Raw genomic sequence first — 57,671 nt, forward strand, 5'->3', positions numbered from 1 at the left:
ACCTTGCCCGATGCCCTATACTGCACAAGCCTAGCGTAGTTTAACTCATTCCAAAGCCTAGCGGTGGCATCGGCGATTCTCCGCAATTTACGCTCCTGGGTACCGTTCGGCAACAACCTAAGCCTAACAGTGCGCATTTCCTCACTCCTTGATTTCCTACCCTTCGATTTAGGGGTGGAGGAGGATTGTGTGCCTAGGGTAGTGAAAACAGTGGGTGATCGACCCACCGACTCATCCAAGGAAGAAAAAGGCACCACCCTAGGCACTGAGAAAACACAAAACAAAAGGGGGAATTAAAAAGTAACCAGAAGCAAAAATACTGGACAATAGGCCAAAACTTTAAACAAACAAAGAAACAATAAACACTACCATAAAAGGCAAGACTTGACCATTATTGTCAATAACTAAGTCCTTCACAGCCCTAGCCATACTTAAACTGGCGGAGGAGGGAAGGTTAAGTCTTCAGGACCAGGTGGAGAAGTACGTCCCATTGAGACTAAGGGCCCTTAACGAACCGGTACTGGTGCATCACCTACTCACCCACAGTAGTGGCATACCTGCCCTAGGCTATGCCGAGGCTTTCATAAATGGTGTTCTTAACCTAGACTCAAGCTGGCTTCCCTTATCAGCACCAAACGACGTGCTTACATTTATGAGCCACGCCAGTGAGTGGGCTGTGGCTAAGCCCGGTGAGAGGTTCTTTTACCTCAATGAAGGTTACGTCATACTTGGTGAGATTATACGTAAGGTCAGTGGCATGCCTTATGACGAGTATGTAACTAGGCATATCCTTAAGCCGCTGGGCATGGGTAGGACATACTTTAAGGCTGATGATGTTAATAAGGACCCCGACGTCGCAGCGCCTTACATAGTTGATGAGGAGGGTAGGCACTTGGTCAGTAGGTTCCCATTTGGCATAACCTCTGATGGTGGGTTGTTGAGCAATGTAATTGACATGTCTAGGTACGTGGCAATGCTGGTCAATAAGGGTGAGCTAAATGGCGTGAGGGTCATTAGTAGGGAGTACCTTGAGCTGGCTGAGAGGAAGTACATTGACGTGCCCTGGAGGGTGATCGGCGACGAGGGTTATGGGTATGGGTTAGTGGTTAGTGATAACTTCATGGGTGAGAGACTAATTAGCCATGGTGGTAATGTGCTCGTCTACACAGCCTACATGGCCTACATGCCAGCTAGGGGTGTGGGTGTTGCGGTTATGGCTAATGCCCAAGGTTACCCACTGGCCAATGTGGGTATGTACGCGTTAGCCCTAATGCTCAACCACGACCCGGATAAGGAAATTGGAGTATTCATTCGCGAAAACACCGCTAGGCTACTTGAAGGGGTCTATGAGTCGTATGGTGGTGCGGTTAGGGTTAAAGTTAGTAGGCGGGGTGACTTCCTAATACTTGAAAACACCACTAAACATACTAGGGAGGCTACGATACTTGTCCCTGAGGAGGTTAGGCATGATTACGCCAGGTACTTTACACTGGTAAATGGTGTTAAGACCTCTGCTGAATTCCACATAACCAATAATGGCGTTGAGTTGATTTACGAGAGGTTTAAATTAGTGAAGGGTCGTTGAACATGCGGGTTAACCGTTAAGTTGGGTTAATCGGCCATTGCTCAAGCCTATACGCTGAATCCCAAAACAGGTACTCGTAAACTGCGGCTAACCTAAAGGCCTTAACCATATCCGCCAACTGTTCCCTGGTCAACTCCAGGGAGTCGATGACGTTTAAAACCTCCCTAACCGACCCAGCGTATTCAGGGCTACTATACACGCTTATCCAAAGCCTGTACTCCTCCCTAGTCTCCCTGGCCACTTCGGCTAGGTGCCTGCCAACCCTCTCGTAAATCCAGTAGCATGGTAGGATGGCGGCCATGGCCTCGTAGTGGGGCTTTGAGTAAGCCTCTGCTAAAAGGTAGTTAGTGTAGGCGGTGTTGGTGGGTGACATGATGTACCTGTTAATGTCTATGTTCAAGAGTTTAGTTAACTTACTGTGAAGCTCCCTCTCAACATTTATGGCATTCATTATGTGCCTAGTGAACATTTGAAGCTCACTGATGTTAGGCATCTTGGCCGCTAAGACGGCTAGGGCTCTAACATACTTGTCCAGGTACATGTGGTCCTGGGCTATGTAGAACTTAAACTTCTCAACATCAAGGCTGCCGTCGGCTAAACCCACTATAAATGGGTGCCTAAGTATTGCATCGTAAATGTCCTTAATCGATGACCATAGGATCTCGGATACTTCCATAAAAACCAATAAAAAGGTTATTTAATAAAGATTACTGGGTAATCTTCAAATGGCTTAACACTGTGGTGAGCAGTCATTTAATTGATTTAAATAATTAAAAGGCATTTTTAAACAATCCACACTATTAAGGGTAATATTTTAATAATCACGGCAATTAGCGCCTAGTGGCGTTGTTGGATTTACTTAGGCCACCCTCGGTAACTGTACTTAACCCCAGGAGGGAGGTTGTTGCAGGGTTAACAACTTTCCTTACAATGGCCTACATACTGTTCGTTAACCCCACCATAGTTGGTAGCGGCTTTGAACTAGCCCTAATGCACGCCATAGGCTCCAGTACCTTAACCCCTCAATACCAGGAGCTTGTGTACACCATTAAGCTTGGTGTAGCTGCCGGGACAGCCATTGCCGCGGCCTTCGGTACATTACTAATGGCATTCTTCGCACGGCTACCCTTCGCCATGGCGCCAGGCATGGGGGAGAACTCGTTCATAGCCTTCTCGGTAATACCAGTCTTCACAACCACCCTACTCAACACTGGAGTTACTGGGCCTAGGGCAGCGGAGATAGCGATGATGGTTGCGTTGACGTCGGTCTTCATCGATGGCCTCATATTCCTATTCACCACGTGGTCTGGGATTAGGGAAAGGATAGTGAGGTCCATATCCCCAAACCTAGCCATAGGCATTAGCGTGGGTATTGGCCTTTTCATAACCCTAATAGGGCTTTACCTAAGCGGCTTTGTCGAACCTGGAACTGGAACCCCAATCGCATTTAATGTTAAGGCATTTGTAACGCCGACAGCAATACTGGCCTTCGTAGGCTTGATGGTTGCGATAACGCTTTACATACGCAATGTGCCAGGCGCCTTCCTGATAACTATTGTAGCCCTAACCATAGTGGGCATCGCGCTTGGCCTCGTTAAGCCACCCTCGAGTGTGTTTCAGCCGCCGTTATTCTCAACTTCAATAATACCAAACTTCCCCCAGAACATCAGGTGGTGGGTGGAGCTAGTCAGCCTAGCCTTCCCAGTTGCCTTCTCCCTTTGGATAATAGAGTTCTTCGATGGCATAGGCACCATAGTTGGCTTATCAAATAGGGCAGGGCTTGTTGATGAGAGGGGGAGACCCATTAATATTGATAGGGCCCTCTACACTGATGCAATAGGCACGATAGTGGGTGGGCTTGCAGGCACAACCACAACGGTAATATATGTCGAGTCCGCAGCTGGGATAGAAAGTGGAGGTAGAACCGGGTTGACCTCACTGGTAACTGGGTTACTATTCCTGGCATTCCTACCGTTAGGACCAATAGTAGTCATGATCCCCGACTTCGCCACCGCACCAGTCCTAATACTCGTAGGGTTACTTTTCATATCCCTAATCCCCAAGTTAAACTTTAGTGATTTAACAGAGGCCATACCGGCGTTCATAGCGATAGTTGGTATACCGTTAACGTACAGTATAGCAACTGGAATAGGCCTTGCATTCATAACGTACACCTTCGTAAAGTTGATCAGCGGTAGATACCGTGACCTCTCGGTGGCAACAGTAGTAATAACTCTCATATTCATCATCTACTTCGTAGCCATGGTGCCATCGCTGTAGGATTCTCGGTGTTAAATACATGGATTATGACTGTGATCTTAATTTTAAGTATCTAGATTATATTATGTAGTGTTAAGCTTTTTGAGACTACAAGGCCACTGACTGAGGAGCTTGAGCGTCCTTTTCGTGCAGCACCCTGAACCTAATGTAGTTCAGAACTCACCCTTAGGTAAGTCTTACTTGAGGTTAATGAGGAGGGTGTAGGTGGTAGGCGCCATCAAGCCAGCCCCTGGTAATTAACCTAAAACCTCAAATCCTACTAATACTATAAAGGTTTAACCGAACTAACTATCCAAGTGCTAATTAACGGGATAAACTACTGGGTGATGTGATTGATGGGTTGAACTGGGAAATTAGGAGACTGCATGGGAAGTTAGGGAAGAGGGTGCCGTGCCTTTATAGGGATTTTGCAAACCACTAATCAAACTCCCCCACAAATTGGGAGTATCAGTTACTTGGGTTATCCCCTTCAACATCGCCTAGGATAAGGGTAGTAAATTCAACATGAATACGTAGTCTTACCACAAGTTGATGGATGCCGTTGAGTTGAAGGTTCAGGAATACGGAATCAAAGCGTACGAGGTCGTGGAGTATAAAACGTTGAAGTTAAAAGAAGACTGAGGGGTGCAGCTTATGTCCAGTTGAGCATAAACTGCACAGCGACCTAAACGGTACACTTTAACCGTTACCTCATTCTCGTGTGGGTACTCCAGTTCATTCAACTCCACTGGCAAGATGATGTAATACTGGTCACTGGATTTTGTTATCCTCCTACCGAGGGGTATTGTCTTAACGTTTGTTAATATTGTCACGCTAATCAATACAACCGTGTGTACTGGGGGTTAATTGGGTGCCCATCAGTGGTTAGTGTTGGCGATATGCATGGTGGATGGGGATTGAATGAGAGAAGCGATTTCGGGTTTCATTCTCTGGCGGGCCCGGTGGGATTTGAACCCACGACCTACGGCTCCGAAGGCCGCCGCTCTAAACCTGGCTGAGCTACGGGCCCACCCATCTCAGACCCCACATAGTGGAATTAAAATTTTACCGAACTCGGTTGATATGGCTTTGGTGAATCTACATTAGGATTAATTATGGGGTTTAACCATGCGTGCCATAAGTCCACGTGTTCAATGGGCCTGCAGTGCCTCTTTAATGTACTCCAGCGCCTTGGCTGGGTGTTCATCTGGCTTAACGTTCTTAATCACCTTACCACTTTCCCATCTGGATCCACAATGAATGTTACCCTCTCCGCTGTCCCTGTTGGCCTAAGCACGCCGTATTTCTTTGAAACCTCACCCTTACTATCACTGAGTAGCTTAAACCCAACCTTATGCTTCTCCGCGAACCTCCTCTGGGTGCCTACACTATCTGTGCTTATCCCAAGGACCACTACGCCGTATCTACTGAACTCATTCCAAAGCTTGGAGAATTCCTGGGTCTCCAGGGTGCAACCAGGCGTGAAGGCCTTTGGGAAGAAGTATATGATTACCCACCTACCCCTATAGCCGCTTAACCTAACCCTTTCACCATCATGCCCATCAAGCTCGAAGTCAGGGGCCAACTCACCCTCAGTTACCATGAACATGCTCATACCTCTGCCTATTTTACCCTTTCACTGAATTATTATTTTAAGTGAACACTGGTGACTTGGCAAACTCCCCAAATGAAGCCTCCTGAAGGTGGTGAAGGGTTGCTTGGTTAAAGTTCTTTTAACCCTGTGAAACCAACCGGCACTGGTGTGTAATGGTTAAGGTATTCCATAGGTTCCTCGTGTACGTGACTAAGGATGTGGGTGGGAGGGCAGTGTACAGTGATTCCGCTAGGCTTTGCAACAATGGCAGTGATACGGTTAGGCTTAGGTTAAGGTACATTGGCCCCTTCACCAAGACTGGGCTTGAGGGGTATGTTAGGTACATAGCGCTTAAGGCCAGTAATGGCATATCCACCAGTAGTGAAGACCCTGAGAGCGGTAGCTTTGAGCTAAGGCCCGGTGAGTGCATTAGCCTTAGTGTGGAGTACGTTATTGATGACGCCTTATCGAGGGGGTTAGACTCCATTAGGCTTAGGATGATTAAGGATGGGGTTGTTAAAATTGGTGGCTTTCAATTCGACGTAGTCACCGTTAATGATGAGTGAAAGCCATGGGTATTAGGGTAGTTCCACGTTTAAGGCTGTTAACTGGTAGGTTAATGGGGTGTAGGGTTTACCTGAACCCTCGTAAAACTTTGAGTACATTTCATAGAATGTTAACCTGCTGGTCTGTATGAAGGTTAGGAAACCCTCCCCGGCTATGATAAGTATGTTGAGTATTATCATTGTGGCCAAGCCTGCTGGGGTCAGTAGGCCGAGTGACAACGCTAATTGGTAGGTCATGTATGTGAATATGCTGTGCACTAGGGCTATTATGCCAAGCCTCATGAAGGACAACGTGTTTGCTATGGCGTCCAGAATACCCTCTATGGTTAGGCCAACCATCAACTCGGTTACGTCAACCTCGGCCCCAGGGACAGACTTAACGTACATGAACACTCCGAAGAATCCGCCTAGGCCTATGGTGATTAACGCTGCGCCAAGCAACCTAACCCCTGGTGCCAGCAGTGTTGAGAATGCTGGGTTAAGTAGTGCAACGGGCACTATCCCCGCGTTCATCATTAGTAAACCAAAGCCTATGAAGACCAGGGGAACCCACGTTAATGTTAATGCATCTAGCCTATGCCCAAGCCTAGCCCTATTGATGGGTTTAAGTATGAGGGACAGGGTAAGCATGGCAAACCCGAAGAGCATGGCTAATGGCAACGTCCAGTCTATCCAGTATTCACTTATGTCACCATTAACGAACACGCGGCCCCATGGTAATAGGGGCCTTATTAGGTCCATTCCAAACACTTCACCACTATTTAGTAGAGCGAACACGATGGCCCAAGTACCCATCATGGTGAAGAGAACACCCCACATGTTAGCCTTACCTGAAAACATTGCCCTAAGTATACCGTTCTTACCATTGTACCTGAGCTTATTCATCAACACGCCGAAGAGTATGAGAATTGCACCTTGCCCAGCATCTGGGAACATCCAGCCGAAGAATATTGGGAATAGTATCGCTGTTAAAGTGACTGGGCTGACTTCACCATACCTCGGTATGCCGTACATGTACGTTATCTCCTTAAATGCCCTGAGCGGTAATGGGTACTCCTCGCTGGTGGGGGCTTCATCAGGGTCCACGGTGCTTACCTGGGCTATTCTAGTGAATTTCCTAACCTTAGCGTCCACTGCCAGGTCGGTTAGGGTCCTGTAGAGGAAGTCCTCAAACTTATTGAGATTCTTCTCAAGGACAAAACCCCTAATTGTCACTAAGTCGCTTAACTGCCTAGCCTCCTCAAGGCTGTAGTTGCATGCCTCATCCCTCTCGCGCATTATTTCACTAAGCTCACTTCTCAATTCACCAAGCCTACGCTCAATCTCCCTAACCTCCCTACTCAGTAAGTTAACCGAGGCTTGGAGGTCGGTTAAATGCTCCCTAGGTGCCTTAACTATGCTGCCGGTTTCAGGATACTCAACGTCACCCACTGCCAAGTATGCCTTCAGGTCATTGTCTAGGTTTATTACGTAACCTGGGTATTTATCCAACTCAGGGGGTACTTGACCCTTAACCACGAAAAGCGTGTACGCCATCGCCTTAAGTTCAATGGACCTTAAACCACTCTTTATTAAGCCATTGTAAGCCTCCATAAGTAACCTAAACCTACTTAACCGGGACTCAAGTTCACTTATCTGCCTCTTAATCATGTCAATTCTACTTATAACCTCACCACCCTCCTCCACAGCGCTGTTTATGTAGGTTTGCACCACGCTCTCGGCGATGTTGGCTGCGTCAAGTATGCCCCTTATCTTAGCCTTATTACTGTTGATGAGTGAGCTTAACTGCCCCTTAAGGTTACTTATGGCCGCCTCCAACTCCTTAACCCTAGCATTGGCATTGTCCATGTCAGCTTCAGGTAAATCAACTTGTCTAACGTTATGAAGCCTAACAATGTCGTTAACCTTCCCCAACTCCCAGGTTGGTGAAACCACCAGTAGGTATGCCTTATCATTAGCCTCCTCAAGCTTAACCAGCATTGCATCCTCAACCTGCCTCACCGCGTCCTCAAAGTCCCTTAGGGATCTGACTGGGACCTCAAACACGATGTATTTAATGTTCCTGAACCGTGTTGAACCCATCAGTGAGTTAACCTTAATCAGTAGCCTATACCTAAGTAAATCACCCTCGAGACCGCCGAGGGAATCCTCAATCTGCCTAACCCTGCTTATCAGCTCCTCGCCACTCTTATAAACCGACTCCACTAAGTCCCTGAAGCTTGAAGCCTTAACGTTGAACTTGCCTACGTTTAAATCCTGGGGGGTTTGGCTGTACTTAGTTATGGCCCTTGCAGCCTCAATCAACCCCCTAACGCCACTGTACACCTCCTGGTCAATTGGTGGTGCAGGTAGCTTCGATGGCCTGTCAATAGGCATGAATATGCCCAGTAACCCCACCCTGAATACTATGTCTAAGGCTGCATGCCTTGGCACCGTTATCTTATACTCAATAACCCTCTCTATAGGCACGTAAAACCCGTGGTACCTAGGTTTTTAAACTTAAATTATATTTATTGAACGTTAGCAACCCCTATGTGACAACGGCCAAGTCTCGCTCTTTAGGGTGGAGTTGTTCCGCTACGTGGTCCTCAGACGTTGGGTTATAAGCCACAGTTTTGCATGGGTGTTTGGTGCTTGGGTTGGTGCCCCCGAGAGGGGGTTACTTCCCTTGCCTCAGATGAGCCGGTGGGACAATACCCCACCCTCACCACCACCCCAAGAACAAAACCACCAACCCCACAACAGACAGAGCAACAACCAAAACCCCAACAGCGAAAAACCACCCAAAAGAACGGGAAGGGGGTCATTTAGGTACTTTTCCAGTAAACCTTAGGTACTTTTCCAGTAAACCAGCCTGGTTAAGTAACTCGCATACCCTGCAGACCCTGCCTGACGTTGGGAAGCCGCAGTAGGTGCATTTATTCAACTTTACCTGCTCCTTAAACCTGTCATTAATCATTTTGGACAATTGGTCGCCGAAGGAGACCATGGAGTACTTGACGTTTGGGTTATCCCTCTCCCACCTGGCCAGGGTGAACTTAAGCTCAAAGCGTGGGTTGTTGTAGACGAAGGGGCATTCAATCGTCATGAGCGGTATGCCGTGGTAGTAGGCGTAGATGGCTACCTCCTCCTCCCTCACAAACCTAAGTGGCTTAATCCTAGGTATGAACTCCTCCTCAGCCACGTCGTTGCTTGGTGTGACGCCGAACCAGGCGAACCTCTTAATATCATTACTCATGACGTTCAGCATGACTGTCTGAGCCTCGTCATCCAGGTTGTGGCCTGTGGCTATCTTGCTTAAGTTAAGTCTCCTGCCTATGATATTCATTGCCCTCCTCCTCAAGACCCCGCATATGGTGCACATATGCACGTTAACACCTTTACCCCATAGGCCTTGGGCCACGTCAAACGCTGTGACCCCGAATAGATCTTTGAATGTGAATAACTTGTACTCAATGTTAAACTCACTGGCTAACTTGCCTATGTAGTCACCTGCGCTTGACCTCCTCACGCAACTGTATGGTTGACCCTCATCAATACTGAAGGCTATTAACTCGGCATCCCTAGGTATCTTACCGTGTCTCCTTAACTTACCCAGCAGGTACATTAAAACAAGGCTATCCTTACCACCGCTAATTGCTATGCCAATTCTATCGCCACTGCCTATTAACCTGTACCTCCTAATTGTCCTAGTCACGGTGTCCTCAATAGTATTAAATAGGCAGTTTAGACAAAGCCTCTCACCACTAGACACCTTGAAGTACTGGGCTTCCCTAACGCCACACCTGTCGCACAACGCTACCATAGGGTTACAGGGCTTAGTTAACCCACAGTTAATATAGTCTCCTCAATTAACAGCCAAAACTTAACACCAGCAGAGAATGCAGTCTTTAACCTAACAGCCTTACACACAATAACATTTCCTCCATCGAATAACTCACATAACCACTCCCTATGTTAACTATAAATGAAGTTTATTAATAAAAGAGTAGCAATCTAATGATGATTATTAAGCTAGTGCATGCTAGAGTAACTAGGTTAAATATAATTGATGTTATCGCTACCACGGCTAGGATTATTAAGGCATAGCGCCTCCATGCAATACCTAACCTGCCCAGTGGTATGAAGGGTGTTAAAAGCACTATTAGGTATATAATGAGCAATTCAAGTTGAGCCAGCGAGTGTGGGTTAAGCAATTTAAACTCCATGTACAGTGCGTATTGAGCTAGGGCAACCCCAGGGGCGGTTTTACTTAGCCTAATATATCCACCGTACCTGTCCCTTAACACAACTAGTAATGCAGCGGCCATTATGAATGGGACCAGTGAGTATAGCGCAACTGCCAGTTGCGATATGCCCACTAGAATTACCAGCGGTGATGCGAGAAGTAGTGGTGTCACTTGCCCAACTGTATTAACTGTCCTAGTGACTCCTATTGCCAGCGCCAGGGCTATGAAGGGTGAGGCAAGGAGTATGGGTAATTGTGTACCAAGGCCCATGGCCATGAGCACGGTTATTGTTATCCACGTTAAGGCTAGGTTAAGCATCGACACGGTGTAGGACCTGGTCATCCCATGATAGCTAAATAACCCGCTCCTAATTAGGTAACGCTGAATAATTGGCGTAGCCGCCATTGAGATAGAGACCGCGTACTCAGCTTGGTTAAAATGCAGGGCAGATAATGCGTATGTTATGTAGGTGAGCGTCAATACCGCTACATCATCCCCTAGGTTAATAATCACGTTGTCTCGCATTTACGCCAGCTGGTATATTTAGGGTTTTATGCATATGCTGAGTAACCTAGTGCGGTGAAGTATAATAACCAGTGCTTCAAGTGGTGGTTATGCCTACGGTTCACGTTTACCAGCAGGACAGTTACCTAAAGGAACTTGAAGCCTCCGTGGTGGCTGTTGATGGGAACCAGGTAATATTGGACAGGACTATAATACACCCAAACAGTGGTGGCGTTGCCCATGACTCAGGGTTAATTATGGTTAACGGTGAGCAGTATAGGATTGTTGATGCAATGCACAAGAGGGATAGCGATGACGTGATACACGTATTAGATAGGAATCCTCAGGTTAAGCCTGGCGATAGGGTTAGGGTAATTCTAGACTGGGATAGGCGCTACAGGTTGATGAGGCTGCACACGGCATCCCACATAATGGCCGGCATAGCCTACTCCAAGTACAATGCCCTAGTGACTGGTGGCGATATTCAACCCGATTATGCCAGGGATGACTACAACTTAACGGCAGGTGGTGAGGAGCTTAGGAGGATTTTTAGTGAAATAGTGGCTGAGGCCAATGAGGTGGTTAAAAGGGGTATTGAGGTTAAGGTTTACTGGATGCCTAGAGAGGAGGCACTTAGGATACCGGGCATAGTTAAACTGGCCGAGAGGGAACCACCACCTGGTGATAAGTGGAGGATCGTAGAGATACCGGGTGTTGATGTTCAGGCCGATGGAGGCCCTCATGTCGCCAATACAAGGGAGGTGGGGGAGATAGTTATGCAGAGGATTGAGAACAGGGGTAGGAATAAGAAAAGAATTTACTTCACGGTTAAGCCGTAATTCTACTCAACGGGCACACCCTTAGCCTTAACCTCAGCTATTTCCTTGGTTTCAAAGCCCTGCATAACGGACATGACGAAGAATATTATTGATAACGCTATCGCCGCTATGTAATCCCACGGATACTTTAAGTAACCCTCACCCATTGAGCCAACGTAGGATAAGGCACCAATCACTATCATATACCCCACGAACCAGGATGATGAAGCAACCTCCATGGCAGCGTATGATCCCCTAGTCTTATAGTAAAGGTACAGTAAGGTTACGATCACCGTTAAGGCGAATACCGTCCAGTAAACACTGAAACCTATTAGGCCACTCACCAGTCCCAGGTACATTACTAAGCCTAGTGTAACCCAGTAGGCCAATGACGCCGCTGAGGCCTCAACTAGGCTTAACCCTAACTTATCCCTATAGCCAAGTATCATTAGCGGTAGGCCGAAGGCCGTAACCAGGAACACGTAGCCTAGGCTTGGCCAACCAGTTAGGTATATGAGCATTGATGATGATACGAAGCTTATTAAGCCTATTAACCATGGTAATGGTACTCTATACGCCCTCCTCAACTCTGGGGCAGTCCTCCTAAGCACTACTAGTGCCGATCCACCTGCTAGGTAATTAACCACAGTGGCTGTTGAGGATATGCTGACTATCTGATACCAGGTTGGGAATGGTAGTAGGAATAGCAATGCTAATATGAACGTGAATACCATTGAGAACCAGGGTGTCTGGAATCTCCTATGCAGTGAGCTGAATATTTCAGGGTAGTAACCCTGCCTTGATAGCCCATAGAGGCTCCTGGCCGTGGCACCAATATAAACACCCATGGTGCCCGCTGGCGATAGCCAGGCATCGATGAGCAGTATGACTGCGAAAGCTGCTAGGACAGCTACACCACTTGTGGCTAGTTCAGTGTAGAATGGTGAACCAGCCCAATTGGAGTAGACTAGGTTTCCCCAGTCGCCTGGCTTGATGGGGATTGCATATTCGCCGTTGCTGCCCTTCAACATTATCTTCCCCCAATTAACCCCACCTATGAAAGCCACCTCCAGGGCTATGTAAAGGAGCGCCACGATTAGGATTGACAGTATTAAGGCTAGGGGAACGTCACGATGTGGGTTCTCAGCCTCACCAGCATACTCCAACGCCTGCCTAAAGCCCTCGTAAGCCCAAACTATGCCACTCGGCACCATAGCGGTGAACACTGCCTGCAGGCCAAGTGGTGTGAAGCCCCCATATTTCGTGAAGTTGCTTGGGTGAAAATATAGGGTTAAGAGGAGCACCACTGTTAATGATGGAACTATGAACTTCCATATGGTTATGGCTGTGTTAACCTTACCGAAAACATTAACCCCAATTACCTGTATGACGGTGAATAGTGCTATTAAAGCCGCCGCAGCTGCAACACCCAGCGTGGATAGGTACCCAGATGGGGTGCTGAAGTAGGGGAAGTAGCTGTTCGTGTACATTATTATGGCCTCAGCCTCCATGGAGACGGTGGTTGCCGTACCTATTAAGTATGCCCAACCAAGTAGGTAATTTGATAGTGAACCATGGGCGTAATGGTCAATGCGCACCAGTGAACCGCTGAATGGTAATATGGAGCCTAATTCAGCATACGATAATCCAATGAATATGAATAATACAGCAGCCACCATCCACGATATGATCGAGGCCGGCCCAGCATAGGACGCCCCAGCTAACGCTGCAAATAACCATCCACTTCCAATCATACCACTTATTGATAAAAATAGCATATCTGTAAATGTTAACGCCCTCCTCAACCTAACCTGTACCTCACCTGGTTTATCGAAGGCTCATCAACTGCATCATTACTTATACCTTTTATAAACCTTACTAACTGCTCAAGTAATTTACCCCTTGAATATTGCAATTTGATTCATGTAAAGATTAAAATAATTAGGACGCGTAGAGTTGGCATTAATTACTTACTCTATATAGATGGTTTTAAAAATCACACTCTTACGACTAATAGGGTTAAAAAGGGTTTAGGTTTAAAGGGAATCTGTATGCAGGATGGCTTAGTGGAGAAGTTCAAGAGGATATTCGCTAAGAGGGGTAGGTCAATAATATTGGCCTATGACCACGGCATAGAACATGGACCAACAGACTTCCTAGAAAACCCTGACTCAGCCGACCCATCATACATAGTTAAGCTGGCTAGGGATGCCGGGTTTGATGGAATAGTCCTACAGAGGGGTGTGGCTGAGAAGTATTATGACGGTGGTGTACCACTCATAGTTAAGTTAAATGGAAAGACAAGCCTGTACACTGGTGAACCATTATCCGTGGCCAACTGTACCGTTGAGGAGGCTGTTAGCCTTGGTGCAAGTGCCGTCGGCTACACGATATATGCCGGTAGTGGGTACGAGTGGAAGATGTTTGAGGAGGTTGCTAGGATAAAGAGGGATGCCTTAAAATTCGACATACCACTTGTCATATGGTCATACCCAAGGGGAGGTAAGGTTAAGGATGAGACGGCGCCTGAGATTGTTGCCTACGCCGCTAGGGTTGCACTTGAGGTTGGAGCCGATGCAATGAAGATAAAGTACACCGGTGACCCTAAGACATTCTCATGGGCTGTTAAGGTGGCTGGAAAGGTGCCTGTGCTGATGTCAGGTGGACCAAAGACGAAGACCGAGGTGGAGTTCCTTAAGCAGGTTGAGGGTGTTATTGAAGCTGGTGCATTGGGCATTGCAGTTGGTAGGAACGTTTGGCAGAGGAGGGATGCCTTAAAATTCGCCCAGGTCCTCGGTAAACTGGTTTACGAGGGTAGGAAGGTTGAGGAACTTGCGGGTGAATTACAATGAAGATTGGCGTATTGACCGGCGGTGGGGATGCACCGGGCTTAAACATAGCCGTCTACACCTTCGTTAAGCTAGCTGAGAAGCGGCACGACGTCTACATAATATACCATGGCTGGAGGGGGTTACTTGAAAGGGAGGTTAAGAAGGTCTCGTCACTAGAGCTGATTGACCATGCCTTTGAAGGTGGCACATACATAAAGACCTCTAGGACAAATCCATTTAAGGATGAGGAGAGGGCTAGGTTACTTGAGAAGAACGTTAAGGAGCTGGGTCTCGACGTAGTTGTTGCCATTGGTGGCGATGATACGCTTGGTGCAGCCGGCGAGGCCCAGAGGAGGGGTATACTTAACGCTGTGGGTATACCCAAGACTATTGATAATGATGTTTTTGGTACTGATTTTACTATTGGTTTTGATTCTGCTGTTAATGCTGCTGTTTCTGTTTCTGAGTCCTTTAGGACTACCTTGATGTCTCATGAGAGGGTTGGTGTTGTGGAGGTTATGGGTAGGGAGGCGGGCTGGGTAGCGTTACACACAGGACTAGCAACAATGGCAGACGCAACAATAATTCCTGAGAAACCGGTGAGTTGGGATTCAGTGGCTAGGAGGGTTAAGGAGGCCTATGCCGATAAACACTGGGCCCTTGTGGTAATCTCCGAGGGTGTTAAGGAGTATGGTGGACCAAGGGATGAGTTCGGGCATGCTAGGTTGGGTGGTGTTGGAAACGAGCTGGCTGACTACATAGAGAAGGCAACGGGCATTGAGACTAGGGCAGTAATCCCAGGGCACATAATAAGGGGAGTACCACCAACAGCCTTCGACAGAACCCTGGCAATCAGATACGCCACAGCAGCATACGAGGCAATTGAGAATGGTAAATATGGTATAATGGTTGCCTACAGTAATGGCGAATTAACCCATGTACCTATTGTTGAGGTTGTTGGTAAGAATAAGTTGGTCAGTGGATACTGGCTAAGGCTCTACGAAACCTACTGGGGAGACTTAAGTTAAAATTAAATAAAAATACGACAATTTGTGTCATCTTACTTCTCGCTTTTTCTACGTATTTGTGGAGGCATATTGTAGGGTCTCGTTCCCCTCCAAAACTCCTCCTCAACCTCAGCGGGTAGGTTATACTCCACGGGGTCCCTGACTCCATTTATCTTGAAGGCTAACCTACGCATGTAGCATGGTCCACAGCGGCCACAGTGCCTAGGCCCCTTATCGTAACAGCTCCACGTTAAGTGAAGTGGTGCACCAACCTCAAGGCCAAGTTTAACTATCTCGTGCTTAACCAGGTGGCCAACCGGCATCAGCAATTCCACATTCTTATTAGGCCCTACGGCGTATGGTAAGACCTGGTTGAGTAACCTTATGAATTCCATTTCGTTATCCGGGTATGCACCAGCCTCCTCTAGGTTAATACCAGTGGCCACGTAGTTGTAGCCGTATGCCTCAGCTATGGCTGTGGCTAGGGCTATGAAGACGAAGTTCCTGGCTGGAACCCACTCATGGGCGAACTCAGCCCCTGACACACCATCCCTCCTCCTGTTTATCTCACCATCCCCGAGTAGTGGGGAGCGCCTAACAATCCTGAAGAAGTCCATGTTAACCTCAAGCAGCGGCACATTAAGGAAGTCCGCTATCCTCCTCACGGCAGCCTCCTCAGGCCCCTCAGCCACGTGGCCATAGTTAAAGTGCAGCAGCGTAACATCATAACCCTGCTTAACCAGTTGCGTAGCAGCCGTGGTCGAGTCAAGGCCACCGCTGGCAACCACAAGAACCCTCTTGGGTTTATTCTCATCCCTACGTAGGCTCAGCTTCCTCCATTCACCGCTGTTTGAAACCTCAACCACGCTGTAGGGCTCAATCCTCTTAATGACATTAGCCTCCCAAGGTGGCTTATTGGGGTCCTCCAGGTAGGTGTCAAGGCTTGAGAAGAATAAGGCGTTTAACTCCCTATCCCACATTACGTAGAGCGGCTTGAAGTTAACAGCAAGCCATAGTTTACCAGGCTTCCTCCTATCCATTATAGCTAATGCAAACGAGCCCACTACATCATCCCTAAGCAGCCTTTGAAGACCCTCAAGTGACCCATCCCAAACACTCTCAAGTAGCGGCGGCAATATTGAGGAGTCTATTTGGCTAATCTTCTTCACCCCATACTTACCCTCCAACTCTACGTCATTGGCTATGGTACCATTGTGGGAAACGGCAATGTTCTCGCTAATCATCGGTTGAATGTCGTTAAGACCCTTCTCCCTAACGTACTCCGTCGTTGGTTCAGCCCTATTATTGGCTATAGCAGCGACTGCATCACTGTCAAGTATCCTTGGGTAACTTGGGAGGGTTTCACTGGCCCTACCAGGCGCCTTAAGCACCTTAAACTCGCCACCCCTACTTAACGTTACAATACCCCAACTATCCCTACCCCTCTCCTCAGCCTTAATCACAATATCCCTAAGCTTACCCTCAATTAACCTAACCCTATCCTCATCAGGCTCCCCGAATATTAAAACCCCGCTAACTGAACATTCAACCATTGGAGCCAGGCCTAACGCACGCACTTAAATCATTTATGCCCAAGTATTAACTAAGCTACATTAAGGTCTTTTCATTCCCGGTGCCGTGGCTATTGCCCTGTTGAAAGCTTGACCCATACATCAACCTATGGACCTCATCAAGCAGCACCACTAGGGTTTCTAGAACCATCTTCTTGTTAATGGCTATCAATGGTACCACCTTAATGTCTGGTTTAACACCCAGTATCATCCTCACGTTGTTTATGTCAACCTTTGCTATGTCTTGTTTATTAGCGGCAACTACATGAGGCGTTGTTGGGAATGTACTCGTGAAGTAATTGTACATGAATATCGCCGACTTAACAGACTCAAGCGATGATGAGTCAACCATGAATATGTATGCATGCATACCCCTGGCTATTATCCTCCACAGGAAGTTGAACCTTTCCTGGCCTGGTATGCCGAAGAGGTGAACCACAATATCATTAACCCTTATCTTACCGTAATCAAAGGCTACTGTGGTGCTCTTACCGGGCGCAGGAACATCAGTCTCAATGGGCACAACTTCACTTAGTGTCTTAACGAAGGTCGTCTTACCTGCGCCATAGGGCCCGGCGATAACTAGCTTAAACACCTTAACCATGCTACTCACCCTTAGCCTCCAATTCCCGTAACTTACCTTTAAAGTAATCTAACAGTATAAGTATATCATCCTCGGTTAACTCATCCCCCTCAACCGTGACCGCAGGTTCAATGGCCTTAGCCTTATTTAACACCTCCCAACTCATCTTCACTAACTTATCCACATACCTGTTTACCAGGCTTAATGCACCTTCAATTAATGTTGGATTTGCTAAAAACACTATTATTAGGTCACCACTCCTGACTGCATACATAAGCACATTATTTAACTTAACCTTAGCGTACTCTAGACCGTTAACCCTATTTATGAAGTTAATTAGGGATGCTGCTAGGCGCATTAACTCAACTGGTACGTCATTAGCCAGCACTATTTCATTACCATTGAAAACCAGAACCCCAAGTAGGTTAATCCCCAATTCCTCATTAATCATCTTAACTATTGAATTAGACTCAGACACAGCTAACTGTGTAATAACTAGTATTGTATTTATGTTTTTTGTTGTCCTTAAATAAGGGCTCTGTTATGGATTGCACTAAGCTCCACATTTAATCTACTGCTTGTTGATGTTGACTAACCATAGAGTAGGCCGCAATTATCCATTAACCCTGGTGTATTAGGGGTTAATAAACACGTGATGGTCGTAGCTATTTCGCAATTACCAAGAATCATCATTTAGAGGTAAGAGTACCTATTACGCTTAGAATCTCCTTGCTTGTTAATGCGCCTATGCTCTTCACGTTACCCTGCGTTATCATTAACCAACCATTATTGGTCCTGTAAAACTTAACCTTGGCAGCACCATCTATTGATACTCTGCTTGAGGAGCCTATGAATGGGTCAACCATAGCTATGATTAATCCTAAGTCCCCCTCCTTAACCTCAACCTCATTACCATGTTCAAGTACCCCCATGAAGCCACCCTCCCCTCTCCTAGCCACTAATAAGCGAAAACTCCTACCATCCGAAATAATGTAGGTAATCTTCATTAATTTAGGGAGCAGGGGTTAGGCTTTATTTTTTGCGTATTTTATCCTAACGGCAATACTTTAAAAGGGCGCTAATTATTGAATTTCATGCTTGTCTCAAGTAAACTATTGGGTGCTGCAATACTCACTCTGGTGTTACTGACGGCTACGGCAATACTTGTACCTCTACATACCAATGCCACAATACTCTCTCATACAATGATCAAGGGGTCTCAGGTTGAGGGTCAGGGCCAGGTTGCAAGCCTTAATTGGGCTGGTTATGCGGTGCCTGCCAAGGAGGGTACTGTAACCTCCGTTGAGGGCTCATTCATAGTACCGCACTTAACCTGCACTGGGCAGAACACCTACGTTGCCCTTTGGGCCGGGTTAGATGGTTATAATGATAGTACCGTTGAGCAGGCGGGTGTCCTTGGGGAGTGTAACCATGGAAAGGCATATTACTATGCATGGTACGAGTTCTACCCGTCACCAGCAGTCTTCATATCAGGTTTCGTGGTTAAGCCAGGTGACAACATACTGGTGACTGTCAGTTACATTGGTAGTGGTGAATTCTCAGTAACCCTAAAGGATGTTACCGAGTCTGAGAGTTACACGGTGACTGGGTCCGTGAGTGGGGCATTATTATCATCGGCCGAGTGCATACTGGAGAGGCCGGAGGTTAATGGCCACCTATCAACATTGGCAAACTTTGGGACGGCATACTATGGGTACGACTACACTAACATACCTGACACATGCTACGCAACGGTGGGTGGCGTTACTGGGCCATTCGGCTCATTCCAATCCGTGACAGGTATAGTAATGGTTAATTACAATGGCGCAGCCTTAGCATCACCATCACCATTAACGCCAGATGGGTCGAGCTTCTACGTAACTCAAGGCTAGTCACTAGACTTCACTCCTAAAATCAAAAATCATAGTAATTATTCATTGTCATGAACCATACCTATGCCTATACCTATGTCTTTGCGGTATTGATAACGGCGTTACTAGTAGATTTGATGCGGCATCACTATCAAGGACAATGGGCCTTCCATCTCCAGTCTCCACTATGGCTGGTCCATTAGGTGTACTAAAGAGGACCCTTATTAACGAACCCTCCATTATGCCAAGATCCCTCAACCTACCTATCAGTAGCCTGCTAACCCTAGCCACGGATCCGCTTGGTAATTCATTAACCCTAACATCCTCAACCTGGTTCATCTAAACCACCAGCAGGGCTATGGCATAGACTATGTACGATAAGGCTAATGCTAGTAGCAGCTGGGCTATTGTATTAATCACCGTTAACCTTACTCCAACTATCCTAGTCTCGGTAACTAATGTGGCTATGCACGGTGAGTAGAATGTGATGAATGTTATTAAGGCTAGGGCTGATGGCAGCTGCAATGCGCTATGTAAGACATTAATAACTCCCTCTTCACTGGTCCCATACAGTACAGCCATGGAGCTTAATATCACCTCCTTAAACACGTAACCATACATTAGTGACGCTGATAACTGCCAAGGTATATTAAGCGGTTTAAATATTGGCGAAATTAAATCACCTATTAGGCTAAGCCAAGTTGAACGTATTAATGTTTGGTTGGTTAATGCCTCAGGGCCTATTAATCCACTTGGGCCGCTTATTGAAAGTACCCACATAAGTGCTGAGAATGCTACTATAAGTATTCCAGCCCTTACTAAGAATTCATATGTATAATGCCACACCTTCTTAACGAAAAATCTATTAATCGGTATTATTAATTGTGGTAATTCATATGCATAAGGTACTCTCGCAGTTAACTTGACCCTGATATGTGTTAGTAATGGTAGCAGTAGCCTTGACATGACCATAACGCCGATTAGTGATGTTACAAAGGGCAATATCATTACCACCCCAGTTAATTGTGAAGGTAATATCGCCGCCGCTATTAGCGAGATTACCAGTAACCTGGCCATGCAAGGAATGTAGGGTATCATTAATGCTGTTATTAATCTGTCAGTTGAACTCGGTATTGCCACTGTTGATGATGTAGCAGGCACATTACAGCCCACGCCAGCAATCAGGTATATCAATCCCCTTGATGGTAATCCAATTCTCCTCAACCACTTCTCCAATGGAAATGTTAACCTAATTATGAGCCCCGAATCCTCTATAAACGCTATTATCAGCGCAACACCAAAGACGTATGGTATAAATGATAAGACTATTGATGTAGAATTCCAGACAGCATCCATTATAAAAGATCGAATCAGAGGGTTACCTACATTTACCATCAACTCACCAATAGGTATCATTGATAATAACTCTGATATGTAATTCACCAATGGATTCAAGACCAGGAATATAACCTCAGCTAGTGTGAAGAGTAGGGCGAGTGATGCAAGTATACCCACCTTAGGGTTTAAGAGTATGTAGTCAAGCTTACTTAAATTCACCTGAACCCCCCTTGCCACTACATCTTTGGTTATTGAGCTGACGAAATCCCACCTTTTCCTAGCTACAAATACGTCAATTTGCCCAATCTCCTCAATAGCTTTAGATACAATATCACCAGCCTTCAACCTTTCCTCCTTGAGCAAGTCATTACCCTTCAACACCTCGATGGCTAATCCCCTAGGCGCGTTAAGTCTCGCTGAGACAGCGTCTATGTACTTCTCAAGTGGTCCATAATCAATGACCTTAGTATTAACCGCTATTGAGGATTGGGCGATTTCAGTAATCAGTTTTCTTAACTCACCCATACCTACACCTGAAGCTGCAACTGAGGGTATAATGGGTATGCCCAGTCTCCTCCTCATAGCCTCAACATTAATGTTTATACCCTGTTTCCTAGCCAAGTCCATCATATTGAGTACAAGGATTACTGGTTTTCCCAACTCAAGTAACTGAACTAGCAGGTATATTGTTTGTTGAAGGCTTAAGGTCGAACCAACAACTATAAAGCCATCGTAATTACCTCTTAAAATTTCCTTAGTTGCAACCTCTTCATCAGGCATTTCACTACTTAAACTGTATATTCCTGGTAGATCAATGAGCTGAATCCTTAGATTTTTAATTGTTAAATTAACTACGTTAATACTTACGGTGGTGCCTGGATAATTGGCAGTCCTAATGAATAAGCCGCTTAAACTGCTTACAATGGTTGATTTACCACTATTAGGTAGCCCCACAACACCTATTTTTATCCGCCTAACATATTTATCATCCATAGTTACCTAATTAGGTCATAAGCGCTTACTTATAAAGTTTACCACATCAAATTCTTCATGTGGAGTAAAATTTAAAAATACCATTCGGGTAACCCTAATTGTGAGGGGCAGGTTCAGTCTCATAATGGGGAAGGAGTGGGCAATTGCCTTAGTGGTGGCATTAGCATTAATAGTTGCAATACTCTCATTACCCAACATACTTGAACCTGTGGCTAAGTCAATGGTTGAATCCGCAGGCCCATACTGGTTGCTGGCAGTGCTCGCAGTTGGGGTTATTCATGGCTTAAAACCTGACGAACACACCTGGCCAATAACAGTATCCTACAGCTTAATGCAGAGGAACGTAAGGGGAGTCGTGGCATCTACATCAGTCTTCGCAGGGGCTTTAACACTGGTTTGGACATTAATGAGCGCCCTAGTTGGCCAATTAATGAACCTACTCAACATCAATGCCCTGGAACCCTACGTTGACTTAATAGTTGGCCTAACAATGGTGGGTGTGGCTGCTTATCTGGTCTTCGGGAACCATGAGGAGCATGGTGATGTTAAGACCGCCGACTACAAGTTAATATGGGTTCATGGGTTAGCAGCGGCCTTCGGGGGAGACTTCTTCATAGTACTCATATTGACGGTAACCATTGCACCAGCAATAACCACAGGCATTTCATTCATGGTGGGCCTAATGTTTGGCCTAGGTTCACTCGCTGCGCAGATGCTGGTGGTGCTGTTGATATATAAGGGTGTTATACGTGGTGTAAGGGATTGGAGTATTATGGCTAAGGCCGGTAGAATCGCATTGGGAATACTGGGCATATTCATGATTACACTGGGTTTATTGGCCATGCACTGCGGATGCGTATGACCGATTAAAGTCAAGCATAATTACTTTCTACTCCTTCGGCTGCTTCTCCTCTTCCTCCTAGACTTACGCCTACGCCTCTTAGCCCTTTTACGCTTCTTAACCTCACCTGTGGGTGCCTTATACCTAGCCACCTCCTCCCAGTTTATTGAGTTTAGCTTAGCAATAACCTCGTCGGCCAGTTTATCCGCCTGATCACCTAGCTCACTCCTATTCACGGTAATCACCACGCTCACTGAATCATTGATCAAGTCACCCTCAATACCCATAACCCCCCTAAGGTACTGCAGCAGCTTATCAACAGATACGCCCTGGGGTGGCTTAACAACCACCCTAACAACCTCGCCATCAACCTCCTTAGTTACTGAGCTCATTTAAGCCACTTACTGAGTTAGGTTTATAACACTTAACCTTGCTGATTAAATGTGGCTAAGGGTAGGAGGAGAGGTAAGGAGGATGAGGGTGTTAAGTCGCTGTCAATTACATCATTCCTTCAGTCCGAGGGGGCTGGGGTTAGTGAGGCTAGGCAGCAGGTAAAGGCTAGTGGGGTGGTTAATGAGGGTGGTGCGGCTGAGAATGAGCCCAACGCTCAATTAACCGGCATTGACAATGAGGTTTACCTATTCATAAAGTCGAGGGGAACTGTCTCAAGAAAGGAACTTGAGGAATGGGGTAAAATGAGGGGCTTAACGTCGGCTCAACTCTTCGGTGCAATATACAGGTTGAGCAAGATGGGTAAGATAACGAGGAGAATCATTAACGACCAGTTATCCTACGTGGTTCGCTAGCCCTTACCCAACTGCCCAATGGAATGCACTCTCTCGTAAACCGGGCAGCCACGCCCTTGGTTCATGCAGAATTGCATGTACCTCTGCTTGCTTTGAGCCCAATGCTCAGGGGGCATCAGGACGCACCTCTCACCATCAGCAGTCCTTTGAAGGAAGATGCACCTACCACCCTGCATTAACCAACCCTCAGCATTAATGCTTAAATATGTTAAACGTAATTAACAGTCACCATAAACGTTAAATAAGGTGGAGGTAGCGGATAAGGCGTGAGCATAGAATCACTGTTCTCATCTAAGGTGCCGTGGGTTACTAGGCTTGGTGGCGTCGCCTCTGAGCACATTACCGCTAGTAGGCTTGGTGTCGAGGTAATTAGGATTGGTGGTAATGCGGTTGATGCCGCAGTGGCCACATCCTTAACCCTAGCCGTGACGCAACCACACCTAGGTGGCTTGGGGTCAGACCTGGTGGCTTTAATATACACGGCCAGTGATGGAAAGGTCCACTTCCTAAACGCCACCGGGTGGGCTCCAGCTAAGATGAGTAGGAGTCTGGGTAAAGTACCCTTAAGGGGTCCATTATCAATCGTAGTCCCCGGCATGTTGGCGGGCCTATACTCCATGTGGCGTAGGTTCGGTGAACTGGAGTGGCGTCGCCTCATCAGCATGGTGATTGATGGTGTTGGTGGTGGTTTCCCAATAGGCCCAAGCCTAGTTAGGGCCATTAGCAACGTGCTTAACGACGCTGATGATGCCTTCAAGTCAACATACCCCATTAACGCTAAGCCATGGGACCTGGTTAAGATACCCAAGTTAATTAATGCACTTAGGCTTATTGGCGAAAATGGGCCCGACGCTTTTTATAGGGGAGATATTGGGGAGTCCATTGTTAACCACGTTAACTCCCTGGATGGTGTATTATCAATGAGCGACTTGAGGGATTACGAACCCGAGTGGGGTGATCCAATTTGTGTGGAGTATAGGGGGCTTACGGTTTGTGAGACACCGCCCAATACCCAAGGCCTAACCACACTAATGATACTTAGGTTAATCGAGAATGAACCAAAGGCCCCTGGCCCATTTTCACCCAGCCGCATTAACACGTACCTTAAGGCCTATGAGACTGCGTACAGTGCCAGGGATGAGTTCATAGGGGATCCTAGGTTCGTGAAAATACCCGTGGATAGGCTTCTTGACCCTGAGTTTCTAAAGGGTAGGTTAGGTGGGCCACGTGGCGGTGGGGGTGATACCACTTATTTCGTGGTCGCTGATTCTGAGGGTAATGTTGTTAGTGCTATACAGAGTCTCTACTACCACTTTGGGTCACTGGTGACTGAACCCAAGTATGGCATCACCTTGAATAATAGGGCCGCTGACTTCTCAATGAGTGGCGTTAATGAGGTGGCGCCTAGGAAGAGGCCGCTTCACACGTTATCAACAATGATGGTGATGAGGAACGGCGAACTTGAACTTGCCTTAGGTACATCGGGGGCGCATTATAGGCCGCAGCAGCATGTCCTAATGCTCACCAACATTGTGGATTACGGTATGAACCCGGTTAACGCTGTTAATGCGCCTAGGTTCCTCTGGGGCACTGATGGATTAATCATTGAGGAGGGTTTTGAGGTTACTGGGCTTAGTGTTAGGCATAGGTTAATTAAGTACCCTGGTTCAACAGGTGTGGCGAGTATTCTAGCCAACATTAACGGTGTTAAGATACTGTACTCTGATGTTAGAGGTGATGGTGCCGCACTTGGGTTATAAGCAAGTAAACCCCCAGGGCTAGGTAACTCACGGCAACATACCCATGGTTTCACGAAGCGGTGGGCATTCATTGATAAGGCACAGTTATAAGCGCAAATCAACTAGCCTATTGGGTAATCATGATTGAGGGGATACTGACTCTAACCAGGAGTAGTAGGTTTAGGAGCGTTGACTTTAACCTCGGGGACTACCTACTATCAGCCATGAGGATTGGTAAGGCTTATAATGGCTTAGTTGCCGGTAAGGGTTTACTGCGGGATATGAGTGTTGAGGATGCTGAGAGGCTGCTTAATGATTGGGACAAGGTGACTCAACTTTTAATTAGGGTAACTGGGTCAAACTTCTACACCTTCGTGGGTCCATTTAGACTGAGCAACTCTAGGATCGACTTCAGGATTTACGTTGACGTGTTTAAGGAGGTTAAGGTTAGGTTAACGCCAAGTTACATTCAATTAACCTCACAGGACTTCAGGAGGAGGTTTAGGGGTAGGGTGCTTCAGAGCATTATTAAGGATACTGCTGACTGCATAAGTAAGTATACTGGGATTAGCGGTTAATTCACTGCCTCTGCTGGGCCTTAGCCTGCTGAGCCCTCCACCTGACGCAACCACGCCCAGTGCACCTTGAGCCGTAGAAGCCAACCTTCTGCCCAGGTGGTGCATTCCTCTTAACAGGGGTACCACCCTTCTGGTGACTACCACCGCCGTGTGGATGGGCATAGGCGCTCATCGCCTTACCACGGACCTTCGGGTACTTCCAAGCCTTAGCCTTGGCCCTATGGTACTTGTTGCCGGCCTTAATGAAGGGCTTCTCAATCCTACCCCCACCGGCCACTATACCCACTGTTACCCTCGCCCTTGAGTCAACCTCAATGGTCTTACCGCTGGGTAGTTGAATTAAAGCGGTGGAATCCCTATGAATCATAACGACGCCGTATGTCCCACCGGACCTAGCGAATTTGCCACCATCACCAACAGTCTTCTCTATGTTGCACACCATCGTGCCCTCTGGTACCTTAGCCACCGGCAGTATGTTACCGGGTTCAATCTTTGCATCAGGCCCGAACTCAATTATCTTACCCACGTAGATGCCCTCCACAGCCGGCAAATACATCTCCTTACCATTCTCAAGCGCGATTCGCATTGCCGGTGCGTTTAAGCCTGGGATGTGGAGGAGCTCCTTAACTATCCCCCTAATTGTCGTCTTCAATTGATCCTCGTTGAATGGAATATACCTAAGTGGTGCAATCCTCCTCCAGCTTGGTGACCTGAACTGTGAACCACCCCTACCAGCCCTCTGAACCAGCAGTTTCTTACCCATTAACTATCAATCACCCATTAAGTAGGGGCGTTTTAAAAATTATCGCCGTAATCATTTATGCGGCAAGCGCATGGAGGCTCAATCCTTAAATGACCTTAATGAAGTAAGTGGCCAAATAATGACTAACAGGACTTGAGGCATAGGCGCCGATGTAAAGGCGTGAAGCAGATTTAAGGCTATGGTTAGACTGGGCTAGGCTATGTAACTTAGGAGGCCTCTTGATAGTGAAACCACCATGGCGGGTATTGGTATTATGACACCTAAGAGCATTATTATACTCATTAATAATACGGTGTAGAGCGTAATACCCAGCGGTGCCCTTGCACTCAACTCCCTGGACACCCTTATATAGTAGGGTATTGATATAACGGAGTTGGCCACCAGGAATATGGCTAACCATAGCCCTGCTGGGCCTAGGTAAATCAGGGACAGTATGATGAATAACTTGCTCCAGAAGCCAAGTAATGGAGGTGTGCCTATGAATGAAAGCCCAAATAGGTAGCTGTACACGCTCCCCTTACCACCACCCTTGATTATGGTGAAGTAGCCTATCTTGCCCGCCGCATTAACCAGCAATTGGGTTATTAACCCGGCCAAAGCGTAAATTAACGCCTGACTTGCCTGCTGCCCCTTACCTAAGGTGGACTCGTTGATTAAGACCGCCGCTGCGGCTAGCACATAACCCATGTTAGCTATGCTTGAGTACGCCAGGACCCTGGCACTCTCCCTTGACGTCAAGGCACCCACATTACCTATTATCATGCTTAAGGCGGCCATTACGGCTGTTAACCAGTAGGCGAAGCTGACGTAGGCCTCACCTAGGTTTGCCAACACTGGGGCCATTAATTTAACCAGCACCACCAGTGGCATTATCTTAACAGTTGAGGCTAATATGGAGACTGGTATTGGATCACCCGCTGTGAATACGTCAGGTACCCAGATGTGCATTGGGGCGGCGCCAATCTCAAGCATAACTCCAAGTAGCACTAATGTGTAGCCAAGTATGAATAATGGCAACGAGGATGCCCCTATGATGTATGAGGATAGCAGTATCACTGAACCCGTGAAGAATAGTACCGTGGCTATTACAAAGGCGACTATAGCCTTAACAGCCGCATCCAGGTTTTCAGGCCTGGCCCCAATCTGTATTATGAAGTATGAGGCAACGCTAACCACCATGAATAGGCCAAGTAGGAAACCGAAGTAAACCGCCAGGTTAACCGCGCCGGTACTGATTGGTGTGTAGAGTACGTAGGAGGTCACTAATCCGATTACCGTCATCAAGGCGTAATCAAGTCCCCTGTATTGGCTACTCTCCAGGACCTTAAGCGACAATATGTTGCCTATTATCACCACATCAACAAGTATTGGGTAGATTACGTAATTGGTGCTTGTGTATAGGTCGGGTAGGAGGAGTAGTATTGCGGGGATCCATGCATAATCCTCTCTCTTAACAAGCATTAACGCGGCAGTCACTACAACCACTCCTATCATTGATGACAGTATTAACGTGAGGTACTCAGCCATATACGATCACCAGTATTAGGGCTATTATTAGCATTACCACTACGACTATGTATATGTACCTGGCGTATTGGTCAAGCAGCCCAACCTGCACCCTCCTGATGATCCTTGAGAACCCTGTGAACAATGATGGCAGTAGGTCGTTGAATAAGGCATCTATACCACGGCTAATCAGGTATGTGAACGCTGAAAGGGCTTCACCGAAGCCGGCCAGTATAATATCCATCAATGCCTGAATGTAGTACCTACGCTCAAACAGGTTTGTGAGTCCACCAAGTGACTCAGACCTCGGCTTAATCAACACGGCTATGAATATTACCCAAAGCACCACGCCAATGCCTATAACGTAGGCGTCTAGGCCTGGGTTAATTAACACTGAGGGGACGCCTAGGGTAAATGGAATCGCCACCGTGGCTAGGGCTACGGTAGCGGTTATGGAGTATGATATAGCCATGGTTAACCCACCATGCCCCTCAACATGTTTAACCCTCTCCCCCTTAATAAAGTTCAGTGACGTGAACCTAGCCAGGAACGCCACGTACACTACGCTAGCCAATATTAAAAGTGCGTAGGCACCCCACCCAACGTATTGACCGACACTGGACACTACGTCATCCATACCGGCGTGGATCCAGTAGCCGGCCAACGGCGGCACACCACCAAGCGTTATTGCAGCGGCTATGGTTGAGTAGAACGCAAGCTTCATCCTCTTGGCAAGTTCAAAATCCCCTGCGTTGAACCTCGTCCCAGTTTCATGGATAAGGTGTCCACTGACCAGGAATAGGGTGGCCTTTGACAATGCGTGAATTATTAAGTATAGGAACGCCACCAGGACGGCTACTGGAACAATGTAACTCCCTATGGTAACCGTACTGTTGATGTACGGTGACACGGCGGTTATCCCCATCATTAACCCCAGGGATGCCATAGTGGACCCTGCAAGTATAACCTTCCTCTCGTTAACGGCCAATGCTAGGAGTGAACCCAGTAGGGCTGTTAATAGGCCTATGTAAATCACCACCAGGTACGTTACCAATACCCCTGGTGCCGATAAGGCGCCTGCATCGTATATTGACAAGGTTAACCTCATGAATATGTAGACACCCGCCGCTACCATGGTTGCTGAGTGGAGTAGTGCAGAGACACTGGTTGGGCCAGTCATGGCGGTCAGTAACCAGTCATTGAATGGGAACTGGGCACTCTTGGTGAATGGCCCTAGTAGGAATAGTATGAGTAGCGCCGCAGTCCCAGCTACGCCGATCATATTGAATAAACTACCCCAGTTGACGGCCCCACTACCGGTGAAGTTCAGGGAGTGGCTTAGTACCCCTATGGCTGCTATTGCACCAAGCATGAACATGTCGCCGAATCTTATTGTGGCTATAGCCCTATATGCCGCATAGGACGGCGTCGTCCACGCGGGCCTACCAAACATTAAGTCGCCAACCTTACCCACGAAGGTTAATTCATCATCATCCTTGTACCAATTCCCTATCAACGCCCATGAGCTTATACCTAAACCCTCCCAGCCTATGAACATTAGGAGTAGGTTATTTGAGTAAACTGTGAGTAGCATGGATGCCGTGAATAAGTTGTAGAAGAACCAATACCAGCCGAGCCTATAGTCCTCAGCCATGTACTCAAGACTATACACGCCTATTATGAAGGCTAACCAAGCCGTTAGCAACCCCATGAACCTGCTTAGGAAGTCCACTACGAAGGAGACCGTTATCTCAATGCCATTGAACCCACCCGCACTGGGTGGTATTGTTATCCATGGGTAGGAGAACGTTAATGTCTTCATTGGGTATGCTAAGGCCATGTAGGTCGCGGATAGGGCCGATATGGCCAAACCGATGACGGCCAAGTAGATCAGCGGCTTAGCCCTATGGGCATCTTGGTTAGTAAGCCAGTATACCGCTATTGGGGCTGCTAGTAACACTGGTGATAGTAATATTAGGGATAGTACAATAGATGCGCTAAGCATGGGCAACCACCCCAATCACCGAGACCTGTAGTGAGTGAAGTAGTGCCGTTGAGAATGGTGGAAAGAGTAGCAGAACTGATGTGAAGCCCATTATGTACAGCGGGATGTACAGTAGCTTATCCATGTGAACCTTGGTATACGTCCCTCTTGGCTGACCATAGAACACGCGCTTAAGGGCCCAGAACCCGTAGTAGGCCGTTAGTATGAACAGCAGTGCTAGGCCTATAAGGACCAGTAGGGAGCCTGATAGGGAATATGAACCTAAACCAATGGTGGAGGTTAAGCCTAGGAATAGGTAGAACTCAGCCAGTAAACCCACTGTGAACACCCCAGAGAGACTTAACCAACCCATGAGTGCGGCATTGCTGATCGATGGTATGAAGGTGTGCAAGCCCCCCATCTTATTAATGTCCCTAGTCTCGTAGGCGGCTATAATGGCGCCCGAGGTCATGAAGAGTATTGCCTTACCTAGGGCATGAGCCATGTATTGTAACGTTAACCCAATTATGCCGTATTGACCTAGGGAGAGACCGACCAGCAGGTAAGCCATGTTGGCTACGGTGGAGTAGGCTAATAGCCTCTTATAGTCACCTTGCCTAAACACTGTAAACCCGGCTAAAATGCCCCCAATTAATGCATAGGCCAGCAGGTACTGCCTTATGGAGTCTATGAACTGGGGGGACACTAAGTACAGCCTCGCCAGTATGTAAGCCGCTAGGCCGACTGTTAAGGGGCTTAGTAGAGCTGACACTGACGTTGGCGCCTCGGCATGAGCCCAGGGTAACCAGACATGGGGGCCGTATGATGGCAGTTTTATTAAAAGGCCTATTAAGATTATGAGCCACGCCAGGGTTGGTATTGCCCTTAAGGCTGCAATGTTAAGCGTACCCAACGTGTAGGCTATTATCACGATTCCAATTAGGAAGAGGACCCCAGCCACGTGAGTCCACACGAAGTAGAGTATGCTAACCCAACGCCTATTACCATAGCCGTAGAGGTATATTAACAGAAATGAGAATACTAAGGATAGTTCAAGGGCTATGTAGGTCAGGAGTAGGTTGTACGAGTACACAAGCCATGCCATTGATACTGAGTAAAGGTTGTACAAAGTATAGAAGGTTCCCCAATCAGATTCACCACCTATACCCAGTTCCTTAAACCTATGCTCCATGTATGGGTATGATGCAAGGGCAACCATTGCGGAAACGAGGGATATTGTGAAACCAAAGCTATTACTAAGGCCATCACTAATGAGGTATAGGTTACCTATTGGGCTGGGTAGCGAACCAAGGGGTACCAGTACATTGAGGCCGAGGGCTAGGCCGTATATTGAGTATGCCACCAATGGCAGGAAGAGTATTACCGATGAGTATAGCATTACCCTCCTATTCATGGATGTAAGGGAGATCACGGCGGCAAGTATTGGGAGTGATAGCGCAGTTAATAGGAAGTAGTCAGTGCCGGTGATCATGGCTTATCACCTCCAGCTAAAACCCCCCTCGTCTCTATACTCCTCCTTACACGGTCAATTGCCAATATCGCTGTTATTAACGCAATGAACTCCGCTGCAGATGTAATTACACTTATGGTGATTATTACGAAGGCTAAGTACGGCTGATATACGTAGAGCATAGCCGCCGTTAGGAAGACGGAGTTAAACATTAACTCAAGCCCTATGAGCAATCTGATTAAATCCCTGGCATTTATGACGACGGTTAACCCTATTGCTAAAATCAATACTGCAGTTACTATGATGGAGACCGAGACCCCGATCATCCCTGAGTCACCTTAAGGTACCTTATCGCTATGGCCATTATGACTGATAGGAATGATACCAACAACACCAGCAGCATCACCATATCGCTGCTTAACACATCACGAGCTAGTTGAGCTGGGCTTATGCTTGATGGGTACACTAATGTTGAGTAGGCGGGCTTAAGTGCTATTAACGCTAAGGTCACTACAACCACGGCTATGCTAATCCACTTGCTCTCGAAAACGGCGTAAGTCACTGGCCTCCTGTAGGTTGCCGCCAGTATTATCGTAACTGTTATCGTCGCGCCAATATATATCATCACTATTAGGACAAAGGGAAGGACCCCATTGAGGACTAGCAATATTGATGCTGAAAAGCCTGAGGCTAGGGCTAGGTATAGGGCTGAGTAAAGATTATCCTTAGACAGCAGGACAGCCATTGATGATGCTAAAGCCAGCACTTCAATGGTTATTAACGCTAACCCAACATCAACCATGATTCCCACCCCCTATCAGCCACCTCCTCAGCATTAATGCTAATTCTCTTTCTTCCATTCATTATGTAGTGGGCATTTAACAACACAGGCATGAAGCTGGACATGGGATGATCAATATTTGCGCAGTTTTTAAGGATTTTCCCATGGCAATACCGATATGTGTTTTATTTAAAAAGAAAGGCCCATTATTGTTATTAATTTTAATATACTTCAGTAAAATATTATTAACATTAAAACCCTGAGATATTAGTAAAATTATATAAATATAATGCTAAATTAACTCTAAGCAAAGTCTCTAATATACTCGCAGTAATGGGCGCTAGGATTATTGCGAGTAGACTTGATGTTAAACCAAGCAGTAACCCGCCTAATACATCAGTTAAATAATGTGCATTCAAGTAAATCCTTGATACTGACACTAATATGGCCTCAGTGAGTAGGATCCAGGACACTAAACCACCCAGCGAGGTTAAGGTGACCAAGGCACCACTGAACACTATCGCAGCGTGTCCGCTTGGGTATGAGTAGCCGCTTGCAATTAAAATAGGTTTACCGTAGCCTGATTCGTAGGGTCTCTGTCTCCTTACAAGGAGCCTTGTTACGCCACCTATTACGTAAGCTATACCCATGGCTATTGTTAACTCGAGAAACGGGGCCCACAGTCTCATCACCAGCAGAACGAGGTCAACTAGACCCCATGTGTAGAATCTGCCGTATTTAGTGAGTAACACAGCCGCATAGTCAATGGCTTTTAACCTCCTAATGCCGCTTACCCACGACGCCACGGTTACATCTATTTTGTTAATTGGTTTTAAGCTCACTAATATGGTTACGAGCACGTAGAGGGACCCCAACATTACTGATGTTAATAGGTAATCCACGCCACCCTATTGGTGGCGCGTTATATAGGTATTACCTCCTGGGCTTATGTTCAGGCTTACCGCTGGGCCTGCCATGAGGCTTTTCAGCAGGTTTCCTTGGTGGTGGCTTGGCGTATATTGTTTTAACCTCCTGAACCCTCCTCATAAACTCCTCCTTAAGCCTTGGGGCAATGAAGTTTCCAGTGAAGGCATCCGCCTTAGCCGCTATGGCCAGTTTAGCCGCAAGGGCCCTCGCTATCTTCCCCCTCTGCCACCTAGGTGACCTGAATATCTCAGGGTGCTGGAATATGACCCCATGCTTAGGTGGCCTCCCCCTACCCCTAAGCGCCCTAAAGAGCGCCTTCTCGGCTCCAAGGACCTGGATTGTTGATGCCGGCATTAGGGCTAGTTTCATTAGGCTACCCGCCAGTGCCACTAACCTAGCCCCCAGTAGGGAACCCGACAACTCCCTTATGTTAGGGGCAACGTCCTTCATGGCGTCGTCTATGTAGTCCGTTAAGTTACCCCTAATCGTCTGCATGTCCAGGTACAGCTTGGCCAAGGCCTTAATCTGCTGAAGATCCCACTCCGTTATGGATGCCCCAACACTCCTCGACGCTGCCTCAGCTATCTTAGCCGCCCTGTCCTGCCCAATTTCAGGTAATGCATCAAGTATCTTATCCCTCGTGTAGTTTGACCTATCCCCAAGCCTATAGACCAGTGTGGCGTATTCAGTATTATTCCGTGTCAGATTCTCCAGTTCAGGGAAGTGTATCCCGTACCATTCCCTTAGCCTTGAGGCCACTAGGTTAGATATCTTATCAATGTCATCAACTGAGTTCACCGCCTGGGCTATAAACAAGTCCCTCCTCTCGGCGGATTGCCTCAACTTAAGCCTGGTTTGAATGACAGATACCTCATAAACCCTCTTAACGTACTCCTCGGGTTCAATACCGTAAACCTCCTTAAGGTACTTACCCCAAAACTCGTCTCTAAACAACCTACCCACGTTGGTGGGTAGCTCAGCCTTAATTTCAACCCCCTTAATGGCGTTGGCTAGATTCCTTGCCAACTCCTTATGTTCAATGTAAACTGTGGATACGCCAGACTTAGCTAGTCTATTGATAAAGGCCAGTAACTCCTCGGTGGGTTTACCAACCTCTATGCTATTCAGTATGTTAGCTATCCTCTGTGAGTCATAGTCGTAGACTAACTTATCCATAACTTTACCATCCTCGTTAAGCGCGATTATACCCAACGCATCCAGCACCACGTACGCTACCGAGCCCACACTATCACTCAAATTAAGGGTATTATTAAATATTATGCCCATGGCTTAATTCCAGAAATTACTATGTAGAAATAGGAAATGCCCCGCGGCTCGTCCCCAGGCCTCATAGGGGGGTTACACCCCACTTAGCCTGGTCCAGTTTATCACGGCTTAGCGCACTTTATAAACCTTAACCTAGGTAACCCCCTATGCATAGGGAGGGGTTGAGATGCCCTAAGTGCGGGTCGATGAGGATAAGTATAGTTGCAGGTGGCCAATTTCAGCTTAAGTGCATGGACTGTGGCTACACCTGGTCCCCGAACCTAGTGCCCAGTGGCTACATTGAAGTTAACGGTAGGTTAATCCACTGGACCGAGGTTGAGGCTGCGGTGGAGAAACTGCTCAGAGAGCTTAGGGATGCCTTAGAGGGGGCTGTTGACTGCGAAGGTGTTAAGGCAATAATAGCCAGGTACATTAATGTGCTTGATGCGGACAGGATTAGTAAGACTGTTAGAAACGCCTTGGTTCAGGCTGAACCCAACCTAAGGCTAAAGGGGCGTTCATTCATGGAGAAGTACAGTAACTCGGTAATTGAATGCGTTAACGGTTACCTGAACTGGCCTCCTCCCCGCCCTTAAGGGTGGGTGTTGCCTTAAAACGGGGAGGTTTCCTCGCCCAGTCTTCATTGGCTCCTCTGGCTGGGTTCATGGGAGTGCCCCGGGCCAGCACTGCGGGGCTTTGTTCGAAGCTGGCCCTTGCATTCATCATGATGAGCCATAGAAGTTGAACGATATTCTGTGGTATTATTGGGTTTGAATCGCCTTCGTACTCTCTCCAATCCATTTCTAGCTTCATGTTCCACCACACGCCTTTGACCCAAGCCTCTGGTGTAATCTTCCAAGCCATGTTCATTACCGAAGCATGGTCCCTATTCACGTAGTGACCCCTTGGGCAGTAAAGAGTATGCCAATCATCTGTTTTCTCAAGCCTTGTGAAGTGTATTGGGCATACCCTACTATTGCGGTATGAGGAAACACGAAATATTTTAGAGCCATGCTCCAAGGCCTTATCCTCAACAGCCTCCTCAATACTCTTGAATGGTGTCTGTTTTATTCTATGCCTCACCTCGTCCTTCCCAATCCCATTAATCATCGATTCCTGCGGGTTGTCGCCAAGCTCCTCGGTTACGATGATTCCTGGTGTTTTTGTTAATTCATTAGCCACATGCCTAACACGACCAATCTTCTTATTCTTCTCACGTAGCCTTTTTACAACCTTCCTATATTCCCTGGTGTTCGCTATGTTCACGTACTTACCATTTGGTAATGTGAAGTGTGGTTTTAACCTCTCAATGATTGCATTCCTAATCCTTTCATACCTCTTAGCTAGCCTGCCAAAGTCAGTCTTAATCGTGTAGAACTGTGGCGTTAAGTATTGTTTGTTCCATTTCGCTACTTTGTTCACAGTGGTTTTGATATCAAGCTTACCCACTGCAACGGTATTCTCGTTGATGTCGAATGCAACAATTGATTTAAGCTCTTCCTCCCTGGGCTTCAACTCGAAGATGAATACGGCATACCACCTATTTAATCTACGTTTAACAATCAGCGTAGACGCAAGCTCAGCCTCTCCTCTCAGTACCCTCCACCAGTAGAGCCAGAAGCGCTTATGTGGCTTTATCCAAACCTCCCTCCTCCCACCGAGCAGTGATAGGCTAAGCCTAACCGGGGCTATTGACTTAACGAACTCCTCATAATTCCAGGTCGTTATGACAAACCTAATCGAGACGCTCCTAACCTCAGGGTAAGGCTTGCTCACCAAACCCCTCCTTCTTCTCATTGTGAATGACTTGGCGATTTGCGCTGCTTGCCTAATCGCTTGAATTATTAAATGTGCGTGCAAGCCTTGGTACTCACTCCTATACTTGCTGTAGAACAATCTCTGGAGTTGGGTTGGGTTCGTAACATTATTCGTAACAGCGTATTCAACAACCTCACGAACAATGTTAAGGTACATGGCTTCAACTGAATAAAGCAACCTATTAAGCTCCTTAGCAACCTCCAACTCAACAGCCACAGACCTACGCAACAACAAAAGAAAGAAAAACACCCATCTTAAAAACCTTCACCCCAGAAGGGCGAGACTTAACCATTATTGTCAACTAAGGTTACTTAATTCATGCAGTTAAACATAATGCCAGCATCCCCAACACCCATGCAGCCCCAATTAATCGCCCCATGTAAAACCCTTAGACAAGGTGTGGTGAGGGGTTATAATGGCACCGTACACACTCACATGATCTCTATCTGGGCGCTGCATGAGTATTCACTACCCCCCTCATCCCTTGGTCTCCAAACTATGGTGTATTTACCCTGCTTAACCTGCGCGCCACTATCATTTACCTGAAACCAGACAACCATGAATGATGATGATGGTTGTATAAGCACTTGGGGAGGTTCCATGGTGAAGACTACCCTTGATAATGAGTCCAACACCTGCCATGTACCTATGTAGATGGCGCTACTGCTTAGGTTAACTAGGGTAATGTAAACCACCTCCCCAACCCTAAACTTACCCTTATCCACATGAACAATGCACCTACCCATTCGGTTACTATGCTTAATTAACCCTATTTAAACCCAAGCACAACTCCAGTAACCCAGACTTAAACCAGAACAATGCGAATGCCCTCGACCTATACGCTACGAGATTGGGAATGTAATGAACTTGTTGGGTATGTCAAAAGGTTTATATTATCGATATCGAATACCCCACAATGAGAGGGTTACACCACCATCACTTGGGCCATGGGTACGTAAGCAGCGATATGGCTGAGCTAATACTAAGTTACCTACCGCAGGGTGGAGTGGCTGCTGACCTAGGTTGTGGATCAGGTAGGTTTTGCCAGGTGCTGTTAAGTAAGGCTAGCAAAGTTTACTGCGTCGATATAGATGAATACGCCCTCAATGTAGCAAGGGGGAGTATTAAGGATGAGAGGGTGGTGTTCCTCAATGAGGATGCGTCATCAACATCGATACCCACCGGGTCCGTGGACCTAGTCATAATGGTTAACTCATTCCACGACATGGAGGATAAGGGTAAGGTGGCCCTAGAGGTGGGTAGGATCCTTAAGCAGGGTGGCTTAGCCGTAATTGTAGAGTCTAAACCAGGCTTAACAATACATGGCCCACCACCGTGGCTGAGGATGAGCCCTGACGACGTGATTAAGTACTTCAGCGGCCCTCAATTTGGGGTAGTGGGTGTAAGGGATTTAGGGGACTTTAACGCTGTAGTGGTTAAAAGGCTCTGAGTTTTTGGCCAAGTAGATGCATCATCTTAAGCATGTGCTCTGTTTTAAATAGGCTTAGGGTAATGGGTCAGTGTAATATGGCTCCTTCGAATAGGCGACTGAATGGGTGGATGATTGCCCTAATGCCGTACAGCATTGCCATAGGCCCCCTAGGCACATTGCTGACGCTCGAAATAGCCTCCCTAAGGGGGAGCCCGGTTGATGTGAGTTACGCCATGTCTGCTGGCTCAGCGGCGGGTGTCATTGCGCCATTGATGTGGGGCTTCCTGCTGGATAGGTATGGTGGGAGGAGGGTATTAGCCCTCGGCTTCCTCGGGACATCAATATTCATGCTAGCCCTAACCTACGTAAACGCTATTCCACAAATTTCATTATTCTACGCCGCGGCCTCATTATTCTCATCGGCGGTGGGCGTCTCAACAAGCCTAATGGTAATTAGCTCCTCAAGCAAAGACAAGTGGAGTGAGGGATACTCCAGGTTAAACTTCATTAGTTCACTAGGATACCTGATCGGCGACCTAGCTGCTGCAGCATTATCAAGCATACTCAGCATCAGACTCATCATACTTCTCATGGGCCTACTCCCCACCGCCTCAACGGCATGGCTAATGTTAACCATGCCCTCTGAGGGTAAGGTAACTAGGCGAAGCGGAGGGTACAGGCAGATTAAGAGGGTGGTGAACACAGGTGACTTGGCCTACGTATTCACGCTCTACACTGCCCTCATAGTGTTCTACGTATCGTCAGGCATATTCAATACGCTTTACCCATACGGCTTAAGGGAGGGTGGCCTTTCAAAGACGTGGGTCATGTTGATAATATCGGCTGGTTTAGGCGTCCAAATACTGGGCTTTAGGGTAGCGCCGCGTATTATAAGGAGGCTTGGTGGTGATGCTAAGGCTGCATCAAGGTCGCTGATCCTGAGGAGCTTATCATATGCGTTAATAGGTTTAACATCATCAACGCCAAGTAGCCTAGTAGTAACGGGGTTAACGCTATACCCATTAGCAGCCGGCATAGCCTTCTCAACATTCTACACCGCATCCAGCATCATGGTCTTTGAGAAGCTTAACCATGGGGAGGAGGGTAAGGGAATTGGGGTTTATAACGTCGTCACAGGTTCAGCATACTTAACCGGGTCATTTGCCTCAGGCTACTTGGCCAGTGCCATTGGTATTGGGCAAAGTTACATCGTGGCTGGGGTAATGCTACTGGGTTCGGCATACCTGTTCAACAGGGTTAGTGGAAGAACAACTAGCATGCTTGAGGTGGCTAGGCTTAGGAGCGAAGGCTAGGTTCATGGGTGTAGCTTTAAAGTCCACTACCACGTTAACCATGTGGTTGGCTTCCTAGTCATTTCAGATGACTTAACTGGGGCTAATGGAGTAGCCGGCATGATGGCTAAGCACTGTAGGACCATTGTGGTGGATTACAGTAAGCTGAGTGCAATTGGCGGCTTTAACGCTGGTTGCATAGTTGTCAATACTAGGAGTAGGATGGTTAACAGTAGTGATGCTGAGGCTAGGGTTAAGGCTGTGGTTGACTACGCCTCATCCCGTGGGTTGAGGATTGGGAAGAGGATTGACAGTGCATTAAGGGGTAACCTAGTGGGTGAGTTGAGGCCGTTGCTTAACAGGGTGCTGGTGGTAACCGACACCATACCTGAATACGGCAGGTATACTGAAAACGGCTACACCGTAATGGGCGGCGCCAAGGTTAACATATTGGAGAGAATTAACCATAGGGCCAGGGTGATGAACCTTAGTGAATTCATTAACAATGCACGTGAGCTTAATGGGGTTGTGGTTGTTGATTCAAGGAGTCACGATGACTTAACGTTAATTGCTCAGGTGGTTAACAAGTACGGTTACGTGCCGGTGGATCCGGGCCCCCTCAACGCGAAGGTTAGCGAGTTAACCGTGGGCGCCTCACCGGTTAGGCACAGGGCATGTGCCAATAGCGTGCTTTTCATAGTTGGTAGTACTCATGAAAACACCATTAGGCAGGTTGAGAGGGCTAGGGAAGCCGGCATTAGGGTAATTAACCTAAACGATGTTAAGAACACCCAGTGGGGTGGTGGCGACTTGATAATTAAGTTTGACCTACTTAGGGATATTGAAATGGTTAATGAGTACTTAGTTAAATTAGCCCTAGACTTCGACGCCGTGATGCTTAGCGGTGGCGAGACCGCAAACCTCATACTAAGCATCGCCGATGCCAGTTACATCGAGGCCGTTGGTGATGTTGCCCCGTTAATAGGCATTGGTATTGTTAGGGGTGGGTTGCTTGATGGAAAGGTCATTGTGACTAAGGGGGGTTTAATAGGTGATGATGAGGTGTACTTAAGGATCAGGAACTACCTCAGGGGACAATGCTTTTAAACTAAACATGTAACTTTATAAGTGTGAATGTTAGGGTAGGTGTAACGCTCGGTGACCCAGCGGGGGTTGGCTATGAGGTAGTGGCTAAGGCCCTTCCCAAGTTAAGGGGGCTGGGCATCGAATTAACGTTAATAGGCAACCTGGAGCACTTTAAGAGTGTGATAAGCATGCTTAAGATTAATGAGACTGTCCTCGATGGTGTGAGGCTCATTGACATACCGGGTGGCCCCTTTGAGTTCGGTAAGGTTCAGGAGGAGGCTGGTAGGGTCTCCCTGGAGAGCGTGATTAAGGCCGTTAACCTGGCAATGGCCGGTGAGGTCGATGCCATAGCCACTGCCCCAATAAACAAGGAGGCTTGGTTTAGGGCTGGTTCAAGCTACATAGACCACACGACCCTCCTACAGGCTTTGACGAAGTCAAGGCTATCCCTAACTGTCTTCGAGACGAGGAGGCTCAGGGTAATGTTCCTAACTAGGCATATGCCCCTAGCCGAGGCCATTAGGGATGTTAAGAGGGCTAATGTGCTTGAGGGGATAATAAACGCCAACAGGGCCCTTAAGGCACTTGGGGTTAGAAGGGGTAGGATAGCCGTGGCCGCCTTAAACCCACACGCAGGTGAAGGTGGCTTACTTGGTAGGGAGGAGATTGATGAAATAGCCCCAGCGGTCGAGGAGGCTAGGGTCAAGTACGGCATTGACGCCCATGGCCCAATATCAGCTGACTCAGTCTTCTACCTGGCGGCTAAGGGCCAATACGATATAGTGTTGTCGCTTTACCACGACCAGGGGCACATAGCCGCTAAGATGTATGACTTCAGGAGGACCATCAGCCTAACCCTAGGTCTACCATTCCTGAGGACTTCAGTTGACCATGGCACAGCCTATGATATAGCCGGTAAGGGTGTAGCTGATGAGACAAGCATGCTTGAGGCCATTAGGAAGGCCGCTAAGTATGCACAGCAGTATAAGAAAAGGTGGAGGATTGTCTTCGGTGAGATTAACACCCAGCCGTGAAGCAACTCTCCATCAACTGGGCGTACACTTTAATGTTAACCCGTAGTTAAGTCTACATTCAAGGCCATAATACACTATGGTTTGAGCTAAGTTTACGCTGATTGCTTGAGTACCAGTATGCCCCTGGGATCCTTAACCCTAGGCGTGAGTGTTTCCCATATGGTAAATGAGTGAAAACCATCCTCAGGACCCACGTATACCAGTGCGGCATCAGCGCCAATTGCCAGGTCGATAACGGATCCATTGATGGACATCAGTAACGCAGTATCATCAGTCAACTGAGGTATTACAACCACATCTTTAACCAATGACTTAACCCTCGTTAACTCCATTACACCAGTCCTCTCAACAACATTCAATAACCTAGTGTACCTACCAGGGCTCACGAACAACACGTAGGGCTCAGGTACCGAGTCCATATAGAGCATATTAACAGCCCTAGATACCTCATCAACAGCGGAACCAGGCATCTCCCACGACGTTATCGTAACTCTACGCACCTTTGCATGGCCCAATAAATCACTAAGGATTGAACCATCCTCCTGATAGGCAAGCCTAATAGCGGCTTGGTCAATGGAGGCTGAGTAAATACGTTCGCCACGTGCCCTCGAGTACTCAACCTGCCTCTGTGATATCGTGAATTTAATACTCAACTCCTTGAGAGGTATTACCGTTCTCAAACTACTTACCACCTTATCAACCACAACCTCCTCAAGAGTCACTGCGTCAGCACCAGGGCCTACTGGATAGAGCTGTAAATACTTCCTAAACCTCCTAACACTATCAGCAACCTCCCTAACCTTACCCTCAATATACCTCAACTCCTCCTCAGTCAATGTCGATGACCTAACAACATCCTGCTGGGGCGGGTCGTTATTAGGTGCCTTGATTCCCGTTAATTCTTCAACCTCCTTAGACCCAGCCTTTAACTGCTCCACCTGCTCAGGGTCAATTGATTTAAGCAGGGTCAGGAACTCGCTGAAGTGGGTCTTCTCCTCCTTGGCAATATCCTCAAAAACCCTCCTAACCCTCTCATCATCAATCAACCTGGCTAGTTGAAGGTAAAGGTTAATAGCGTCAAGCTCAGCCATAATTGCAAGTCTCAATGCATCAGCAACCTCACCCTGGCTAAACCTCCTATCCCTAACAATATCAACAGGATTCTTAGAAAAACCCACAACCAACTAGTGAACTATCCCTTTTTAAGCTTTATGTTACTGTAAATCAAACTTTCATGTGAATGCTTATAACTTTCCACCTAAGCAATTGAATTATGGCTTCTGGTGTTGTTAGGTTGGGTTTTATAGGTGCTGGTAGGCGTGGTAGGGAGCTTATGGATGCTGCTAGGCGTGCTGGTGCTGTGCCTGTTGCTGCCTCCGATGTGAGTGATGATGCCTTGAGGGAGGCTTCAAGTAGGTTTAACGTTAAGGTGTATAGGGATGTTGATGCGATGCTTAGTGGTGAGAGGCTTGATGCCGTGGTTGTTTCAACGCCGGTCAGGATGCACGTTACCCATGTGATTAAGGCCCTTGAACACGGCTTGGATGTCCTTGTGGAGAAGCCAGTTACCTTAAGCATTGTTGAGGCTAATGAACTGCTCAAAAGGGTTAGGGGTAGTGACCGCATTGTGGTGGTTGGCTTCCAGAACAGGTACTCAGATGCTGTTAAGGCTGTTAGGGAGTTGATGCCGAGTTGTAATTCATCCATGTTCGCCGGTTACTGGTACTGGACAATACCACCAATACCCTGGTTTAGACGCAGGAGCGAGACCGGTGGGCAGGTTGTTGAGCAGGTCATACATATGTTCGACATAGCCAGGTTCCTGCTTGGTGAAATCGAAACCATATACGCCTCCTACACTGAGAGGGGTAGGGATACTGAGGAGGATAGGGGGCTTGGCTTTGAGAATTGGGCAAGCTACAGCGTGGCCTTCAGGTTCGCTAATGGTGCTGTTGGTTCAATACACAGCACCTACGCACTTTACCCTGAACTTGGGAAGGAACTGCCCTTGGTCATGTTTGACGTTGTCTGTAGGGAGGAGTTGATTAGGTTCACTGGGTTTAATGAGGCTAAACTGTACAGGAGGGGTGGGGAGCCGTTAACGTTTAAGTCCAACGTTGACCCGACATTAGGCATGTTTAAGTCATTCATACAAGCCGTCTTAACCAGGGATAAGAACCTGGTACCCACGGTCTACGAGGATGCCTACTGGAGTAACGTGACCGTGCTTGCCGCTAATGAATCAGCCTTAACGGGTAGGGTAATTAACATTAAGGATTACGCTAAGGGTGGTTCACCTTGAAGATAGCCACAGACCTATGGCATAGGAGGGGTTACGACATCGCCGGCGAGCTTAGGTTAATTAAAGACGCTGGGTTCGACGGTGTCGAGTTCACCTTCTCTGAGGCTAATGAGAATGCACCAATGGTCTCGGATAGGGGTTACCTGAGGATTGAGCATGCCGTTGATGATGCCAGGCTGCTGCATAAGGCTGTGGTGGATGTGGGACTTGAGGTTCATAGCGTCAGGAGTGGGTTACTTTGGAGGTACCCGTTAACATCACCCGACCCTGGCATTAGGGGGAGGGCTGTTGAAATAATCATGAGGGAGCTTGAGGCATGCAGTATTCTAGGGGCCACGGCACTACTGATAGTGCCTGGGGTTGTTAACGAGAACATCCCCTACGATGAGGCCTATAGGTTGTCCCAGGAGTCCCTTAGGAGGGTTGTTGGGAGGGCTGAGGATTTAGGGGTTACACTCGCCATCGAGAATGTATGCAGCAACTTCCTGTTAAGCCCCCTTGAATTCGCCAGGTTCATTGATGAGTTAGGTAGCCCAGTTGTCGGGGCTTACCTGGATATTGGCAATGTTATGGATTGTAGGTTGGGTTACCCACAGCATTGGGTTAGGGTGCTTGGGGGTAGGGTTAAGAGGGTTCATATTAAGGACTACAGTGTTAGCCTTAGGGGTATAGTTGACCTGTTTAATGGTGATGTTGATTGGCGTGCGGTGATGAGGGAGTTGAGGGGTATAAACTACAACGGCTACTTAACCGCTGAGCTGCACCCATTCAACATGGCCTATGAACTCTACTTTAGGCAGTTGGCCGAGAAGATGAGAATGCTCATAAACCTTTAGGCATGGTGGGCGTTTAATGGGTAGATTTGTTGGGGTTGGTTTAATTGGGCACGGTTTCATGGGTAGGGCCCATAGCCTAGCCTGGAGAAACATCACCCTGTTCACGGATAGCCCACTAACCCCGGTGCTTAAGGCTGTTGCAGGTAGGAGTGAGGATGCGTTAAGGGGGTTTGCAGCCAGGTTTGGGTTTGAGAGGTATTACACGGACTACAGGTTGATGATTAAGGACCCGGGCATAGACATAATCGACAACGTAACCCCGAATTACATGCACGCTGAGCCAACTATTGAGGCTATGGAGGCTGGTAAGCATGTGATCGTTGAGAAGCCCATGGCGATGAACTCAAGGGAGGCTTACGAGATGGTTAGGGTGGCTGAGAGGACTGGTGTAATAAACATGGTTGCACACAATTACAGGTTCGTACCAGCCATAGTGCTGGCTAGGCAGTTGATAGGCAGTGGTTCATTGGGTAGGATCTACCACTTCAGGGCCCTTTACCTACAGCAGAGCCTAGCAAACCCGGAGGCCCCCATGACGTGGAGGCTTAGGAGGGAGTACGCTGGATACGGCACCATAGCGGACCTAGGAAGCCACGTGATTGACTTGGCCAGGTACCTGATTGGTGAGGTTATTAGCGTCAACGGTACACTATACACCTTCAACAGATTTAGGGTTAACCAGGCCACTGGGGTTAGGGAGGAGGTTAACGTTGATGAGGGCTTCACCGCAATACTGAGGTTTGAGAATGGGGCATTTGGGCTCATTGAAGCCTCAAAGTTGGCCACTGGGCACTACAACTCACTCATAATTGAGGTTAACGGCAGTGAGGGCTCCATTAGGTTTGACCTGGAGAGGATTAATGAACTCGAGGTTCACCTAGCCAAGGACGGTGAGTTAAGTGGCTTTAGGAGGATCCTGGTGACCCAAAGGACACACCCATACTTAAGGTTCTGGTGGCCACCTGGCCACGTGCTTGGTTGGGAACACACCTTCACCCACGAGGTCTACCACTTCCTAACCAGGCTTGCCGAGGGTAAGGACGTTGCACCTGAGGCAGCCAACTTCAGGGATGGGTTAAGGGTTATGAGGATTATTGAGGCTATAGCCGAATCCTCGGAGAGGGGTACGTGGGTTAGCGTAACTGACTAGGATTCAAACAAATCCCTGAGGTTTGACTCATAGTACTTAATGAAGAACCTAAGGTCCATTATTGGGTCTGAATTGGGGTCCTCATACTCAATCACAACCCAACCATTGAAGCCACGACCCCTAAGGGTGGTTAGAATCCTCCTAATGTCTAAACTACCCTTACCGGGGACCTTAAACCTCCCAGCCACCTCACCCCAGTCGTTGGCTGGCTTAAGCGGGCTTGAGTCATCCTTAAGGTGAATGTAACCAATCCTACCACCCCACCTCTCAATGAAATCATACACGTTGATACCGGCCACTGATAGGTGGCCGATGTCTGGGTAAAGTTTAAACCTTGGTTCCGTCAGCTTCATGAGTAGGTTGATTTCATCCTCATTTTGGATGATGGTACCCCAGTGGTTATGCAGGCCAAGCTCAACATCACCACTCTTCTCAACCATAATGTTAATCAACTCAGCCATAGCCCCAATATACCTCTCCTTATCCCCATCAAACAACCTAAACCTAGGTGGAGGACCAATTACAATGCTCCTCGCATTTAACCTAACAACCCTACTCCTAATAGTCTCAAAGTCCCTTAACAGGAACTCATGCTCCTCCCTAAGGTGAAACTTAGCTCCCCAGTAAACACCAGCCAGGCTCAAACTAAACATGCTTAACCTACGTGCAAAACCCTCAACATCACCAAAGGCCGTTAAGTGGGCTTGATTAACCTCAACACCCCTAAACGGGGTTGAGTGAAGTAGCGCAAGAGCCTCACCCAAACTCAAGTAACCACCCCTAACAAGACTAGCACCAACCTGAATACCCAAACGCACATTAAGCCTCCAGTAATCGGATTTTTTAACAATTACGGGTTAAGAATTAAAAAGAAACAAGGAGTTTAAAATTTTAATTAAAGCCAATGCCTAAACAAATCACCTCCTTCTCATTACGATTATTGCTGCTACTGCTGCTATTACGATGACTATGACTACTATTCCAATCACTAATGCTGTTGATATTACTGGTTTTGTTACGGTTACTGTTGTTACTGCTGTCGTGGTTGAGACTGCCATTGTGGTTACTGTGCTTGTTACTGTTGCCGTTGATGTAACAGTGCTAACAGCAGTAGTCGTCGTTGTTGTGGTGGTTGTAGTCGTTGTCGTAGTGGTGGTTGTTGATGTTGTTACTGGTGTGTATGTTGTGTGGAAGTATGAGGCAACACAAGCCTGCAACTCAGGATCAGGACTAGGCAAACCAATGAAAGCAGCATACTGAGGATACCTAGTCCAAAGACTACCATTAATAATAGCCTCAGCCAAAGGAGGAACAACACCCTGAGGTGCGAAGCCACCTAAAACAAGTATATTATTCAATTCTGCCATTATTCCTAATTGAGCCCATTGATGCATTAGATTGTACGCAACTTCAGTATACTTAGGATTTGTGTAAGGTAAGCATGCCTTTATCCAATCCGCATCCACAACACTCTTAGGGTATGCCGCGGTTATTGACGCCACAGATATTTCAACACCAGGAACATAGTATTCGTACCATGAGAACAATATCTTTATTAATTCTTCATACTCCCTACTTCCAGGTATTGCCGTCCTCATCGCATTATACCAGTTGGTTAAGTTGATGTAGCCGAATGTTGAGTTCACACACCAAATAATGGTACTGTTTGGTACCGGTAAATCAGTAGTATACGGCTTACAGTACCAACCGACTATGTGATTATCCTGTACCACGGGGTACGCGAATGGCGTTACCTGGCCTGGCGCATTGCAGTAAACAGTATACGCCGCTGGGTGTGTCATTGTGAATTCCACGTCATAGGAGACCCATAGTGAATTATAGCCTCCCTTATTTGAACCAGCAAAGAACCAATCTACCACTGCTGGTAATTGGCAGCTGGATACTTGAGTTGAATATGTACCTGTCTCAAGTGTTGTTATCTTAGTTGGTATGCCAAATTCACTTAACCTTAATGCGGCAATCTGCGCCTGCGTAATCCAATTAACCATGTTGGATGATGCATACAGTGTTAATGTTAATGGTGTTCCGTTTGGTAGGTACCATTGACCGTTTTTGTAATGCAAGCCAGCTGATTCAAGCAACTGGGCGGCGTAAGTCCAGTTAACGGTGTAATTAATCACAATGCTCCTAATACTCTCAGGGAAGGTCAAGTACAAACCAGGGGCAACGTTAGGAGCTGGGGCCGGGACATTAATCCAAACGGGATACGTAAGCCATGGCGGGCCCCATGCCGCCGCAGCCTCAGACCTATTTATGATGTAGAGGAAGGCTTGCCTAACTTGGGGAATATTGAATGGGTAATAATCTGGTATGGAGATCCCGAAGATTGATAAGTCAGGTATGGCAAACCAGCCAAAACCAGGGGTACTATTTATGCCCTGTATGTACTTAGGCAAGCTAAATGCTATCCACTCTATGTAAACAGACTCCCCCTTTAATATTGCTGCGTATACATTGGAGGGCCCAGGGTTATTCCAGAGGACAACCTCAGGGTAGTACTGCCAGGTATGGAATGGCAATATCTCATCCCATTCACTTAATAAATTAGGTGGTACTAGTTTTAGTGTGGCATAGGTCGGCCCTATCGACACTAGGTAGTATGGGCTTAAACCCCAGTAAGGCGGATTAAACTCTGTAATGTTAACCTGACCAAATCTAAGTGCCTGTGAGGCGTTCATAGACTTAAGTACCTCAACAATACCTCTCCACACAGGCCATGGTGTACTTATTGTTTGAACTAGAATCCAGTACCACGCTGTTGGTGACCAGTAGTCGAAGTGTATTGATATTGTGTAGTTGTTGATGACTATGATGTCTTTGTCTGCGTTTTGTGGTGTTAGGTATGGGTAGAACCATCTGAAGGCCTTAACACCAATGTAGAACTCGGCGTAAACATCCCAGGCGGTGAAGGGTATCGTAGCCGAACCATTAAACCAATACAAACCACGCCTAAGGTAAATGATGACCGTGTGGTTATCTGGAAAAATAGTCCAATTCTCAGCCAAAACAGGCCACCACTGACTAGTGGGATCACTATAATCGGCAAGAGGCATGTAGGTGAAGATTGGCCATCCTACGTAGTTCTGTGGTGTATATGGATTCCACATTCTAGCTGCTGGATTCCAAAACCAGCTAAAGTACGCAGTCTCAAAGGTTGGATCTAATGCATTAGCTTGCGCGTATGCTATGCTGGTCATTACTGCCATGACCACTGCGATGATTGTTATTGATACCAGTACTAGTTTCCGTATACCCAGAGACATACTCTACACTCATCCTTCTGGTTTATAAACTTTATTGCATTAATCATTCTACACATATCAATATTTCCTTAGTTACTCCTAGTTAATTAATGTTGAATCTACACTACTAAATTAATACTTCTCTTCGCCTAACTGATTGAGGTAATGTTTTTAAACCGGCTTATGTATTGCTGATTATGGTTTCGTATACTTGTGGGGATGTTTTGCTTGGTGGTTTGCCTCTTGGTGGTGTTGGTGCTGGTGGTGTTGAGCTTGATAACCTGGGTAGGTTGGTTAACGCTAGGTTTGCCAATAACTGGGCTTACCCTATTGGTGAACTTAGAGGTTTCCATATATTCATCAAGCCTAATGGTGAAAGGGGATTCTTCGTGCAGAGGAAAGTTAACGTGCTTGGTATGGGTGGTAGGGTTATTGACCTAGTCTTCGAGGGTCGTTGGCCATTCGCATGGCTAAGGGCAAGAAAAGGAAACATCGAGGTTGAGGTGGAGGCATTCACACCAATAATACCAGGAAACCTAAAAGACTCAACACTACCAGCCTTTGCACTGGCGATAAGAGTCAAGAGTGCCAATGCCCTAGTGGCCGTTTCAATGCCCAATGTTGTTGGCAATAACATGATTGGTAGGGTTAATAGGAGTGTTGGCAATGGTATCATGTTCCTGAATAATAAGGCTGTTGAGACTGACCCAGCTAGGGGTAACATGACTCTGCTGGCTGATGGAAGCAGGTTCACCGTGGTCCAATACAACATTAATGCTAAGCCTGAGTACGCGCTTAAGGCTAAGACCTGGAAGGGAACCTTTGAGAACCCCGAGCCCTGGGTCAGTATCGACTCTGGTAAGGTGCCCAGTGGTGAGGAGCCCCATGAGGCAAGTGGACTTTGGGATGACCCAGCGGGCCTAGTGGCCGTGGAGGTGCCCAGTGGTGGTGAGGCTAGGTTTGCGGTTTCCTGGTTCTTCAACAGCAGGTGGTTCCTGTACAACTACGACCACTACTACGAGAATTTCTTCAGGGATTCCCTTGAGGTCACCAGGTACATTCTGGACGAGTACGGTAGGCTTAGGTCCAGCACCCTTGATTGGCAGGAGAGGTTAATTGACCCATCACTGCCTGATTGGCTTAGGGACGCAGTAATAAACAGCACGTACATCCTCTCAACAAGCACGTGGCTAACCAAGGATGGTAGATTCACAATCTATGAGGCACCTGAGGTGTGCCCATGCCAAGGCACATTGGCAGCCCTATGCTATGAGGCTGGTTCACTACCCATCGTCCTACTCTTCCCCGAGCTTGAGAGGTCGTTCCTCAGGCTTTATGCAAACGCCATTAGGCCAGATGGCTACGTTCCACATAGCCTAGGCATACACTCAATCGACCACGTGGAGGACGGCACCACCGCCCCACCTCCCTGGAAGGACCTTAACCCAACCTTCATACTGCTAGCCTACAGGTACTACAAGAGGACTGGCGACATCGAGCTGATTAAGGAAATATACCCAAAGCTTGTTAAGGCAATGGAGTGGGAGCTTAAACAAGACAAGGACGGCGATGGAGTACCGGAGTTAAGCGGTGATGGGGATACTGGTTTCGACGCCATGTCTGTTAAGGGTGTTGATAGTTACACAACCAGCCTGTGGATAGCTGCGTTAATGGCTATGGGTGAGCTAGCTAAGTTAATGAATGATGAGAGGATGGTTAAGATTGCCGAGGAGACCTTGGGTAAGGCTAGGAGGACCTACAGTGGGCTTTGGATTGGGGATAGGTTTAAGGCCTGGCAGGAACCCGACTTCGGCAAGGCATCATTCCTTGGGCAGGTCTTTGGTGAGTGGTGGAGCCTAATGCTCGAACTAGGCCACGTCACTGATGAGGATAAGGTTAAGGCAGCCCTTAAGACAATCATCAGGGTTAACGGTGGTGCATCACCCTACACCACACCTAACTTAGTTGATGAGGATAGGGGGATAGTTGACTACAGTCCCCAGACGTCGTCATCCTGGCCTAGGCTAGTCTTCGCAATGATGGCCGTTGCCAAGGAGCTTGGTGTGGATGGTTGGATGGAGGTTGTTAGGAAGGAGTGGGATAATATCGTTAAGAGGGGGCTTGTGTGGAACCAACCATCGAGGATAGATGGGAGGACTGGTGAACCTGAGCCCAGGAGGTTCCTGGACCATTACATAGGCAGTGCAGCACTGTGGAGCTTCACGTACAAGTATGCATTGAGTAGGCTGAGGGGTTGAGGTGGTTGAATGCTTAAAAATACCACTCAGTATACTTTCCATGTCCACGATCCTCGAGGTTGAGCCGCATATACTTCACAGGCCCGGCGAGGAAGGTTCGGCACCCTGGGCCTCATATGTTCTGCTTGTTAAGGTGACAACTAAGGATGGTAGGGTTGGTTGGGGTGAGACCCTCAGTTCAATTAGGGTTAACTCGGTGGCTAAGATGGTTAAAGTACTATCCTCAGTGATGAGGGGTAGGGATGTGTTTAACGTTGAGGGTAATAGGCTTGAGTGGTATAGGCAAGACTTCAACATGCCCATATCCATAGAGTCCACGGCAGCCTACAGCGCCTTCGACATAGCCTCCTGGGACATAATAGGTAGGGAACTGGGTGAACCAATCCATAGACTGCTGGGTGGATTAACTAGGGATAGGGTTAGGGTTTACGCTAATGGGTGGTATGAGGGTGCCCAGAGACCTGAGGAATTTGCTGAAAAGGCCAGGGGGCTTGTTGAGAGAGGTTACACAGCCCTCAAATTCGACCCATTTGGCCAATACTTCGATACAATAGACGCCAGGGGCATTAGTGAGGCTGTGGAGAGGGTTAGGGCTGTTAGGGAGGCTGTGGGCGACCCCGTGGACATACTCATAGAGACCCATGGTAGGTTCAACGCTGAGTCGGCTATTAGGGCTGCGCAAGCCCTGGAGAGGTTCAACCCGCTGTTCATGGAGGAGCCCGTTCACCCAGAGGATATTGAGGGCTTGGTTAGGTTTAGGCAGGGCACTAGGGTTAGAGTTGCCCTAGGGGAGAGGATTATCAATAAGGGTAGCCTAATCCAGTACCTGAAGCATGGCCTAGTCGACTACCTCCAAACTGACATAGGCCGTTTCGGTGGGTTAACCGAGGCCAGGAAGGCAGCCGCCATTGCCGAGGCCTTCAGCGTCCCCATGGCCTTCCACAACGCCAATGGGCCAATACTACACGCCGCCACCATTCAACTTGACGCAGCCATACCCAACTTCGCCCTCCAGGAATCATTCTACGACCACTGGCCACAGTGGAAGAGGGACCTTATATATGACTCAATGCCCATTGTGAATGGGTACGTTAAGGTTCCGGGTAAGCCAGGCCTTGGGGTTGATGTTAATGAGAAGCTGATTGAGGAGCTTAAGGTAAATGAAGCTGAGGTTAAGGTTGAGGGCGCATTATCATGGGCCGTGAGGGGGACTGTTAGTGGATAAAGTGTAACATGACTCCGCTAGGCAATACACCATGGTGTCTAACAAGAAGTAATCCCAAAACACCCGCCCAGGGCATTCTAATTGTATACTATCCTGCATTAATTAAGTAATATAAACCCTTAACCCCTACCTTTATTATGCAACGCCAAATCCCCGTTTACGAACCAGCCACAGGGGAGGTTCTCGCATATGTACCTGACATGAGCATTAACGAGGTTAGGGATGCCGTGGATAAGGCTTATGATGCCTTGCCCAGGCTTCAATCAATACCGGCCTACGAGAGGGCTAGGTTACTGATGAGGGTTGCGCAATTGATTAGGGGCCGCAGGGAGGAGTTGGCTAGGCTACTGACTAGGGAGATTGGTAGGCCTATTAAAAGCACTAGGCTAATAATAGAGAGGACTGCCAGGATTTACGAATTAGCCGCCCAGGAACTACCCCACGTGTTAACTGGCGAATTCGTGCCCCTTGAGGCCTACGATTACCCACCTGGTAATGAGAGGAGGATAGCCATCGTTAGGAGGGAGCCCATTGGTGTTGTTGGGGCGATAACACCGTTCAACTTCCCGCCTGACAGCATGGCACACAAGGTAGCCCCAGCACTGGCAATGGGCAACACCGTAATCCTTAAGCCGAGCAGATACTCACCCCTAACCGAAGGTGAGATAGCCAAGCTGATAATTGAAGCCGGGTTCCCTGAGGGCTCAATAGTGGTGGTGACCGGTGACTCATCCATGATAGGGGACGAGTTCGTGAACAACCCTAAGGTATCCCTAATAACCTTCACAGGCTCATCCAAGGTTGGGCTTGAGCTGGCCAGTAGGGCTATACTGAACGGTAAGAGAGTTATAATGGAGCTTGGGGGCAGTGACGCAATGATAATACTGGAGGATGCCGACTTGAATAGGGCTGTGCAGGCAGCCACGGTGGGTAGGTTTGACTATGCTGGTCAATTCTGCAACGCCACCAAGAGGGTTATAGTTAGGGAGGAGGTTTACGATGAATTCGTTAGGAGGCTCACCGAGAGCGTTGCAAGGCTTAAGATAGGGGACCCACTTAGCGAGGACACTGACGTAGGGCCCTTGATCAGTAGGGATGCCGTGGAGACAATGGAGTCCTTCGTTAATGACGCATTGAGCAGGGGTGGGAGGGTAATCTACAGGGCTGGTAAGGTCCCCGATAGGGGCTTCTACTACCCACCAACCATACTTGAGGCACCCTACGATGCTAGGGTTTGGGTTGAGGAGGTCTTCGGCCCAGTCCTACCCGTGGCCAAGGTTAAGAGTGATGATGAGGCCGTGGAGGTGGCTAATAGGACTGAGTATGGGCTGGATGCTTCAGTATTCACAAGGGACTTCTCAAGGGCCTACAGGCTGGCCTCCAGGATTAAGGCTGGCACCGTATTTATTAACGATACCACTAGGTTAAGGTTTGATAACCTGCCCTTCGGGGGCTTTAAGAAGTCTGGGATAGGTCGTGAGAGCGTTAAGGACACCATGATGGAGATGAGTGAGGTCAAGGTTATAACCTATACCCTTTAAACCACCTCTCCGGAGGCGGTGGTCATGGAACCCAAGGGCACGATTAGAACACCTAGAGCTTATTAATGCCCTTTACGGCATCACCAGCGAGCTTACTTTAAATATGGGTCTAGGCAACGGTAGCTATGGACAGGTTTAAGGTGGCTATGGCTACTAGCCTAACCGCAGGCCTAATGATAATGGCTGTATTGGTTTTGATAGCCATCGTTCCACTTAGTTCGCTATTCCAGTTTCCGCTCATCCTATTGCTGGTGGTGTTGTGGGTGCTTGGGGTGGCTGTGTACAGGATGCTTAGTAGTGCTAGGCTAAACTCCTCCAGCTATATACACAGGTACACGCCCTACTCACTGGCCTTAACCCTAATGTTCATTGTGGCCGGGGTTATGCACCGGTGGGTTGCCATGGGTGTACTTCTAATTGCTGGGTATTCCTTCGAATTAGTGGCTGGCTTCATACTTTACAATGACTTTAAGGCAATAACGGGGAGGGGTAACGCGTTGATGTTCCTGGTGGGCATAAGCTTATTCATACTCTCACTGCCATTAGCCATAATGAGAATTCCATGGCCTGCGGTGGTTGGGGTCCTGTTAAAGACCATTAGCATAGCCAGGGTTATCCGCAGCCCTAGGCCAAGTCCACCCATTAGGCAAACGCCCAGGTTAGCCACTTAACGCATTCAGGCGTTGGCGTATTCATCAGTGGTCAGTAAAGGGTGCATTCAACACGCTGATTGTAATCCTGGTAAAGGGTTTTAAGCATTAGCCACTTCACCAACCTGTGAACACCAGGGCCTTAATGATGGCTGTTAGGATTGGGTTGAGGGGGTTGGTGACCAGGAAGGCGATGACCATAATGACCATTATTGCCATAGCCACAGCAGTGGCGCTCCTAGTCGCCCTAGAGACCGTTACCTACGGCGTTAAGTACACGGTGGAGCTTGAGGTTAAGTCGATACTGCCCGCCGACCTAATGGTCTACACCTCATCAGCCATAATACCTGAGCAGTTGGTCAACATGATCAATGGGTTAAGGTACGTGGAGTACGCTGCCCCGGCAATACTCACCGGCGCAATAGCCGGTGGACACCAGATAACCCTCATTGGCTTATCCACAGACTCATTCAGCTACTTCTACCCCCAGTTAACCCAGGGCTCACTACCCATTGGCAGTGATGACTGTATAATATCTCAGCAGTTGGCCCAGGCACTAAACGCCACCGTGGGTAGTTACATATACGTCTACGTTCCACAGGGCTTGACCGGGACCTACAGTGTGCTTAAGCTCAGGGTTTCGGGGATCTTCACCAGTATATTCGGTGGGTTGCTTGGCTTCCAAGTCTACATGGTCGTGGCCCCCCTAGGCTACCTCCAATCCCAGTTGAACACTGGGGACTTCGTGAACGTGATATTCATCAAGGTTGTCGGCGATAATGCAGCCATCATAGGCAGGTTGAACACGGCCATGAAGCAGTTGATCCCCGAGGCCCAGGTCTACGAGCAGCAGTCCATAATAGGGAGCGTTAATGAAATCGTTAACCTGATCAACGTCTTCTTCCTAATAGTCATAGTGCTCAGCGTGGTTATAGCGGGCCTAATAGTGGCCATAATGGTGTTGATAAACATTAGGGAGAGGAGGAGGGAGATAGGGATAATGAAGGCCATAGGGGCCTCCAACGGCCAGGTGATGCTCATATTCATAACCCAGGTCATAGCCGTCTCACTGATAGGTGGCTTAATTGGGCTTATTGGGGGTTACTACGGCTCAATACTAATGGTTAAGTTGATTAATTACCTAGGGTACAGCATCAACATAATCATTAGGCCAATGCCCCAGTTCTTCGCCCTAGGCCTAGCCACGGCACTGGGGACTGGGGTGGTGGCCTCTGTGCCGCCGCTGATGAGTATTGTTAGGATTAGGCCGGCTGAGGTCATTAGGACCGAGTAGGCTAGGTTAAGGCTCCCTTAACCACCTCGGCTATTGCCCTAGCCAACGGTGGAGGTACAGCCTCACCAACCTGGTTAAACTGCGAGTCCCTACTGCCCAGGAACACGTGGTTGTCCGGGAACCCCATTAACCTGGCCTGCTCCCTAACAGTCAGCAACCTATCCTCGTATGGGTGTATGAACCTCACGCTACCCATGACTGTTGGGGCTGGTTTATTGGGGTGCAGCTTAATGAAGTTCCTGTAGACTCCCCCAGAACCCCTGTAGGTGTATAGGGCCTGCCCCCACGCAACCCTACTAATCCCCCTAACCTTCCTCGGGGACACTGGGACTGGTTCATGGTTTGGGATTTGGGGTGTTGGTTCAGGTAACCCACTCAAGGCCTCGGCCACGGTAACTACCCTACCGGCCTTACGGGGCTTGATCTTAATGTTGGATATGAAGACCCTCCTTCTTACGCTTGGCACCAGGTAATCCTCCGCATGAAGTACGTTGAAGTAGACCTCACCATAGCCAACCCTCCTAAACTCGCCCACCAATGCCTCCCTGAGCCCACCCTCCATTATAGCCGCCACGTTCTCCATCACGAAGACCCTCGGCTTAAGCTCACCCACAAGCCTAATGAACTCCAGGGTTAATTGACCAAGCTCATCCGTGTAGAGCCTATCCAGCGGCTCGCCAAGCCTCCTTGGGTTAGCCCCAGTGTAGGCCTCGCAGGGTGGTCCACCAATCACGACGTCCACATCCCCAACGTACTTCACAATGTCGGAGCCGTTGATAAGCCTAGCGTCACTCCGTATAACCACCGCCTTGGGGAAGTTTAGGCTGAACGTCCTAACCGCATCAAGATCCACATCGAGACCAGCCACAACCTCAAAGCCCGCATCCCTAAACCCAACCGAGAAGCCACCAGCCCCCGAGAAAAGGTCAACCACCGTGAAGCCCACGGTTGAGGCCACTTAAGGGCCTATTCATAAACCTAACCACCCAAGCCACCAGGACACCACCAGGCTGGGTTTGCGCCCACCACCCGCACCTTCGGGCGATTGGGAGTGGCAGGCTCCCCCCTCGGGGAAACCCTCGGGGGATACACCCCCACCCCATCAACCCCGTCTTCTACGGGAGCCCTAACCACCCCCAGCCGGGTAACCCCGGCCAGGAGCAGCGGCCGCCTATTTTAGGGGCGGGTTTCCCGCTTAGATGCCTTCAGCGGTTACCCCAAGCGGCGTGGCTGCCCGGCACTGCCCTGCCGGACAACCGGTAGACTAGAGGCCGCGGCGCCCCGTTCCTCTCGTACTGAGGGCACCTTCCCCGCAGGCGGCCAGCACCCCCGACAGGTAGAGACCGACCTCTTGAGGAGGGGGAGGTCAGGTTTCGATACCTGGCCATCCCCCTCTGTCTCACGACGGTCTGAACCCATCTCACGTTCCCCTTTAATGGGCGGGCAGCCCCACCCTTGGCGGCTGCTGCACCGCCAGGATGGGAAGAGACGACGTCTGGGTACCAAACCGCGGGGTCGATGGGAACTCTCACCCGCGACGAGCCGGTTACTCCTGGGGTACCTTTTCCGACATGCCCGGCCCCCTCCAGTGGGGGCACGAGCGTTCGCTAGGCCCCGGTTTCCCGCCTGCCCCCCTAGCGTTCAAGGGGGCAGTCAGCCCCGCATTTGGCCTTACCCTCCACGGTCGGTTTCTGACCGACCTGAGCGGAGCTTTGGGCACCCCTGATATCTTTTCAGGGGTGTGCCGCCCCAGCCAAACTGCCAACCCGCCGCTGTCCCCCAGGGGTGGCCCCAGGGTTAGGGGCAGAGGAGGGAATGGGTGGTGTTTCATTGACGCATCCCCACGGCCCAGAGACCGTGGTTCATCGCTCCCACCTACACTATGCACCCCCTCCCCCACCCCAACAGCGGGCTGCAGTAAAGGTCCACAGGGTCTTCTCGCCCCGTCGGGGGTCCCAGGACTCTGCACCTGGAGGTGGGTTCGCCGGGCGCCAGGCTGGGACAGTGGGGACCTCGTTGATCCATTCATGCACGCCGGAACTCTCGGAGGACGACCACGTGGAACCCCACGCGGTCGCC

At 48.1% G+C, this 57,671-nt stretch carries 54 protein-coding genes, 1 tRNA gene and 1 rRNA gene (1 of these 56 running past the window's edge); 24 read left to right on the plus strand and 32 right to left on the minus strand.

Annotation, left to right across the window (positions count from 1 at the left end; translation table 11 throughout):
* A partial coding sequence (locus tag AAX04_RS04140) for a helix-turn-helix domain-containing protein (RefSeq protein WP_369818405.1) occupies nt 1–239 on the minus strand: 239 nt, incomplete at its 3' end.
* Between the two features lie 155 nt (nt 240–394).
* Between AAX04_RS04140 and AAX04_RS04145 the strand changes: the two genes are divergently transcribed.
* The gene (locus AAX04_RS04145; RefSeq protein ID WP_066794449.1) at nt 395–1,585 is read left to right on the plus strand and encodes a serine hydrolase; all 1,191 of its coding nucleotides are present in this window, start codon (nt 395–397) and stop codon (nt 1,583–1,585) included.
* A 16-nt stretch (nt 1,586–1,601) separates the two neighbouring features.
* On the opposite strand, the gene tenA is transcribed toward AAX04_RS04145, so the two are convergent.
* Nucleotides 1,602–2,261 (minus strand): thiaminase II, encoded by a 660-nt coding sequence (gene tenA / locus AAX04_RS04150; protein WP_066794450.1) that lies wholly within the window; start codon nt 2,259–2,261, stop codon nt 1,602–1,604.
* 164 nt (nt 2,262–2,425) lie between these two features.
* On the opposite strand from tenA, the gene AAX04_RS04155 reads away from it, so the two are divergent.
* On the plus strand, nt 2,426–3,865 hold the full coding sequence (locus AAX04_RS04155) for an NCS2 family permease (RefSeq protein ID WP_084761194.1): 1,440 nt from the start codon (nt 2,426–2,428) through the stop codon (nt 3,863–3,865).
* Between the two features lie 930 nt (nt 3,866–4,795).
* Here AAX04_RS04155 and AAX04_RS04160 read toward each other — a convergent pair.
* Nucleotides 4,796–4,874, minus strand: a tRNA-Arg gene (locus tag AAX04_RS04160).
* A 195-nt stretch (nt 4,875–5,069) separates the two neighbouring features.
* Complete coding sequence (locus AAX04_RS04165; protein WP_238377792.1) at nt 5,070–5,447, minus strand: peroxiredoxin; 378 nt, start codon at nt 5,445–5,447, stop codon at nt 5,070–5,072.
* A 164-nt stretch (nt 5,448–5,611) separates the two neighbouring features.
* Between AAX04_RS04165 and AAX04_RS04170 the strand changes: the two genes are divergently transcribed.
* Nucleotides 5,612–6,004: a hypothetical protein gene (locus tag AAX04_RS04170; RefSeq protein ID WP_066794451.1), complete on the plus strand. Its 393-nt coding sequence runs from the start codon at nt 5,612–5,614 to the stop codon at nt 6,002–6,004.
* A 12-nt stretch (nt 6,005–6,016) separates the two neighbouring features.
* Here AAX04_RS04170 and AAX04_RS04175 read toward each other — a convergent pair whose 3' ends face one another.
* The 3 genes from AAX04_RS04175 to AAX04_RS04185 all read right to left on the minus strand — a co-directional run bounded on the left by AAX04_RS04175 (nt 6,017) and on the right by AAX04_RS04185 (nt 10,758).
* Complete coding sequence (locus AAX04_RS04175) at nt 6,017–8,473, minus strand: V-type ATPase 116kDa subunit family protein (RefSeq protein WP_066794453.1); 2,457 nt, start codon at nt 8,471–8,473, stop codon at nt 6,017–6,019.
* Between the two features lie 334 nt (nt 8,474–8,807).
* Nucleotides 8,808–9,809 (minus strand): TIGR00269 family protein, encoded by a 1,002-nt coding sequence (locus AAX04_RS04180; RefSeq protein WP_066794456.1) that lies wholly within the window; start codon nt 9,807–9,809, stop codon nt 8,808–8,810.
* A gap of 172 nt (nt 9,810–9,981) precedes the next feature.
* Nucleotides 9,982–10,758 carry a hypothetical protein gene (locus AAX04_RS04185; protein WP_156519688.1) on the minus strand — a complete coding sequence of 259 codons (777 nt, stop codon included), beginning with the start codon at nt 10,756–10,758 and terminating at the stop codon, nt 9,982–9,984.
* Between the two features lie 89 nt (nt 10,759–10,847).
* Here AAX04_RS04185 and alaXM point away from each other — a divergent pair, with 89 nt between their 5' ends.
* A complete protein-coding gene (gene alaXM / locus AAX04_RS04190; RefSeq protein WP_066794462.1) occupies nt 10,848–11,576 on the plus strand; it encodes an alanyl-tRNA editing protein AlaXM in 729 nt (242 codons plus the stop codon).
* Nucleotides 11,577–11,578: 2 nt separating this feature from the next.
* Here the strand turns inward: alaXM and AAX04_RS04195 are convergent, their stop codons facing one another.
* Nucleotides 11,579–13,360 carry an APC family permease gene (locus tag AAX04_RS04195; protein WP_255363479.1) on the minus strand — a complete coding sequence of 594 codons (1,782 nt, stop codon included), beginning with the start codon at nt 13,358–13,360 and terminating at the stop codon, nt 11,579–11,581.
* 246 nt (nt 13,361–13,606) lie between these two features.
* Between AAX04_RS04195 and AAX04_RS04200 the strand changes: the two genes are divergently transcribed.
* Together AAX04_RS04200 and AAX04_RS04205 are read left to right on the plus strand one after the other, a co-directional pair.
* A complete protein-coding gene (locus tag AAX04_RS04200) occupies nt 13,607–14,407 on the plus strand; it encodes a class I fructose-bisphosphate aldolase (protein ID WP_066794467.1) in 801 nt (266 codons plus the stop codon).
* A complete protein-coding gene (locus tag AAX04_RS04205; RefSeq protein WP_066794470.1) occupies nt 14,404–15,414 on the plus strand; it encodes an ATP-dependent 6-phosphofructokinase in 1,011 nt (336 codons plus the stop codon). The genes AAX04_RS04200 and AAX04_RS04205 overlap by 4 nt, the downstream gene beginning before the upstream one ends.
* A 32-nt stretch (nt 15,415–15,446) precedes the next feature.
* Here the strand turns inward: AAX04_RS04205 and AAX04_RS04210 are convergent, their stop codons facing one another.
* From AAX04_RS04210 to AAX04_RS04225, 4 genes are all read right to left on the minus strand, one after another.
* A complete protein-coding gene (locus AAX04_RS04210) occupies nt 15,447–16,946 on the minus strand; it encodes a 7-cyano-7-deazaguanine synthase (protein ID WP_066794473.1) in 1,500 nt (499 codons plus the stop codon).
* A 55-nt stretch (nt 16,947–17,001) separates the two neighbouring features.
* Complete coding sequence (locus AAX04_RS04215; RefSeq protein WP_066794578.1) at nt 17,002–17,568, minus strand: ATP/GTP-binding protein; 567 nt, start codon at nt 17,566–17,568, stop codon at nt 17,002–17,004.
* A 1-nt stretch (nt 17,569) separates the two neighbouring features.
* Nucleotides 17,570–18,025 carry a hypothetical protein gene (locus AAX04_RS04220; RefSeq protein ID WP_066794475.1) on the minus strand — a complete coding sequence of 152 codons (456 nt, stop codon included), beginning with the start codon at nt 18,023–18,025 and terminating at the stop codon, nt 17,570–17,572.
* A 211-nt stretch (nt 18,026–18,236) separates the two neighbouring features.
* Nucleotides 18,237–18,554 (minus strand): hypothetical protein, encoded by a 318-nt coding sequence (locus AAX04_RS04225; protein ID WP_156519689.1) that lies wholly within the window; start codon nt 18,552–18,554, stop codon nt 18,237–18,239.
* A gap of 87 nt (nt 18,555–18,641) precedes the next feature.
* Between AAX04_RS04225 and AAX04_RS04230 the strand changes: the two genes are divergently transcribed.
* Entirely contained in the window at nt 18,642–19,439 is a 798-nt protein-coding gene (locus tag AAX04_RS04230) for a G1 family glutamic endopeptidase (RefSeq protein ID WP_066794479.1), read from the plus strand.
* Between the two features lie 48 nt (nt 19,440–19,487).
* On the opposite strand, the gene AAX04_RS04235 is transcribed toward AAX04_RS04230, so the two are convergent.
* Together AAX04_RS04235 and feoB are read right to left on the minus strand one after the other, a co-directional pair.
* Nucleotides 19,488–19,757 carry a FeoA family protein gene (locus AAX04_RS04235; protein WP_066794481.1) on the minus strand — a complete coding sequence of 90 codons (270 nt, stop codon included), beginning with the start codon at nt 19,755–19,757 and terminating at the stop codon, nt 19,488–19,490.
* A complete protein-coding gene (feoB, locus tag AAX04_RS04240; RefSeq protein ID WP_066794484.1) occupies nt 19,758–21,749 on the minus strand; it encodes a ferrous iron transport protein B in 1,992 nt (663 codons plus the stop codon).
* Nucleotides 21,750–21,870: 121 nt separating this feature from the next.
* On the opposite strand from feoB, the gene AAX04_RS04245 reads away from it, so the two are divergent.
* Nucleotides 21,871–22,611 (plus strand): hypothetical protein, encoded by a 741-nt coding sequence (locus AAX04_RS04245; protein ID WP_066794580.1) that lies wholly within the window; start codon nt 21,871–21,873, stop codon nt 22,609–22,611.
* 20 nt (nt 22,612–22,631) lie between these two features.
* Here the strand turns inward: AAX04_RS04245 and AAX04_RS04250 are convergent, their stop codons facing one another.
* On the minus strand, nt 22,632–22,982 hold the full coding sequence (locus tag AAX04_RS04250; RefSeq protein WP_066794487.1) for a hypothetical protein: 351 nt from the start codon (nt 22,980–22,982) through the stop codon (nt 22,632–22,634).
* Between the two features lie 51 nt (nt 22,983–23,033).
* On the opposite strand from AAX04_RS04250, the gene AAX04_RS04255 reads away from it, so the two are divergent.
* A complete protein-coding gene (locus AAX04_RS04255; RefSeq protein WP_066794496.1) occupies nt 23,034–23,396 on the plus strand; it encodes a hypothetical protein in 363 nt (120 codons plus the stop codon).
* On the opposite strand, the gene AAX04_RS04260 is transcribed toward AAX04_RS04255, so the two are convergent.
* Nucleotides 23,393–23,572 (minus strand): hypothetical protein, encoded by a 180-nt coding sequence (locus AAX04_RS04260; RefSeq protein ID WP_066794499.1) that lies wholly within the window; start codon nt 23,570–23,572, stop codon nt 23,393–23,395. The genes AAX04_RS04255 and AAX04_RS04260 overlap by 4 nt on opposite strands.
* Before the next feature lie 90 nt (nt 23,573–23,662).
* Between AAX04_RS04260 and AAX04_RS04265 the strand changes: the two genes are divergently transcribed.
* The gene (locus AAX04_RS04265; RefSeq protein ID WP_066794502.1) at nt 23,663–25,156 is read left to right on the plus strand and encodes a gamma-glutamyltransferase family protein; all 1,494 of its coding nucleotides are present in this window, start codon (nt 23,663–23,665) and stop codon (nt 25,154–25,156) included.
* Nucleotides 25,157–25,275: 119 nt separating this feature from the next.
* Nucleotides 25,276–25,713 (plus strand): hypothetical protein, encoded by a 438-nt coding sequence (locus AAX04_RS04270; protein ID WP_066794505.1) that lies wholly within the window; start codon nt 25,276–25,278, stop codon nt 25,711–25,713.
* Between the two features lies 1 nt (nt 25,714).
* On the opposite strand, the gene AAX04_RS04275 is transcribed toward AAX04_RS04270, so the two are convergent.
* The 9 genes from AAX04_RS04275 to AAX04_RS04310 form a co-directional block, all read right to left on the minus strand.
* Nucleotides 25,715–26,476: a 50S ribosomal protein L2 gene (locus tag AAX04_RS04275; RefSeq protein WP_066794507.1), complete on the minus strand. Its 762-nt coding sequence runs from the start codon at nt 26,474–26,476 to the stop codon at nt 25,715–25,717.
* Nucleotides 26,477–26,668: 192 nt separating this feature from the next.
* Nucleotides 26,669–28,003 carry a proton-conducting transporter membrane subunit gene (locus tag AAX04_RS04280; protein WP_066794510.1) on the minus strand — a complete coding sequence of 445 codons (1,335 nt, stop codon included), beginning with the start codon at nt 28,001–28,003 and terminating at the stop codon, nt 26,669–26,671.
* Entirely contained in the window at nt 27,996–29,987 is a 1,992-nt protein-coding gene (locus tag AAX04_RS04285; protein ID WP_066794513.1) for an NADH-quinone oxidoreductase subunit L, read from the minus strand. The genes AAX04_RS04280 and AAX04_RS04285 overlap by 8 nt, the downstream gene beginning before the upstream one ends.
* The gene (locus tag AAX04_RS04290; RefSeq protein WP_066794515.1) at nt 29,980–31,458 is read right to left on the minus strand and encodes a complex I subunit 5 family protein; all 1,479 of its coding nucleotides are present in this window, start codon (nt 31,456–31,458) and stop codon (nt 29,980–29,982) included. Before AAX04_RS04290 ends, AAX04_RS04285 begins: the two co-directional genes overlap by 8 nt.
* Nucleotides 31,455–31,763, minus strand: a complete 309-nt coding sequence (locus AAX04_RS04295) for an NADH-quinone oxidoreductase subunit K (protein WP_066794517.1) — start codon at nt 31,761–31,763, stop codon at nt 31,455–31,457. Before AAX04_RS04295 ends, AAX04_RS04290 begins: the two co-directional genes overlap by 4 nt.
* Nucleotides 31,760–32,239, minus strand: a complete 480-nt coding sequence (locus AAX04_RS04300) for a hypothetical protein (RefSeq protein WP_066794519.1) — start codon at nt 32,237–32,239, stop codon at nt 31,760–31,762. Before AAX04_RS04300 ends, AAX04_RS04295 begins: the two co-directional genes overlap by 4 nt.
* The gene (locus AAX04_RS12465) at nt 32,221–32,343 is read right to left on the minus strand and encodes a hypothetical protein (protein WP_255363482.1); all 123 of its coding nucleotides are present in this window, start codon (nt 32,341–32,343) and stop codon (nt 32,221–32,223) included. The genes AAX04_RS04300 and AAX04_RS12465 overlap by 19 nt, the downstream gene beginning before the upstream one ends.
* Nucleotides 32,344–32,469: 126 nt before the next feature.
* The gene (locus AAX04_RS04305; RefSeq protein ID WP_066794522.1) at nt 32,470–33,120 is read right to left on the minus strand and encodes a phosphatase PAP2 family protein; all 651 of its coding nucleotides are present in this window, start codon (nt 33,118–33,120) and stop codon (nt 32,470–32,472) included.
* A 31-nt stretch (nt 33,121–33,151) separates the two neighbouring features.
* On the minus strand, nt 33,152–34,390 hold the full coding sequence (locus AAX04_RS04310; RefSeq protein ID WP_238377796.1) for a C/D box methylation guide ribonucleoprotein complex aNOP56 subunit: 1,239 nt from the start codon (nt 34,388–34,390) through the stop codon (nt 33,152–33,154).
* 188 nt (nt 34,391–34,578) lie between these two features.
* Between AAX04_RS04310 and AAX04_RS04315 the strand changes: the two genes are divergently transcribed.
* Nucleotides 34,579–35,007, plus strand: coding sequence for a hypothetical protein (locus AAX04_RS04315; protein WP_066794525.1), 429 nt, complete (start codon nt 34,579–34,581; stop codon nt 35,005–35,007).
* On the opposite strand, the gene AAX04_RS04320 is transcribed toward AAX04_RS04315, so the two are convergent.
* A complete protein-coding gene (locus AAX04_RS04320) occupies nt 34,970–36,460 on the minus strand; it encodes a zinc ribbon domain-containing protein (protein WP_066794528.1) in 1,491 nt (496 codons plus the stop codon). The two genes, AAX04_RS04315 and AAX04_RS04320, sit on opposite strands and share 38 nt — an antisense overlap.
* A gap of 200 nt (nt 36,461–36,660) precedes the next feature.
* Nucleotides 36,661–36,975 carry a hypothetical protein gene (locus tag AAX04_RS04325; protein ID WP_238377797.1) on the minus strand — a complete coding sequence of 105 codons (315 nt, stop codon included), beginning with the start codon at nt 36,973–36,975 and terminating at the stop codon, nt 36,661–36,663.
* A gap of 170 nt (nt 36,976–37,145) precedes the next feature.
* Between AAX04_RS04325 and AAX04_RS04330 the strand changes: the two genes are divergently transcribed.
* The 4 genes from AAX04_RS04330 (at nt 37,146) to pdxA (ending at nt 41,073) form a co-directional block, all read left to right on the plus strand.
* The gene (locus tag AAX04_RS04330) at nt 37,146–37,679 is read left to right on the plus strand and encodes a class I SAM-dependent methyltransferase (RefSeq protein ID WP_084761196.1); all 534 of its coding nucleotides are present in this window, start codon (nt 37,146–37,148) and stop codon (nt 37,677–37,679) included.
* A gap of 62 nt (nt 37,680–37,741) precedes the next feature.
* On the plus strand, nt 37,742–38,974 hold the full coding sequence (locus AAX04_RS04335) for an MFS transporter (protein WP_238377798.1): 1,233 nt from the start codon (nt 37,742–37,744) through the stop codon (nt 38,972–38,974).
* Between the two features lie 42 nt (nt 38,975–39,016).
* The gene (locus AAX04_RS04340; protein ID WP_066794538.1) at nt 39,017–40,060 is read left to right on the plus strand and encodes a four-carbon acid sugar kinase family protein; all 1,044 of its coding nucleotides are present in this window, start codon (nt 39,017–39,019) and stop codon (nt 40,058–40,060) included.
* Between the two features lie 23 nt (nt 40,061–40,083).
* Entirely contained in the window at nt 40,084–41,073 is a 990-nt protein-coding gene (pdxA, locus tag AAX04_RS04345; protein ID WP_156519690.1) for a 4-hydroxythreonine-4-phosphate dehydrogenase PdxA, read from the plus strand.
* Nucleotides 41,074–41,165: 92 nt separating this feature from the next.
* Here pdxA and AAX04_RS04350 read toward each other — a convergent pair whose 3' ends face one another.
* A complete protein-coding gene (locus tag AAX04_RS04350; RefSeq protein ID WP_066794543.1) occupies nt 41,166–42,251 on the minus strand; it encodes a family 1 encapsulin nanocompartment shell protein in 1,086 nt (361 codons plus the stop codon).
* A gap of 95 nt (nt 42,252–42,346) precedes the next feature.
* On the opposite strand from AAX04_RS04350, the gene AAX04_RS04355 reads away from it, so the two are divergent.
* The 3 genes from AAX04_RS04355 to AAX04_RS04365 are packed head-to-tail and all read left to right on the plus strand — an operon-like array spanning nt 42,347 to nt 45,361.
* Nucleotides 42,347–43,375, plus strand: coding sequence for a Gfo/Idh/MocA family protein (locus AAX04_RS04355; RefSeq protein WP_066794546.1), 1,029 nt, complete (start codon nt 42,347–42,349; stop codon nt 43,373–43,375).
* A complete protein-coding gene (locus AAX04_RS04360) occupies nt 43,372–44,211 on the plus strand; it encodes a sugar phosphate isomerase/epimerase (protein ID WP_066794549.1) in 840 nt (279 codons plus the stop codon). The genes AAX04_RS04355 and AAX04_RS04360 overlap by 4 nt, the downstream gene beginning before the upstream one ends.
* Nucleotides 44,212–44,227: 16 nt before the next feature.
* Nucleotides 44,228–45,361: a Gfo/Idh/MocA family protein gene (locus AAX04_RS04365; RefSeq protein ID WP_066794552.1), complete on the plus strand. Its 1,134-nt coding sequence runs from the start codon at nt 44,228–44,230 to the stop codon at nt 45,359–45,361.
* On the opposite strand, the gene AAX04_RS04370 is transcribed toward AAX04_RS04365, so the two are convergent.
* Both AAX04_RS04370 and AAX04_RS04375 read right to left on the minus strand, forming a co-directional pair.
* Nucleotides 45,358–46,179, minus strand: a complete 822-nt coding sequence (locus AAX04_RS04370) for a sugar phosphate isomerase/epimerase (protein ID WP_066794555.1) — start codon at nt 46,177–46,179, stop codon at nt 45,358–45,360. The genes AAX04_RS04365 and AAX04_RS04370 overlap by 4 nt on opposite strands.
* Nucleotides 46,180–46,278: 99 nt before the next feature.
* Nucleotides 46,279–48,645 (minus strand): ABC transporter substrate-binding protein, encoded by a 2,367-nt coding sequence (locus AAX04_RS04375; protein WP_066794558.1) that lies wholly within the window; start codon nt 48,643–48,645, stop codon nt 46,279–46,281.
* 176 nt (nt 48,646–48,821) lie between these two features.
* Here AAX04_RS04375 and AAX04_RS04380 point away from each other — a divergent pair, with 176 nt between their 5' ends.
* The 5 genes from AAX04_RS04380 (at nt 48,822) to AAX04_RS04400 (ending at nt 55,592) form a co-directional block, all read left to right on the plus strand.
* On the plus strand, nt 48,822–50,882 hold the full coding sequence (locus AAX04_RS04380) for a GH116 family glycosyl hydrolase (protein ID WP_066794561.1): 2,061 nt from the start codon (nt 48,822–48,824) through the stop codon (nt 50,880–50,882).
* A gap of 40 nt (nt 50,883–50,922) precedes the next feature.
* The gene (locus tag AAX04_RS04385) at nt 50,923–52,107 is read left to right on the plus strand and encodes a mandelate racemase/muconate lactonizing enzyme family protein (protein WP_066794563.1); all 1,185 of its coding nucleotides are present in this window, start codon (nt 50,923–50,925) and stop codon (nt 52,105–52,107) included.
* A 137-nt stretch (nt 52,108–52,244) separates the two neighbouring features.
* Nucleotides 52,245–53,648 (plus strand): aldehyde dehydrogenase family protein, encoded by a 1,404-nt coding sequence (locus AAX04_RS04390; protein ID WP_066794566.1) that lies wholly within the window; start codon nt 52,245–52,247, stop codon nt 53,646–53,648.
* 125 nt (nt 53,649–53,773) lie between these two features.
* Nucleotides 53,774–54,319, plus strand: coding sequence for a hypothetical protein (locus tag AAX04_RS04395; protein WP_066794569.1), 546 nt, complete (start codon nt 53,774–53,776; stop codon nt 54,317–54,319).
* A gap of 106 nt (nt 54,320–54,425) precedes the next feature.
* Nucleotides 54,426–55,592, plus strand: a complete 1,167-nt coding sequence (locus AAX04_RS04400) for an FtsX-like permease family protein (protein ID WP_084761198.1) — start codon at nt 54,426–54,428, stop codon at nt 55,590–55,592.
* A gap of 1 nt (nt 55,593) precedes the next feature.
* Here AAX04_RS04400 and AAX04_RS04405 read toward each other — a convergent pair whose 3' ends face one another.
* A complete protein-coding gene (locus AAX04_RS04405) occupies nt 55,594–56,538 on the minus strand; it encodes a DNA cytosine methyltransferase (protein WP_066794572.1) in 945 nt (314 codons plus the stop codon).
* 79 nt (nt 56,539–56,617) lie between these two features.
* Nucleotides 56,618–57,671: ribosomal RNA gene (locus AAX04_RS04410) — 23S ribosomal RNA — on the minus strand; it runs 3,070 nt beyond the window's last position.

Origin of the sequence: Caldivirga sp. MU80 (assembly GCF_001663375.1) — an archaeon.
Taxonomy (GTDB): domain Archaea; phylum Thermoproteota; class Thermoprotei; order Thermoproteales; family Thermocladiaceae; genus Caldivirga.

Coding starts and splice junctions, on each gene's coding strand:
- tenA (WP_066794450.1), bottom strand. CDS start 2,261: ATGGAAGTATCCGAGATCCTATGGTCATCGATTAAGGACATTTACGAT.
- AAX04_RS04165 (WP_238377792.1), bottom strand. CDS start 5,447: ATGGTAACTGAGGGTGAGTTGGCCCCTGACTTCGAGCTTGATGGGCAT.
- AAX04_RS04170 (WP_066794451.1), top strand. CDS start 5,612: ATGGTTAAGGTATTCCATAGGTTCCTCGTGTACGTGACTAAGGATGTG.
- AAX04_RS04180 (WP_066794456.1), bottom strand. CDS start 9,809: ATGGTAGCGTTGTGCGACAGGTGTGGCGTTAGGGAAGCCCAGTACTTC.
- AAX04_RS04185 (WP_156519688.1), bottom strand. CDS start 10,758: ATGCGAGACAACGTGATTATTAACCTAGGGGATGATGTAGCGGTATTG.
- alaXM (WP_066794462.1), top strand. CDS start 10,848: ATGCCTACGGTTCACGTTTACCAGCAGGACAGTTACCTAAAGGAACTT.
- AAX04_RS04200 (WP_066794467.1), top strand. CDS start 13,607: ATGCAGGATGGCTTAGTGGAGAAGTTCAAGAGGATATTCGCTAAGAGG.
- AAX04_RS04205 (WP_066794470.1), top strand. CDS start 14,404: ATGAAGATTGGCGTATTGACCGGCGGTGGGGATGCACCGGGCTTAAAC.
- AAX04_RS04210 (WP_066794473.1), bottom strand. CDS start 16,946: ATGGTTGAATGTTCAGTTAGCGGGGTTTTAATATTCGGGGAGCCTGAT.
- AAX04_RS04215 (WP_066794578.1), bottom strand. CDS start 17,568: ATGGTTAAGGTGTTTAAGCTAGTTATCGCCGGGCCCTATGGCGCAGGT.
- AAX04_RS04225 (WP_156519689.1), bottom strand. CDS start 18,554: ATGAAGATTACCTACATTATTTCGGATGGTAGGAGTTTTCGCTTATTA.
- AAX04_RS04230 (WP_066794479.1), top strand. CDS start 18,642: ATGCTTGTCTCAAGTAAACTATTGGGTGCTGCAATACTCACTCTGGTG.
- AAX04_RS04235 (WP_066794481.1), bottom strand. CDS start 19,757: ATGAACCAGGTTGAGGATGTTAGGGTTAATGAATTACCAAGCGGATCC.
- feoB (WP_066794484.1), bottom strand. CDS start 21,749: ATGGATGATAAATATGTTAGGCGGATAAAAATAGGTGTTGTGGGGCTA.
- AAX04_RS04250 (WP_066794487.1), bottom strand. CDS start 22,982: ATGAGCTCAGTAACTAAGGAGGTTGATGGCGAGGTTGTTAGGGTGGTT.
- AAX04_RS04260 (WP_066794499.1), bottom strand. CDS start 23,572: ATGCAGGGTGGTAGGTGCATCTTCCTTCAAAGGACTGCTGATGGTGAG.
- AAX04_RS04270 (WP_066794505.1), top strand. CDS start 25,276: ATGATTGAGGGGATACTGACTCTAACCAGGAGTAGTAGGTTTAGGAGC.
- AAX04_RS04275 (WP_066794507.1), bottom strand. CDS start 26,476: ATGGGTAAGAAACTGCTGGTTCAGAGGGCTGGTAGGGGTGGTTCACAG.
- AAX04_RS04280 (WP_066794510.1), bottom strand. CDS start 28,003: ATGGCTGAGTACCTCACGTTAATACTGTCATCAATGATAGGAGTGGTT.
- AAX04_RS04285 (WP_066794513.1), bottom strand. CDS start 29,987: ATGCTTAGCGCATCTATTGTACTATCCCTAATATTACTATCACCAGTG.
- AAX04_RS04290 (WP_066794515.1), bottom strand. CDS start 31,458: ATGATCACCGGCACTGACTACTTCCTATTAACTGCGCTATCACTCCCA.
- AAX04_RS04295 (WP_066794517.1), bottom strand. CDS start 31,763: ATGATCGGGGTCTCGGTCTCCATCATAGTAACTGCAGTATTGATTTTA.
- AAX04_RS04300 (WP_066794519.1), bottom strand. CDS start 32,239: ATGGTTGATGTTGGGTTAGCGTTAATAACCATTGAAGTGCTGGCTTTA.
- AAX04_RS12465 (WP_255363482.1), bottom strand. CDS start 32,343: ATGTCCAGCTTCATGCCTGTGTTGTTAAATGCCCACTACATAATGAAT.
- AAX04_RS04315 (WP_066794525.1), top strand. CDS start 34,579: ATGCATAGGGAGGGGTTGAGATGCCCTAAGTGCGGGTCGATGAGGATA.
- AAX04_RS04325 (WP_238377797.1), bottom strand. CDS start 36,975: ATGGGTAGGTGCATTGTTCATGTGGATAAGGGTAAGTTTAGGGTTGGG.
- AAX04_RS04330 (WP_084761196.1), top strand. CDS start 37,146: ATGAGAGGGTTACACCACCATCACTTGGGCCATGGGTACGTAAGCAGC.
- AAX04_RS04335 (WP_238377798.1), top strand. CDS start 37,742: ATGGGTCAGTGTAATATGGCTCCTTCGAATAGGCGACTGAATGGGTGG.
- AAX04_RS04355 (WP_066794546.1), top strand. CDS start 42,347: ATGGCTTCTGGTGTTGTTAGGTTGGGTTTTATAGGTGCTGGTAGGCGT.
- AAX04_RS04365 (WP_066794552.1), top strand. CDS start 44,228: ATGGGTAGATTTGTTGGGGTTGGTTTAATTGGGCACGGTTTCATGGGT.
- AAX04_RS04375 (WP_066794558.1), bottom strand. CDS start 48,645: ATGTCTCTGGGTATACGGAAACTAGTACTGGTATCAATAACAATCATC.
- AAX04_RS04380 (WP_066794561.1), top strand. CDS start 48,822: ATGGTTTCGTATACTTGTGGGGATGTTTTGCTTGGTGGTTTGCCTCTT.
- AAX04_RS04385 (WP_066794563.1), top strand. CDS start 50,923: ATGTCCACGATCCTCGAGGTTGAGCCGCATATACTTCACAGGCCCGGC.
- AAX04_RS04390 (WP_066794566.1), top strand. CDS start 52,245: ATGCAACGCCAAATCCCCGTTTACGAACCAGCCACAGGGGAGGTTCTC.
- AAX04_RS04395 (WP_066794569.1), top strand. CDS start 53,774: ATGGACAGGTTTAAGGTGGCTATGGCTACTAGCCTAACCGCAGGCCTA.